Here is a 51,892-nt window from a genome sequence, read left to right as displayed (position 1 = left end):
CTGATCAAGAGCAACAGCACCTCGAACAAGCTGCATAGTTTGATGGCTGACGCGACAACTACCTTGAAAAACGCCGCCCTCGCAGAAATGCGGGGGCTTTGTTGTTTCTGGGGTGTCCACATTTCGTCCACACTTCCGATCATCGGCAAACGCGTCGCCAGCCTCTGATCGGAACGGCTCATAGACGATTGACCCTAGGCTGGGTGCAAATCCCGCAAAACTTCTGGATGCTGGCTAGCAACACGCAACAGAGTTTGTGCCGCACCTGTCGGCTCTCTGCGACCCTGCTCCCAATCCTGCAACGTCCGCAGACTCACACCGATCAACTTGGCGAACGCACTCTGCGAAACGCCCACCTTGGCTCGCGCTTCAGCGGCCGCCGAGAGTGGCACCTCTGTCACACGGGCTGCTTTTCCCGCCTTCATTTGGCGGACAGAGTCCAGCAAGTCCTGCTGGAATTGCTCCAGTTCATTGACCATCGCTGATTTCCTCCTTCAGTTGCTTAAGGAAGGCTGCGGGCAGGTTGTCGAATTTGGCCTTGGTGTAGGCAATCAGCAACCAAATGGAGCCTTCGCAAAGCGTGTTGTAATAAATGACACGTGTACCACCTCGCTTGCCCATGCCGCTACGAGACCAGCGAACCTTGCGCAGGCCCCCACTACCCGGAATGACGTCACCGGCCAGCGGGTTTGCGGGAACAATCAACCAAATAGCATCTTTTGCCAGTGATCCTCACCCACAATGGCAATCGAAGCACCTGCCTCCCGCAGCTCCACAGCCTTCATGATCTTTGTTCCGTAGGTACTATGGCGCCACTGCTCATTACCCACGCTGCCGACCACCAGGTAGTGCACCTTTTTACTCACAGCGCCTGCAATCAAGCCACCCCGCTCCTCGACCAATGCCTGGCAGTCTTTACGCGGCCCAAAAGCCATGATTCCCGTAAAGACGAACATCCGGCCATCCCACACCAGATCAGGAGCAGGTGAATTGAACGGAAGGTCCGTAGGAGCAACTGCTGCGGTTTCGCCGACCTGAGATTTCTCAAGACCTATTCCAGAAAAGCCACGCAGAATGTTAAGCAGTTCAAGAGACTCGTCCGGGTCCAGGGCATTGTCCTGAAGCATGCAGGCTAAGCGCGAATACAGCAGATTGATCACCGGATCATTCAGATGCGCGAGATTGTTTTCCAGCCATTGCTTTAGAAAAACGGCTTCGGTGGTGTTCACGATTCCGTCCGCCGTAATGCCTGCGGCCAGCCCCACCAAGGCATCAGCGGCGCGGCGGTCGATGCGGGCGCTGTGGAAGAATTTGCTGTTTTCGAACTCGTTGTGTAGGTCCATTACAGAGGCTCCTTCGGGTATGTATTGGCTCGACGATGAGGTATCAGCGGCGCGGATAATCCTTTGTTCAACCTAGCAGCGTTACACGCTGACACATTGATTTAAGTCTTCTTTTTCCGCAGATTATCTTCGTGCCCCGGCGCCGCTCGGACTACAGATCAGTTAGAGCCTTCCCCGCCACCATCACGCCACGATTGCACCCTACCCAACCGCCCGCTACTCTCTGGCAGTCGCTGAAAATTCAGCGACCGGGCGTAGGAAACCCGAAGTAATCAAGGCGCAGCAAATGCGCCCCGCTTATTATTGCAGGCGCATTTTTTGTGTCTGCGATATGCGTTATGGCGGCTGTGCGCGGGACACCTTCGGGTGTGCCGGGTGCCTTGATTCCCGGTTTTCCTACCCCGCGCATGGCCGCCACCCAATCCCGTAGGAAAGGACGGTAGCGGCTCTCACAGTCAAGGAGCCAGACAATGCCAAATCCGCAAGACCTCAAAACCCCAGGCCTAACCCCCTTCTCCTACCATTCCGACCGCCCCCTGTTCCGCATCAACAGCGGCATTCCCATCAGCGAAGCCCTCTCCCACGCCTCCGACCTGCTCCACGTCGCCAAGCTCCTGGCCGAGGATGCGGCGATGATTCGCAGTACGGATCGGTATGCATGGGCGTCGTGTTATTTGCAGGATATGAGCAAAGCCGTCATCGATGACGTGGTGAAGGTGTTGGAAGCACCGGGGAGTCATTCGGCTTAGGCGCGTTGACGCAATGCTGCTCATTGGATTGAGCGGCATTGCGTTTATTTTTTGCGATAGGGGATGGGTCAAAGAAGGGCTGCTTTGCAGCCCAGCGGGAGCAAGCTCCCTCGCCACGGAGTTGATGAAGGGCCAATCAGACCAGCCGGGTATCGCCGTCGATGTTCAGCGAAAAAATGTGGTCTGCCCCTACGAGCTCGCAGCATGAAACGCCGTTCACCCCTTACGCGTGAACTGCTGCTCTATGACCGCCGCCCCCCACTGACGGCCTTGTTCTTCATGAGTCAGCTCGAAATCCAAAGACTCATAAAGACACCGGGCAGCGTCCAGCCCTTTAAATGTCCAAAGCTGAATAGCAGCGAAATTTTGCTGGTCGCAGAAAGCCACTGCCTCCGTGAGCAGACGACGGCCTACGCCGCCGCCACGGTAACCTTCATCCAGGATGAACCAGCGTAGGTGGGCTTGGTTGTTTCCAAGATCCTCGCCGTCAATGGCGACCGATCCTACGATCCGACCGGCGCTTTCAGCGAACCAGATGCCATTTCGCGAATGGCCCAAACGCCCAGCAAATTCCGCTACGCCTGTTGCAACCTGGCTCTCGAAAAACTGCCCGAACCCCGAATGCTGTGAGTAGAAGCTTGCATGCATTTCTGCCACACGTCCGATCAGGCCTGGGCGATATCCCGAGGCGATCTGAAGCCTGGCTGCCGCCGTTTCAACGGTCTGTTGGCGGTGTGTCTTCAACGCCTGGGCGTAGGCGTCGAGCCCCTGTGCGATTGCCTGCTGCTCCTGCTGGGTTAACGGGGCCAGTGCTGATGTCACTTGCATCTGCCCGTAAGCATGAATTGCTTCGAGGGTGCGCTTCCCTTGTTCAGTCAGGCTGAGTTGTTTTGTGCGGCCATCGTCTTCCCCGCCACGCTCCTCTAGCTCACCCGACTGAATCAGCTTGGCAACCATGCGACTGACGCTGGACTTCTCAAGCCCGAGTGCTTGCACCAGTTGAGCCGCCGTCAGCGCGCCGCGTTCGCCTAATTCAAGCAGGGTGTGAACCGCAGAGGGTGAGTACCCGGTGCCCGCCAGCGTTGTACGCATGAAGCCCAGCTCACGGACCATGGTGCGCGAAGCTGAGCGGATTTGTTCCACAGTTGACGGGTCGATCATCGCGGAAGCCCTGGCGGATATGGTTGTGCGATACAACCATATTTAGTTGTATCGCACAACCGTATCTCCACCTTATTGGCATCAACGGATCGAACCCAGTTCGCACATCTGCTCGTTTCAAATTCACAACACGGCGGCGTTGACGGCCTCGGACACCTACCTATAATGCCCCTCAACACACCCGCCAAGCCTAGGTTGACCCAGTCAGCAAGCTCAAATCGTGCGTTTTTTTTTGCCTGGAGAAAACTACATGAGCCCCTTCGATAAGCCGGCCCTCAGCGTAGAACAGCAATTGGAACTGCTAAAGCAACGGGGCCTGCATGTCGTCAACGATGATCGGGCCATGCGTTTTTTTGGACCTCGATAGAGACGCAGATCCATACCCAACCACCATCGTCATTGCCCCCGACGATGCGGTCGTGGCGAAGGCGTAGGCGCTAACGAAACGGTCTCCACTTCCAGCATCAGCAAGACCATTTCGGTCAGTTCGGCATCGGACTTTTGCCCGGCATAGAGGTCGTGGAGCGCCTTGGCGAAGGGGATGCGCAGGTCTTGGGCTTCTTCGCGGGCGGTATCGCTGTGTCGCATGAGTTCGCTGACGGCCCGCAGCACAGCCGCTTGCCACCGAGCGGTGGTCCGAGGACCATCGCTGGTGATTGCAATCAACTTATCCTTCGTCAGTTGGCGAAGGGCCGGTTCCCGCAACGGTTCAAGCGGCTTTGGGTTGCGAGTGATCTTTGACATATCGGACGATGCTCATCGTTTCCTTGCGGAACTGCTCATAGTCGATCTGCTGGGCGTTGATGAAGGTGCTGCCCATCATGGTCAGCGCGCCCATGTAGCTGGCTTCGGCAATCTCCTCGTCGCTCGCGCCAAACAAGCGCGCGGCTTCGGTGTGGAACAAAGCGCAATATTTGCAACGGGTCGCCCCGGAGACCGCCAGACCGATCAATTCCTTGTATTTGTTAGGGATCCTGGTTTCCGCCAACCAGAAATCCCGGGCTGCGCCCCAGAATCCATTCGCCCCGCCTTCGGGCATTTGCTTGATCCATTCAGGCACCAGGCCGAGGGTCTGTTCGATTTCCCGATAGGTATCATGAATTGCCATGCGACACCTCCCAATCCCCGCAAACACAGTGCTGCGGGGATACGACAAGTTTAGTTGCGCGCCCCCCGATCCGGGCCGGCAGCAGGGCGACTTCAGCCAAACGGCGAGGAGGAGATTAGATTTCTTTGGCACAACGGTGCCCCGTTAAGTCCCTGGCGTTATCAAGCGGCAAAAGGCCGGAACGCATTCGCTGCGTTCCGGCCTTTTGCCTGCCCCACCATCAACGACTTCGCACCGCCGGCACCAGCTCCAGGGTGCTGCGGGTGTGGCGGGCGATGTCACTTTCGGCAAGGTGCATCGGTTGGTATTGCCCTTGGGTGAAGGGCAGTGCCTGGTCCTTGTAGTGCCGGTCGAGCAGCACGCCGCTTTGCCCGACGGGGAGCATGCCCAGCGCTTGTTCGGGGGCGTTGAGGTCGATCAGGCGGCGCACCGAAGGGCCGTAGGTGACGGTCCAGGGCGCCGGGCCCAAGGGGGAGGAGAAGTTGTCCGGCACTTCATGGTTGCCGGGAACGTCCATCGGCCCGACGTTGAACAGCATACCCAGCCACTTTTGCGTCCCCAGCGGGTGCATCTGCGTCAGGCGATGGGCCTTGCCCCACTGCCATTGGCTGGGGTCGTTGCCCAGTGTGGCTTGCAGATGGGCGATGCTGGCGGACCAGGCGCGGGCGACGATGTCGTCTCGGGTTTCGCGGGCTGCGGTGGTGCGGTCGTCCCACCACGGTGATTGCGGGTTCTCGGCGAGTCGAGGCAACGCGGCGTCGAGGACGCGGGTACTGAGCAGGTTTTCGAAACGCCCGTCACCGAGTTCATCGTGCAGAACCTGGTAGGCCAGTTGATAGAGGAACTGGTTGAACACCGTGGCGCTGACAGAGTCCAGCGGGTAGTCGCCCTGCCATTGGCCCAGCGCGTCCAGCCATCGCCGTTGCTGGGGGTCGGTGACGTGCCCGCGCAGCGTCGGCAGCAAGGGTTGCAGCACGCGCTGGGCATAGAGCGTGCGGGTGTCGAGCTGCACTTGCCGACTCTTTTCAACGTCCCACTTCTCGCCCTCGCCCAGCAGTTGGTTCAGGCGCTGGCCGCGGTCCGGCAGGTTGTAATAGCCAGGTATCGGCACACCGTTGGCCGAGGGTGGCTGGGTGTTGGCCGAGACGATGTAGCCACGGGCCGGGTTTTCTTCGTGGGGGTTATCGCTGACCGGGTAATAGCCCGACTTCTGCGCCTCGTCGCCGCTGCCGTCAAGGATGAAACCGGGGTCGGCTTTCGGTGGCCGTATCGGCAACGCGGCGCAGGCCCACCAGGCGATGTCGCCGCTGGCGTTGGCATAGACGACGTTAAGGCCCGGCGCCTGGATTTTCGCTGCCGCGGCGCGGGCCTTGTCCAAAGTGTCGGCTCGGTTGAGGCCATAGAACGCTTCGACGATCGGGTTATCGGTATTGAGGTAGGCCCACCACAGGGCAATGGGCCGGCTGCCAGCGTTGTCACCCAATGCATCGTTGATGATCGGGCCATGGGGTGAGCGGCGCAGGCGCAGGTACACCGGCGGTGCGTCCTTGACGTCGATACGCGCCTGTTCCTCTTCCAAATGCACCCACCGGCCTTGATACCAGATTTGTTCCGGATCATCGGGGTGGGTCTTCTCGGCGATCAGGTCGATGTCGTCGTTCTGGAACATCGTCAGCGTCCAGGCGAACTGGCTGTTGTGGCCCAGCAATGCGAAAGGCACCAGGCTCTGGTAATCGCCATAGAGTTCGAAACCGGGGGCCGACAGGTGCGCTTCGTACCACACCGAGGGCACCGAAAAGCGGATGTGCGGGTCGCCGGCCAGCAAGGGTTTGCCGCCGGCCGTGCGGGTGCCGGAGATCGCCCAGGCGTTGCTGCCTTCCAGTTGCGGCAAGCCAGCGGCGCTGACCGCTTGCTGGCTCAACTGGGCCAGGCTGTCCAGGCTCTTCCAGTCCGCAGCGCTGAAGGCCTGGGCTTGCAGGGTGCCGTCGGGACGCCACTGGCGATCGAATATTTCCAGGTAAGGCGCGCCGAGATCGTCACGCACGTAAGTCAGCAGCGGCTCGGTACGAAAGGCGGCGGCAAAGCTGTAGGCCATGTAGCCGACGATGCTGTAGACGTCCTCCGGCGTGAATGAGCGCTTGGGAATGCCCAGCAGGTCGAATTCCATGGGGCTTGGATTTTGCCGTTGGTATTCGTTGATCCCCTCGAGATAAGCCTGCAAGGCCTGCCAGGCCGGGCTGTTGTGATCGGCTTGGGCCGCCTGCCGGTCGGCCTGGTCGCGAATGCGCAGGGTGCGAAACAGTTTGTCGGTGGGCACCAGTTTGCTGCCCAGCACCTGGGCCAGTTCGCCCCGGGCCAGGCGCCGCAGCATTTCCATCTGGAACAGGCGCTCCTGGGCCTGGGCGTACCCCAGTGCACGATACAGGTCGTCCTGGTTGCTGGCATTGATGTGGGGAATGCCGCGTTCGTCATAGCGCAGGGTGACCGGCGCTTGCAGCCCGGCGAGCGGCTGCACGCCTTGGCGCTGGGGTTGTTTGCTGTAGACGTACCAAGTGCCGCCGGCCACAGCGACCAATAACAGAACCAAAAGGCCCTGGGCGATGCGCTTGATCATGTCAAAGACCTTGTTCACGTTGTTGGGGCGGCAGTCGTCGCGCGCCGACTGGGCGCCGGCTGGCCTGGAACCGATTCAGGCCATGCAACAGCGGCCCGGTCATCATGGTGGTCACCACGGTCATGATGACGAAGAGCGTGAACAGCTCCGGGCCGATGATGCCCAGGTCCAGGCCGATCTTCAGCACCACCAGTTCCATCAATCCACGGGCATTCATCAGCACGCCAACCGTCGCCGCCACCGACGGCGAATAGCCGGCCATGCGCGCACCCAGCACGCCGCCCAGCAGTTTGCCCGCGACGGCCACCGCCAGGACCAGCGCCAGCAGGGTCGCGCCCACTCCGGAGAACGCCGCCGACGACGTGTTGAGACCCGCCAGGGCGAAGAAAATCGGCATCAGCACGATCACCGCAACGTACTCCACGCGCTCGACGATCATGTTCAGCAGGCGCTGGTCCCGCGGCAGGCAGGCGCCAAACAGGAAGGCGCCAAACACCGCGTGAACCTGTAGCCATTCCGTGAGGCTGCCGTAGATCAGTGCACCACTGAGCAGCATCACCAACAGCCGGGGGTCGCCTGCCTCACCGATACGGTCGATCCAGGCCTTGATCAACGGGCGCACGCACCAAAATGACACCGCGCACAGCAACAAGAGGCCTGCCAGTCGCCAGGCCAGGCCTTGCCAGTGACTGTCGATTTTCAGGCTCATGACGGCGATGGCCAGCAAGACCCAGGCGCCGACGTCGCTCAGGGCGGCCGACATCAACGCCAGGGCGCCCGCCTCGCTGCGGAGCATCTGGCGCTCCTTGAGAATGCGCGCCAGCACAGGGAAAGCGGTGACCGAGAACACCGTGCCGATGAACAACACGAAGCTCAGGCGTGGGATGCCGGGAGGCGCGAAGGCGTCGTAGAGCAGCGGCGCAATGGCGGCGCCCAGCACGAAAGGAACGATGATGCTGCAGCCGCCGATCAGCAGCACTTTGCCGTTCAGGCCCGGCCCCGTCCGTTCCGGAAAACGGAATTCGGCACCGACGACGAACATAAAAAGAAGAATGCCCAGTTCGCTGAGGGTTTTAAGTTGAATCGCCGCGTCGCCCTTAAAGAGTGCATGATGGAACTGCGGGAAGAAGTAACCCAACACTATTGGCCCCAAAATGAAGCCCGCCATCATTTCTCCGACAACTTCCGGTTGACCGGTTTTCTTCAATAGCCCGCCAACGACCTTGGCCGCCAGCAATATGAATACGATCTGCATGAATAGCATGGGGGGCCCACCCTTATTTGTGCGTCGCCAATTACAAATAGCGCTCGATCCTAACGGAGAGCCGATCGTTCAAAAACCTATCGAAACAGGTAGGTTTTTTAACCTCCGGAAGCTGCTAGATTTCGCCTGCCCTGCCATTTTGCATCCTTTGGTGGCAATACGTTGAACGCCTTAACCCTCACGAGGCCGATAATGAGAGATCAAATATTCGCGATTATCCAAGGTGCACTGACCGAAGTTAATGCCACCCGTAAAGAGAAGATCGATCTAACTAACATTGACCGCCTGGCGCTGTATGGAACAACCGGGGTCTTTGATTCCATGCAACTGGTCAGCTTTTTAGCGGCGGTTGAAGAAGGCTTGGACGATGAACTGGGTATCGAAATTACCCTGACCTCGGAAAAAGCCGTCTCGCAGACCATCAGCCCTTTCAGCAGTGTTCAATGCCTGATTGATTTTATTCTCGCCGAAACCCAAGAACCGCTGATGGCGTCTGCCTGAGGTCACTCTCGCTCAAGGAGTCTGAAGTGAACGTGATCGTGCGAAAGGCCTTGAGCAACGACATGTATCCGGTCTGCAAGTTGTTGCGTGAGTCAACGCTGAACTCCCGATGGATCGGCGTGAACATCCGCAAGCGCATGTTCCAGGATCCGTGGACCGGAGGTGAAGACTACTTTGGCTACGTCATGCAGGACGGTGACGAAGTGGTGGGTTTTCTCGGCTTGTTGTTCACCCGCCAACCGATCAATGGCCCTGACGAGCGCTTCTGCGAGCTGCACAGCTGGTACGTCAAGGAGGCCTATCGCAAGGAAAGCCTCAAGCTCCTGCTGCCCGCGCTGTCCATGCGCAAGGTGACCTTGCTCAACTACACGCCGACGCCGGACGTGTATGAAATCAGCAAGAAGTTTGGTTTCACGGATCTGGAAACCGACCTGTTACTGATTTATCCAGTGGGCAATCCCTTGGCGATGCGTTGGCGTTATCGATTGGAAACCGATGCCTGCGCCGTACAGGGTTGGTTGAACGAACGCGATAAAGTTATTTTTCATGACCATGCCACGCTGGAATGCCGGCACTTAATTGTGGTGGATGAAAAAACCCAGCGCAGTTGTTATTTGATCGTCAAGAAAATGAGTCGCCGCTGGTTCGAACCGTTTGCCCGCATTCTTTATATCAGCGACCCGCAGTTGTTTATCGAAAGTATCGACACCTGGCGCTTGAAGTTATGTTTGATGCTGGGCGTGCAATGCCTGGTGGCCAATGCGGCCGAGTTCGACGGCGCAACTATTTCCCTGTCGCGACGAATCAAGCGACCGGTGCCTTCGTTGATCAAGACCAAGTCCGAACAATTGACGCCAGAAAAAGTAAAACCGGTTTATAGCCTTCCCCTGCTCATTGGTTATAAGTTGCATTGAAATGATTATATTGCTGACCGGTACACGCAAAGGCGTGGGCAAGGATGTGGCCTTGCACTTTTTGAATCGCGGCGATCATGTCGTGGGTTGCAGTCGCGGCGAAAGCAGTATCGAGCATGAACGCTATGAGCATTTTTGCCTGGACCTGAACGACGCCCGCGCGGTTCGGCAGATGATCAAGCAGATCCGCCTGACCCACGGGCGGCTCGACGCCCTGGTCAACAATGCCGGAGAAGCCAGCATGGCGCCGTTCCTGCTGAGCCCGGAGGAAACCGTCCAGGGTCTGTTTGCCAGCAACGTGTTCGGGCTGATCAACGTCACCCGCGAAGCCGTCAAGCTGATGCAAAAAAACGACGGACCGGGCGCCATCGTCAATCTCTCGACCGTGGCCACCCGCTGGGCCATTGCCGGCCAATCGATCTACGCCGCCAGCAAGGCCGCGGTGGAACAGCTGACACGCACGCTGAGCAAAGAGCTGATCGCTTTCGATGTTCGTATCAACACCCTGGCGCTGCCGCTGTACCGCAGCTCCATGACCCGTACGCTGCCTCAGGAGATCAAACAGAAAATGATCGAGCGCCAGGCCATTACCCGACAGTGCGTGTTCAACGATGTGATCGGGCCCCTCGAATTCCTGCTCGGCGAGCAGTCTGCCTTTGTGACCGGCGAAACCCTGAGCCTGGGAGGTGTGCAATGAGTCGTTCGCACTTGCTCGACGCCCTGGCGGAACCGGCAGAGCGGATCGCGTTGCTGCACGGCGACCAAAGCCACAGCTACAGCCATCTGTGCGAGCAGATCCAGCAAGCCCGGCTGGCGCTGCTGACCCAGGGCGTGAAGCCCGGCGACGCGGTGATTCTCCATGGCGACTACAGCGTGCGCGCGATCGCCACCTTGTTGGCGTTGTACTTGAACCGCAACATCGTCGCACCGCTGGTGGACTTGAACGAGCGTGCCGTCGCGACCTTGCAGGACGCCGCCCAATGCCGCTGCCGGATCGAAGTCAGCGAGCAGGGCCTGCGCTTTCATTCCCTGCCCAAACCCGAGGGCGCGACACCGCCCCACTATCAACGCCTGCGCGAGCAGCAACACGCCGGGCTGGTGCTGCTCAGCAGCGGGAGCACCGGGGCGCCGAAAGCCATCCTGCATGACTTTGACGAGTTGATCGAACCCAAGCTGGACAAGGGCCAGAAGAAGCCGACGACGATCCTGATGTTCCTGCTGTTCGACCACATCGGTGGCCTGAACTCGCTGCTCAATACCTTGCTGGTGGGCGGCTGCGCGGTACTGCCCAGCGAGCGTACGCCCCAGGCGATCTGCCAGTTGATCGAGCGTCATCGCATCAAGGTGCTGCCGGTCAGCCCGACGTTTCTCAACCTGATCCTAATGGGCCGTCATCAGGAACAGCACGACTTGTCGTCGGTGCGACTGATCACCTATGGCACCGAAACCATGCAACAGAGCCTGCTCAACCGCATCCAGCAAGTGTTCCCCAAGGCCAAGATGTTGCAGACCTTCGGCACCAGCGAAACCGGGATCAGCGCCACGGTCAGCCAGTCCTCGGCCAGTACGTTTTTCAAGCTGGCGGACAAGAACACCGAGTACCGGATCGTCGACGGCGAGTTGCAGCTCAAGACGCAAAGCCAGTTCATGGGCTACCTGAACCAGGACACCGACAACGTGACCGCCGACGGCTGGTTCCGTACCGGCGACCTGGTGGAGCAGAACGAAGCCGGTTACCTGCGCATCCAGGGCCGGCAAAAGGAGCTGATCAACGTCGGCGGCTTGAAAGTGCTGCCCATGGAGGTCGAGAACATTCTGCTCACCAACCCGTTGATCGAGGATTGCCTGGTCTACGGGATGCCCAACGCGATCACCGGCCAGGCCGTGCACATGGACGTGAAGGCCACGACGATCACCTGCAAGAAAGAACTCAAGCGCTACGTGCTCGAGCACCTGAGCGATCGTCTGGAAACGTACAAATTGCCGGTCAAGATCAACAAAGTGGACGAGATCGCGTTTTCCAACCGCTTCAAGAAAAGCCGGGTGGTGATCTGATGAGCGATATCGTCATTCTCGGCAACGAACGCTTTGCCCTGGAGCTGGCCAGCTACCTGCGGGACATCGAGCCCGGCACCTGCGTGCGCCACCTTGTCATTCCGCCCGCCGGCGAGCCCTCGCTGAACCTGGACGCCCGCCATCGGTATGTCCTGGGAACCTCGGACATCGCCCAGCGCCAGCAACTGATCGATGTTTACTTCAGCGATGGCCGGCTCTCGGCTCCCAACTTCATCCACCCCAGCGTGCGCCATCACCTGAACCTGGAAGGCAGCCGGGGGAACGTCATCGCGGCCGACGCGTACCTGGGCGTCAACGTGCGGTTGGGCTCGTGGAACATGATCAATTACCACTGTTGCGTGGGGCATCACACGACGCTTGGCGACAACAATTTCCTCTCGCCGATGTTCAACGGCGGCAACAGCGTCACGCTCGGCAGTCGGATTTTCTTCGGCCTGAGCGTGGTGGTGAGCCCGCTCAGCGTGGTGGCGGACGACGTCACGGTGCAGGCCGGTGTCACCCTCAGCGAGTCCATTCCCGAGGGCGCCCATTGCACGTCATCGGCGCGGCAAAAAATCATTCAACTGGTCTAAAGGAGTAGTTCGCGCATGAGCAAGAAAGCAAACGTCATCGTCATGGGTGGTGGTCCTGCGGGCAGTATCGCGGCGCTGACCCTGCAGAAGCTCGGGCACCAGGTGACCGTGTTCGAGAAGGAAAAATTTCCTCGCTACCGGGTGGGCGAATCCTTTTTGCCGGGCACGTTGTCGATCCTCCACCGCTTGGGTCTGAGCGATAAAATTGCCGAGGCCGGCTATGTGCTCAAGCCTTCCGCCACGTTCCTGTGGGGCAAGACCGAAGCGCCGTGGACGTTTTCCTTCAGCACGCCCAAGACCGAAGACTGGGTGTTCGACCACGCCATCCAAGTGCTGCGTTCGGAGTTCGACCAGATGCTGCTCGACACCTGCCGCGAACGCGGCGTGAGGGTGTTCGAAGAAGCCGCGGTGATCGATGTCGACGTCGAGCACGATGATTTCGTCAGCGTGCAGGTGCGCCACAAGAACGAAACCAGTGAGTTCAAGGCCGATTACCTGATCGATGCCTCCGGCAGCAACAGCCCGCTGGTGCGCAAGCTGGACTTGCGCGAGTACGACGAGTTCTACAAGAGCGTGGCGCTGTGGTCGTACTTCAAGACCCCCGACCCGTTCAAGAACGACCTCAACGGCACCACGTTCTCCATCACGTTCGAAGATGGCTGGATCTGGATGATCCCGCTCAAGGATGGCATCTACAGCGTCGGCACCATCGTCGACCAGAGCAAGCTGCCGGACATCAAGGCCCAGGGACTGGAAGCCTTCTACGACGCGACACTGGCCAAGAGCGAGCGCGCTCTGGGCATTCTCAACGGCGTGCAGCGCTGCGAGGAGGTCAAGCTGGTGCGTGACTGGTCCTACGAGACCAAGTACTTCTCCAACAAGCGCTTCTTCCTGTGCGGCGACTCGGCCTGCTTCACCGACCCGCTGTTCTCCCAGGGCGTGCACCTGGCCTCGCAATCGGCCGTGAGCGCGGCGAGCAGCATCGATTACCTGATGAACCAGCCCGAGCAGCAGGCGCAAGTCCACGCCTGGTACAACCGCAGCTACAAGGAAACCTACAACCAGTACCACGAGTTCCTCGCGTCGTTTTACACCTTTGCGTCCTTCACTGAGCCGGAGTCCGAGTTCTGGACCAAGCGACGCATCAGCGAGTCGGCCGACGAGCGCCTCAAGCGCAAGGAATGGTTCGAACAACTGGTCAACGGCGAGAAACAGAACCGTCCACAGATCGGCGATTTCAAGGATCGCGCCTCGACCATGATCGCCATCGGTCGCCACCAGCGCCCGACGCTGACGGACGAGTTCATGGACGCGGAGCTCAACCCGGCGCGGGTCCGCTGGATCTCCGACCTGACCAAACAACTGAACCGCATTACCCGCTTCGAATGGAAAGGCGAACGCGTCGAGACCTCCGATTACTTCAAGATCGAGCCCCAGAGCTTCAAGTTGCAGCTCAAGCAGATCCTCTCCAACGGCGCCGGCAAGGACATGAGCAAATACTCGGTCAACGACGCACTGGTGCAACTGATGCAAGCGCTCAAGCAGGAAGGCTTCGGCTACAAGGAACTGATGGTGCGCCTGAACGATGTGGGCGAAGTGAACTCCTCGCAATTCGTGATTCGCCTGATGGAGTCCGGCTTGCTGGACGGCTACGACAAGACGGGCGAGCGCGTGCGGGTACAGGATCGCCTGCGGTTTGACGGGGTGGGAGTGGAATATGAAGTCTGAGCACGCCCACGACTGGCTATTCCTGGCAGGCGTTGGCAACTCGGGGGCCAATCATTGGCAACGGCAATGGGAGATCGAACACCCCAACACGCTGTGGCTGGAGCATCGCGACTGGGACAACCCGACGCGCAACGAGTGGGTGGCCGACCTCCAGCAACTGGTGCTGGAGCATCCACGGCCGATGGTCGTGGTTGCCCACAGCCTGGGTTGCCTGCTGTTGCTCGAGTGGGCCGCCGAGCATGCTCCGGACAAGGTGTTGGGCGCGTTTCTCGTGGCAGTTCCCGATCCCAAGGGGGAGAACTTTCCCGCCGAGGCCATCGGTTTTCGCCCCGCCCATATGCTGCCTGCCGCCCTGCCCATGATGATCGTTGCCAGTGAGAACGATCCTTATGGGACGCTGGGATACGCCGAACTCAGCGCCCGTCAACTGGGTTGCGAATGCGTGAACGTCGGCGCGCAAGGGCACATCAATGGCAAATCCGAGCTGGGCTACTGGCACCCGGGCTACAACCTGCTGCAAGACTTTACCCGGTCGCTGACTGCTTGATCCACTTTGCGCAGGTGCCTGAGGGCGCCTGCGCAACCCTATCGATCAGGACGATGATATGTCTGCAAGCTCTGCACTTTTGCAAACACACAACGTGTTCGCTTCATCGCTGTCGCCCCAGATCCGGGGCGTCGCGTTCGGTCAGTCGCACCGGATTGCAGTCCGGGTTCATATCGATGGCTTCGACGTGCCGGCCACGCTTCAGGTATTGGGCGAAACCCATGGCCTGTTGGAACTCAAGCCGGGCAGTTGTCCGCAGGGATCGGGCAAGGTCAGCCTCGCACTGACCTTCGTCCAGGGCCTGCGCCGCCCGGCCGTGCCGGTTCGCCTGTCGGCCTCATGGCTGCCCAACACACCCGCCAGCCTGATCGTCGACTTGTTGGGCCAGCGCCCCGAATGCCTGGCCCAGCAGCCACGACAGGCGGGGCGAGCACTGCCGGCCAGCGCCCGCAGCCCGGTGTTTTTCAACCGTCGATTGATGGTGCAAGTCGGCCACTTGAGTCCGCTGGCCGGTGAACTGCGCATCGTCCAGCAGGACCCTGGCGTGATGCCGGGCATGGATCTGCTGCTGCAATTCAACTGCCGCTGGAGCGGCCCGTGCGCGGTCAAGGTCCAGGTGCTCGAGGTCTACGAATGGCAGGACCGGCGTACCTGTTATTTCCGCGTGCTGGATAGCGCGTCGAGCAAAGCCGTGGCCTTGATGTTGCTGTGTCAGCGCGACGATTTCACCTTCGATAGCCTGCCCGCCGGGCTGCGCAAGGGTTCGGCGATCGATCGGCTGATTTCAGTGAGCATCGTCGAGAACGCCCGCGACCTGGAACAGGTGCTCGACTGCCGCCTGGCCGCCAATCGCCATTACGGTCGCCTGGGTGAAGTGGCGGATGCGCAAAGCCTGTGGGATGACTTCGATCCGTTCGCGATTCAGGTCAGCGCCCGGTTGGGGCGCAAGTGCGTGGGCGCAGGCCGGGTGGTCATCAATGAAGGGCACCGCGAGCGCTGCGAAATCGAAGTGTCGACGCCCCTGCCATCGTGGTTGTGGGACGGCGGGTTCGTCGAGATGTCGCGGGTGGCCATCAAACCCGAATATTCAGGGCACCGGGTGATGCTGGCGCTGTTACGCGAGCTGGGCCGGATCACGCTGTTCCTGCGCTGCCGCTATATCGTGCTGGATGCCATCGAGGTGCTGGTGCCCATCTACACCCGCCTGGGCGCGCAATGCCTGCCGATCACCAAGCAACATCCCTACAGCGGAGAGCGGGTGCACATCATGTACTTCGATGTCGGCCAACTGCTCGCAAGCCTGGATCGCGGCCTGCCCCATTGGCTGTACGTATTCGGCCCGACCATCGAACACAGCATCACCCCGCAGACTGTCCGGGACGTGGCGGCAACGTTCCAGGTACCCGCCGCCCACTTGCATGTGAAAAGGAGCCTGGCCCGTGCGCTCAAGAAAATCCTTGGCTGATCCGGCGCGGGTGAAAGTGTTCAGCTCGCTGATCTCGGCATCGCTGTACGGCGGCTGGGTCGCCTACTGCGCCCGCCAGCAGCCGATGTTGCAGATGGTTGAATCGGCCCTGGCGCAATGGCTGCTCAGTTTTGCCGCGACCTTTGCCTTTTCGGCACTGATCAGCCGCCTGGTGGGCAGCAGTCAACGTTACAACGCCGCCGCCCTCGCGGCCGGGCTGGCGATTGCGCTATATGCCGGCGTGCTGTTCGGGATTCACGCAATGGTGGGCACACCGCATCCGTTGAGCACGCTGCTGCCGGTGCTGATCCTGGCGGGCGCCTACGCGTGTTTCTTTGCCAGCCTGCAGGTACGCCACAACCTGCGCCCGGCGTTGCCGTGACAGCCTCTGGAATAGCCCACGAAATAGCCCCTCGGCTGGTGGTTTTCACGCTCGCTCGACTGGCCGGCGCCCACGGATGGGCGTTGCTCAGTGAAACAGAACGCAACCACAGCCAGACCCTGGAGGGTCGCCACAAGATCCGCTTTATCAATGCCCGCATCGCGCTGCGCGTCAACGCGGCGGATGCCCTGGGCTGCGCCAATGGGCAACTGAGCGTCGAGCGCGATGCACTGGGACAACTGGCGGTCACCGCACCTGGCAGGCTGTTCGTCAGCCTCAGCTACGGCGAGCACATCGGTGTGCTGGCGTTGGCGACGACCCGCGTGGGCATCGACTACGAGACCGGCCCGGCCCCGGTGTTCTGGCAGAGCGCGATGCGTCGCTACCTGTGTGACTGCGAACGGCGTTGGCTCGAAGGGCTGCCGAGGCATACCCAGCCGCACGGGTTTATCTGGCTGTGGACGCGCCGCGAAGCCTTCTTGAAATACCTCGGCACCGGCATTCGCGGCCACCGCCAGTGCCTGTGCGACTGGCCGGCGGACAGACGCCCGGTCCAGCGCCGCTTCAGTCTGGCCAACGGCATCGGCACGCTGTTCAGCGAACACTGCCTGAACGGCTTGCAGATTCATCACCACGCCTTTGACGCAACCGATGACAACGTCGACTACCCGCTGACCTGGCTGGAAATCCCGGCGATAGAACGCCGATCGGGCGTCAGATCTGAATGATCCGCATCGACAACGCCTGCACCGCCGCCGCGCTGCGGGTGGACACACCGAACTTGCGGCGGATGTTCTTGAAATGAAAGTCCACGCTGGCTTCCGAACAGTTGCAGATGTTGGAAATTTCCCAACTGGTCTTACCGATCGCGCTCCATTGCAGCACTTCTTTTTCGCGTTTGGTGAGCTTGATCCCGGTGGCGCTCTTGGGCGGTGCGTCGAGAAATTTCATGGCGCTTTGCAAAGCGACGTCCTTGAGCAGCGCCAGTTCGCCCCAGCGCGCCTGGATCACGCCCTTGGCCACCGGCTCGCTCACGGCATCGACGCTCAAGTCGAACGTGCCGAATTGCCCTTGGGGGCCGTGCAGCGCCACGGTCACGCCATTGACCAAGCCATGGCCGGCCGCCTCTTCGCGCAGCGCCCGCTGGTTGCTGCTGGTGTACAGGCGCTCTGTCCATATCAGCGGCAAGACACTGTGCATGCAATGCAGCGCCACCGGATCGATCTGGGCGTAGCCGGCTCGCTCGTAGGCCTGCAGCCAACCCTTGGGGAAATCGCCGATCACCAAGGCACTGCGCGAATCGGCCTTGGCGCTGGTCTTCAAGCAGAACAGGAACCGGCTGAATCCCAGCTCCTGCACCCGTTGTTTCATGTACCTGCGCCATTCATCGACCGTGTCGATACGGCTGAAAACCGAGAACGATTCAATGGTGTCCTGATCCATCCCTAAATCCTCCTGAACTCAACTGTTCACCCGCTCCCGACGGGGCCTACCTGTTCACCCTCCAAATGGAGAGCGCGATCAACAACCCGCCCATGCCTTGCAACCAGGACAACTGCGTGTTCAAGACGGCAAACGACAGCAACACAGCGAACAGCGGCGCGAAGAACAGATAGCCGCTGACACGGCTCGCGTTGCCTTGCTTCAACGCCACGAACCACAACCCGAAAGAGCCGGTGGACGCCGGTATGGCCAGCCACAGGAACCAGCCCCACTGGCTGGCGGTGGTGTGCACAGGCCAACGCTCGCCAGCCAGGCCGGCCAACACCAGCACCACCAGGGAGCCAATGAACATTTGCCAGAAACTCAAGGCCCAGACGCCCATGGGCAAGTGGCTACGCTTGTTGATCAACGTTGCAGCCGCCCAGCAGAGCGCCGAGCCCACCCCGTAGGCAAAACCTTGCAGCGTCTGTGGGTCCGAAGAGAGCGAGACATCCGTGCCGATGGCCAGCACGATCCCGACCACGCCCGCCACCAGGCCCAGCCAGCGGCCAAGCGTGAGCGGCTCGGCGAAAAACAACCGGGCTCCCAGCGCGACCCACACCGGGTTGGTGAACAACAGGATGGCGGCGGTGGAGGCCGGTATCGTGCGCATTGCCATGAACAACAAGCTCATCACGGCGGTGGTCTGGGCCAGGCCTATCAGGGCGACGATGCCGGCCTGCCTGGCGCTCAGGTGACGGGGGAACAGCGCCTGGAACAACGAGTCACCTTGCAGCCATAACAAGGGCAACGTCGCGATCGCGGCGACGAAGAAACGCCAACCCACCAGCAGGAACGGTGGAAAACCCTCGTTGAGCAAAATCTTGCCGGAGACAAAACTGGAGCCCATCAGAAAAGTCGAGGCCAGGACAACGACACCGAGTGTCAGCCGGCCTTCTGCCGCACGAATCAGCAAAGGCATTTCACTGTCCTTCCATGGCGTCATGACGCAGGGCCGCACAGGCCACTATCCGTTGATATCGATACGCAGTGCCAACGCACGCGATGCCATGAAGTCCCACCCCAGCCACTTGCGCAGCGCCGCCAGGCTGTCGCCCTGCCCCGGGTTTTCGACCACCGCGACCTCCATTACCCCTTCTCCATCGATCAGGGCCACGCCGGCCGTCAACTTGATGACCTGCCCTTGTTCAAGCAACACATCCCGACCGTCCCAACTGATCCAATGGGTGCCGCTCAGGGAACGGGTGTAGATGGCCTGGGCGAACCGAAGCGAGAGCAGTTGGTGCCTGCCCAGGGAGATCTGCACCCAGTCGAGTTCGGCTGGTTGCAAGCCGGAGTCCGTGGCTGACGTAAAAACACTGTGGAAATGGCCCATGTTGATACCCACCGGTAGATTGATCCGGACGTTAATACACCTTGACTTACATTACGGCCCCGGCAATCTTTGTAAAATCAGTCATTTTTTGCGTTTTCCGTTAGTAGGACTTACCTATTGAACATTCCACCGCTGAGTTGCCTGCGCAGTTTCGAAGCCGTCGCACGACTGGGCAGCGTGACCCGCGCAGCCGAGGAGTTGCACGTCACCCATTCGGCCATCAGCCAGCAGCTCAAAGTGCTGGAGGACATCGTCGGCGTCAGCCTGTTCATCCGCGAGGGCCGGGGTCTTCGGGTGAGCGAGGACGGACGGCTGTATGCCCTGCAAATCCGCGAATCGCTAAATGCCATCGCCGATGCCACCCGACAGGTCCAGGCACGTCCCCAGGCGTCTGAATTGGTCGTGGCGGTGATGCCTTCCTTCGGCCGCTCGTGGCTGCTGCCCAGGATCGAACGCTTTCAACAACGTCATCCCCACATCACCGTGCGCCTGCAGGCCAGCCTGGCGGTGTCGAACCTGCTTCAGGAGTCGGTGGATGTGGGCGTGCGCATGGGCCGGGGCGATTGGGAGGGGCTGGAAAAAAGCCTGATGTTCCATGACGAGATGGTGGTCGTCGCCGCCCCCGGCTTCAACGGCGGGCAGCTTCCCAGGACCCCGGCGGAAATTGTCGCCAGCACGATCATCTTCACCATGGACTCCTGGCAACCCTGGTGCCAGGCCGCCGGGCTGGATATTGATGTGCCGCGTTCAGGCTTGTGCAGCAACGACTCCAACCTGGTGCTGGAAGCCGTTCGGCTGGGCCAGGGCATCGCGCTGGTTCGCCGCAGCCTGGTGCACGACGCGATCATGCGCGACGAGCTGGTTCAGCTGACTGGCTACACCGCACCCTACGCCTATCCGTACTGGCTGGTACTGCCCGGCCAGGAACGTCCCGAGGCCCGGCGCCGGCAGTTTGCGGCGTGGCTGTTCGAAGAGGTCAAGCGTTACCTGGGCGAGGTCGAGCGGTTCAAAGGGGTGAAGGGCTAATAGGTGCGGTGCCTGCCAAGGCTTCACTGGCGCTCGACTACACTTGCCCGACAATCCTCGCTTCAGGGGCAGTAGGCGATGAACGAAGCAGGCGTCGGTTCAGCAGTTCAAGATTTGATCCACGAAATCTTATGCTAAATTATGGCTCGGCAATAATTATGGCTAATCCATAAAACAGGATAATTGCATGAGCAGCATTTTCCAGCGCCCGGAACTGGCTGAAAGCATGGCCAACCAGCTTCTCAATCCGGGAGTGCTTGAGGAGGGTTTGCGTTCAGGTCTGTTTTTGTCCGGTTCGCGCAGAACCGGCAAAACGACTTTCTTGCGAAGTGACCTGATTCCGGCCCTGGAAAAAGAAGGTGCGCTGGTCATTTACGTGGACCTCTGGAGCGATACCCTCGCCAACCCGGCCACTTTGCTGCACGACGCCATTCGTAAAACGCTACAAGCGTTACAGACACCTGCCTCTGGCCTGCTTGAAAAACTCAAGCACATCGGCGGTGTCGATATCGGTGCGGCTGGATTCAAGTTCGGATTCAAACTTGAAGGCATCGGCAATGTCGGAGGCACGACGCTCGCCCAAGCGTTCACAGAAGTTGTCGATCAAGCCAAGACCGACCTGGTGCTTATCATCGACGAAGTGCAACACGCCATTGCCTCTGAAGATGGCAACCAGATGTTGCTCTCGCTGAAAGCCGCTCGTGATGCCATCAATCCTCGCCCCAACACCCCGGGCTACTTTTTGTTCATCGGCACCGGCTCTCACCGAGCACAGGTCAGCGAACTCACCGCCAAACGTAACCAGGCATTTTCCGGCGCTACTTCCGCGGCATATCCGGTCTTGAAGGGAGATTATGTCGAATACCTGCTGAACCGCCTGGCAATGACTGTCAGCCCACACAAACTGCCATCGCTTGAAATCGCCACGCAAGCTTTCAATACACTGGGCAACCGTCCGGAAGAGATGCTCAAGGCGCTGAGGCAAGTCCTGCTGCAAGAAGGCGATCCGGACCTGTTCCTGCCCGTCATCGCCAGTACCCTGCGTTCCGCTGCAGCAAACATTGAGCTTGAGAAGGTTGAGCAGTTGGGCAGCCTGGCCCAAGCCATCTTCAATAAAATCGCCTCGACGGCAGGGGATGCCCGCGGCATTTTTTCCATTGACGCCGCAGCGGAATATTCAAAAGCCGTGGGTCGCGATGTTCGTATCGAAGAAATTCAACCCGTGGTGATTGCCTTGGTGGCCGAGAACATCATCATGCGTCGCGGACATGGGATCTACGCGATCACAGACCCGTTCGTCCAGGAAATATGGTTGGAAGAGCAAGCGTTGATCGCGGCGAGCTGAGTGTAGAAGCCCTGATAAACCAGGTTTTTTATACTCGGGCTCACACCTGACTCACCTCGAATACAAACGAAATCTCCCGCTTCTGGGCGTTCCAGACATACCGAATGTGCTTACCCTGCACTGGAATCGACACCGCCGGCGGACGGAACGCAGCCACGCATTCGTGACCGGGCAGGCGGACGCTGTTGTAGAGCAACCCCCAGGACAGGTTTTCGCGCAGTTGCCGGGCGAATACCTGGGACGGACCGTAGGCGCCAGGATCCGGATTGTGCAGGTGCGGATAGTCAGCGCGAACATCGTGCAGCGGTTTGACGACCTTGTTGACGTAGGTGCGCATGGTCAACTCCAGGTCCGGTTCGTTGGTGGCCCCGAGGAAACGCGCCTGGTGATAACAGGTTTCGGCAATGGCGGCTTCCTGGCTGCTGGCCGCGTAATAGACGCCGAAGGTGCCATCGCTGAAGCGGCTGCTCTTGCCGATGTGGGTAAATGCCGCCATCACGGGCGAAGAGCCGGGTCCGGAAACGCGGTCCTCTGGACGCACCCGGGACAACACGCCAGCTTGCTCCATCAGTCGGTCGTTGGTCAGTGCTTCCAGCGCATAAGCGGTGGGCAAGTCTTCGGGATCAAGTACGTCTTCAAACAGCGAAATCGGCGGGAAGCTGCTGTTGACGATCCGATACGCCCGTTTCCATTGCGGATCCGCCAAGGGAGGAGTCATCAACCGCGCACCCCGTCGAGGTATCGCCGCACATCGGCAATGTCCACCACCCGCCCGGTCAGCATGTAGGACAACGCCGACTGACCGTTGAACGGTGCCGCGGCGTTGGGGCTGCTGACCCACTGGTACGCCCGGTCCCGGCTATTGCTGAAGATGATACTCAGCGCCTTGTGGATGCCCATGAGGTAGGAAATGCGCTCCAGCGTATCGCGCGGCAGCCGCACGTTTCCCGACAATTGTTTGTATTTGTAGAAGGTTGTGTTGCCTACCCTGCCCAACAAGGTGCGCTGCTGCTCGACGCTGCAGCCCCAGAGCGCCATGAGATTGAAGAAAAACTTCAACGCGACTCGACCCGCATCCGGGGAGTCCAACTGCTGCTGTGCGTTGAGGGTGAAGGAGGAAGTCGCCATGGGATTGGCTCCTTTGTCACGGGGTGATGCTTAGAGAATAGTACAGAAATGGATTATTTTTTATTTTTTATTCGTAGACGAATGAGCGAATCGAGATAAATCTCTTTTGCCTTCTCCTTGTTACAGTTCTGATCGGAAGAGGCAGACCGCTTTTCACGACAAAAACGCGACAACCGTGGCGAGGTGCATGATGATAGCCGCACGTTCCGCCTGACCCGGGCCAAGTGCATAACAATAACGAGCCCACTTAAGCAGAGGGTATTACTGATGGATAGCAGAACCCTACGCAACCTCATGCGCATCATGCAGACCGGCTCCTTGTCGGCGGCGGCGGAGCATTCGTGCCTCACGGTGCAGGCATTGGCAGCGCAGTTGAACAAAGTCGAGGAACAGTTCGGTTTCCGCTTGTTCCGACGTTCGAACAAGGGCCTGACCTTGACGAGCCAGGGCTTGGAATTGACCCCTTTCATGGATCAGGTGCTGGTGGCCACCCGCCAATTGGAGGAAAAGGTCGCGGCGCTCAGGACGCCAGGGCAATGCACATTGAAAGTCGCGCTCAATACCACCCTGCCAGCGGAGTTCAACCGACGAATGGTTGACCGGCTGATCGCGGTTTTCCCTCGACACCAGCTGGAGTTCAGCTACGCCGAGTCGATGGAGAATCTGAGCAAGCTCAAGAACGAAGCTTTCGACCTGGCCGTCCTGATCGGGCCGCAGCAGAGTGATTTTCCCAGCATGACCCTGCCGGATGTACAAGTGCGGGTGGTGGGTGCCCACTGTGGCGATGAGGATGACTCCCTTTGTTCGCTCAGCGACAAGTTTCAGGTACGTCCGGCGCAAGACTGTCCGTATTCCCACAGTTTCCGTCGCCTGCTCGATGCCGGGCTGGGCGAATACGGCTCGGGCCAGCGGGTCGTGTATTCCTGCAGTGAAACGCTGACCTTGTCATTGATCGCTCAACTCGATGGCCTCGGACTGGTGTCCCGGGAAGCGGCGTTGCGCAATGGCCTGGCGGTCCTTCCGGACTTCGAGGACTTTCTCGAAGTCCGCCTGGAGGTGAACAATCCCCTGTTGTCAGGCCAGCCGCTGCACGACGTGGTGGACCTGCGGCTACAGGAACGAACCGAGCACGATATACGCCACCGTGCCCAACGCCACGCTGAAAAACAGGTTACGGCTGAAATACGCACATAGCAGCGTCGCGATGGCGGCATAGGATTCCGGACGGTCAAGTTGTATCTGCTGATCCTTGATCAACAAAGGGGGAAGACTGATAGCGGCAACGATCGCCACCGGCAGGTATTCCAAGGCACGGGCGACGAAAGGCGGCCAGTGCTCGGTATTGACCTGCAACGGCAGGGCACGGGGCAGGAAGGTCACGGCCATCATCAGGGCCACGACCAGGATCAGGAACGTTTGGTCAGGCATACACCCACCCCGCAGCCCACGAACGTAGCAATGAAGACGTTGAATGGCGAACTGCCCAGCAGGCTCAAGCCGCTCATGCAGACCACAGCCGCCAGGGCCGCGATCAATTTTTTGCGGGTGTTACACAGCGAAACCAGCACATAGAGCATCATCGCGGTCAAGGCGTAGTCGAGCGGGTACTTGATCAGGTGCGCCGCGTACTTCGCGCATACTGCCCCCAGCAAGCCGCCGAGCACCCAGGAGGTGTGGCAGAAGAGATTGAAGCCGAGCAGGTAACGCACACTCATCGGGGCCCCGCTGCCAAGCTTGGCGCTGTGGAAAGCGAAGGATTCATCCGTAAGCCCTGCCGCATAACACCAGCGCTCGAAACGACTGAGCCCCAGCGCATACAGGGCCTTGGCCATATAGACCGACATCAGCATGTGCCGCGCATTGATCAAGAACGTGGTGAGCACGATGGTGGTCAACGACGCACCACTGGAGATCAAGGCCAAGGCCGCAAACTGCGAAGCGCCCGCGTAGACGAACAGGCACATCGCCACGGGCAGCCACAGGGGCAAGTTGGCGTTGACCGCCATCAGACCGAACACAAACGCAACCGTAAAATACCCCGCGACTACCGGACTGGCCTCAGCGAAGGTACGCGAGGCTGGTGGTTCGACCGCCAGCGGCTGGCTGGATATCTTGTTCATAGATCCCTCTCGAAGGTGATTTCACCCCGCAGAAACGCTTGCCGAGTAGCCATAGCGGCGAAAACGCATGCCTGACTTGGCTTGGCCCTCACGGCTCGTCGATCAAGGTTTAACCGGTGCAGCGCTCATGACAGCTCTTTTGCGCCTGGCAACGATTCTGTTGAGGCGGTCACGGTAGTGATTGAACTCCTCGATGGTGATGCGCTGGTCGAACATCATTTCGGACAGTTGCTTCTGGATCATCGCTGACCAGCTAACAGGTGTTTCAACGTGCTCGAGCGTTTCCAGCTCTTCACCGATGAGAACGTGAGGACTCACAGTTCGTTATCCTCCGCTTGACCGATCAGCGCTGTCGGATTCCATGTTTCCCCAGCTGCTGGCCACGGGGACACAGTCACCGAAATGATCGTAGCGGTTGAAGTCCCCACCCCGAACATTGACGTATTCGTCACGTCGTAACGCTTCGCCCACTCCCCTGTTCAAAACGATCATTGTGTATAGGTCTCCGCTGCATTGAGCGGCCTAATCTAGTGGGCGCAGGATTTACGTCCATGAGAAAGAATTTGAGGCATTTCAAGCCGTGCTTGAAACGAAGTTGGGGTGACTTCTGTAGTCCGGCGAAAAACCTTCAAGAACCGATCAAAACGAACAGCCATCCAGACCGCAGGTCGCTGCAGGCGTAGCGGCCCGCTCCGGCAGAGCTTGCTTGAGCCACTGTGCGAATGCCTCGGGCTTGCCGAGCCAGGGACCGATGTCGATCAGCGTGAACAGGCCATCCTGCTCCAAGGCAAAAGTCGGGAAGCCTTGCCCGCCCACCTCGCTCAGCAAGGTGCGACTGGCCTTGATATGTCCCTGCACATCGACCGCCTCGAAGGCCGATCGAAACGCCTGGGCCTGCAAGCCAATGGATTGTGCGAGTTCCAATAACACGGCCTCGTCGGCAATGCGCCGACCTTCGACATAGTGCGCGGTTTGCAGACGCCCCAGAAGCTCCAGGCCGCGGCCATCGAGTTGTTCGGCAGCGAGGACGGCGGCCGTCGGCGGCGCTGAATCGAACACCGCGTCGCCGTCCCGCAACAAACCTTCGAAATAGTCTTCGCCAAACGGCTGCCCGGTGTATTCGGCAATACGTCGGTCATGGGGTATCACGTAGTTGCGCAGTTGTGGCGTGACCTGCTGGCGATTGGCGCCGGTCATCATGCCGCCACCATGGGCGAGAACAGGCAGCACGTCCCGAGCGGCTTGAACCAACGGCTTGGCGCCGTAGCACCAGCCACACAGGGGGTCGTAGATGTAGTGAAGGAAGATCATGGAAGCTCCGCTAGCCGTAAGGTTTCGATGGCTGCAGATTAGTCCCCACAGCGCCTCGGAAAAACGCTGGAACGGGTTTCAGTTTGTTGCGTGAATCGGTCGAATGCCCCTGCGAATCTCGCCAGTATCGAGATCCTGCGGACAAAAAAAAGCGCCGCCATGCCGGCCAGCGCTTTTCATCGATCCGTCGAATTCTATCCTTGCATCACATCCCATAACGCTTCGAGCTCGGCCTCGCTGAACAGGCCAACCGGGTAGCGTTCAACGATCATCTGGCGCGGATCAGGTTCCCTGATCTGACGCGTCCCGTTGGACTTCAACCACTGCGCCAAAGCTTGAAGCGACTCACCATTAACAGCCAAGGGATGGCACATGCGCTCGCCAATCATATTCACTCCAGCGCTCTCTCTTGGTCGACGAGCGGCCAATTTATCCAAGATTTATGACAAAACTACTCAGCTGCACTCGCGCAAGCCGCAAGACAGATACAAGAGCTATGCCAAGCAGCCTGTAGCGCCCATTGAACAGGCATAAAAAAACCCGCGTCCCAATCGGGCCGCGGGCTTGCCTGGATGGATCCAAAAACGCCGGCGCAGAGCCTGCGCCACCCATGTCACCAGGATGTTACATCGCCACTCATTTTATGTGCGGCGCAGGCTGTTGTTGGGTAAGGCAATGAATATTCCCGCCGCCCAGTAACAGCTCCCGTCCCGGCACCATGACCACTTCATGCTGCGGGAACAGGTCCTGCAGGATCTTCCTGGCCGGCGCGTCCTGCGGATCGTCGAAACTCGGTGCAATGATGCCGCCGTTGACGATCAGGAAGTTCACATAGGAACCGGCCAGCCGCACGCTTGGATTACGCTCCTGGGAGCCGTGTACCGTGTCCACGCCGGCACACTCCTCTTCGGTGGCATACAACGGCCCCGGAATGGGCATCTTGTGCACGATGAACGGGCGGCCCTTGGCATCGGTGTTGTTTTGCAGCACGTTCAGCGCCGCATGGCAGCGAGCGAAGTTCGGGGCCTGCGGGTCGTCGGTCCAGGCGAGCAATACTTCACCGGGACGCACATAGCAGCAGAAGTTATCCACATGGCCGTCGGTTTCGTCGTTGAACAGGCCATCCGGCAGCCAGATGATCTTGTCCACCGCCAGTTGCGCACTCAACACCGCTTCGATGTCTTCCCGGCCCAGATGCGGGTTGCGATTGCGGTTGAGCAGACACTCCTCGGTGGTGATCAACGTGCCTTCGCCGTCGACATGGATCGAACCGCCTTCGAGCACGAAACCTTCGGTGCGGTAACGCGGGCTGCGCTCGAGTTCGAGAATCTTGCCGGCCACTTGGGAATCGCGGTTCCACGGTGCATACAGGCCACCGTCGAACCCACCCCAGGCATTGAAGTCCCAGTCGACGCCACGCACTTCGCCGTGGTCATTGATCACGAACGTCGGGCCGGTGTCACGGACCCAGGCGTCATCGCTCGACATCTCCACCACGCGGATATTCGGCACATCGAGGCGCGCCCGGGCGTTTTCGTATTGGGCCGCCGACACCACCACGGTCACCGGTTCGAAACGGGCAATGGCCTTGGCCACCGCCGCATGGGCAGCTTGCGCGGGCTTGCCGCCCAGGCGCCAGTTGTCCGGGCGCTCGGGCCAGATCATCCAGGCCTGGGTCTGGGGCGCCCATTCGGCGGGCATGTAGAAACCGTCTGCGCGGGGAGTGCTGTGCAACGTTGTCATTAATCAGGACTCCAGTGAGCCATCAAGTGTTTTGAGCGAGCCGTACAGGTTTGGACGGCGATCACGTATTTCGTTCAGCGCCTGGACCTTTTCGCCGAACTGCTTGGCGATGAGACGACTTTATAGCCGACAAAAATCGGCTTTTAAAGCACGAAAAGCTCAACTTAATTGAATAAACAATGAAAATATAGATAAATATCGATTTTTAAACAATGCTATCCCCTGCGGAAGCGGGCTTGCTCGCGATAGCGATGGGTCAGCCAGATAAATATTGGCCAGACCACCCTCATCACGAGCAAGCTCGCCCCCCGCAGGAAAACAGGTTGGCGTTCCAGATCGGTTACAGCCCTTCGTCCAGGACCTTCTCCAGCATATCGACGAAGAAATCCACGCTCTGGCGCGAGGTCACCATCGGCGGCTTGATCTTGAGGATGTTCAGGTAATCGCCAGTTGGTTGCATGAAGATCCCCAACTCTCGCAAGCGATTGCACAGCGCCATGGTTTCTTCGGTAGCCGGTTCCAGGGTGTCACGGTTGCGGATCAGTTCCAGGCCCAGGTAGAACCCGGAACCATGCACCGCCCCAACCAAGGGATACCGGTCGATCAGGGCTTGCAGCCGCGCCTTGAAATGCCCACCCACCACCTTGGCGTTGTCCCACAGCTTTTCTTCTTCCATGACATCCAGCACCGCCAGGCCGATCCGGCAACTGACCGGGCTGCCGCCGGCCGACGAGAAGAAATAGCCCTCGGCCTCCAGCGCCTCGGCAATCTCCCGACGGGTGATCACCGCCCCCAGCGGCTGGCCGTTGCCCATGCCCTTGGCCATGGTGATGATGTCCGGTACCACGCCTTGTTCTTCGAACCCCCAGAAAAACTCGCCCATGCGCCCGTAACCAACCTGCACCTCATCGGCGATGCAGACGCCGCCACGCTCGCGCACCAATCCATAGACCTGCTTCAGGTAACCGGATGGCAACGCGATCCCACCGGCATTGCCATACACCGGCTCGCAGATGAAGCCGGCAAGCTGGCGCTTGTTCGCGGCTATTTTCGCCAGGTTGTCCTCGACGCTGCGCACGTAGTCTGGCGCGCTGTCGACCCCGCGGAATTCGCCGCGATAGGTATTCGGTGCGGTGACCGGGTGCACCCAGTCCGGGCGACTGCTCAGGGCCTGGGGGTTGTCGGCAATGGACGTCGACACCGCATCGGCGGCCACCGACCAACCGTGATAGGCCTCCAGCACACTGAGCATGTCGCGTCCGCCGCTGTAGGCCCACGCCAGGCGGATGGCCAGGTCATTGGCCTCGGTGCCGCTGTTGACCAGGAACACGCGGTCCATGCCGGGCGGTGCGAGTGACAGCAGGCGTTCGGAAAATTCGGCGATCGCCGCATAGTGGAAACGCGAGTTGGTATTGAGCAGCGACCATTGCCGGGCAGCGACGGCGGCCATGCGTGGGTGACCGTGGCCCAGTACCGCGACGTTGTTGAGCATGTCGAGGTAGGAACGCCCCTGCATGTCGATCAGATGGTTGCGCCAGCCGCGTTCGATACGCGGAGGGTCAACATAATAATGTTTCTGGGAACGAGCGAAGCTCGCATCACGCCGGGCCAGCAGCGCCTTGGGATCCTCCTCTGGCTCGGCATCGCAGGCCAGCCCCAGCAGCACCGCTGGCGACGGGCAGAGCTGGTGCCAGGCCGGAGCCGCGGAAGGCGTGCAGAACAACGGTGGATTCAACTGAGCACCTCGGCACAGTTGCACCCGCAACGGACCGACCACCTCCCCCAGCACTTGCCCCTTGACCAGCGCCGCGCCCGAATGCAGCGGCGACTTGACGCCCCACAGGCGCACGCTCAACTGCGCACTGTCGAGTTGCAACACACCGTCGGCCGACTTGTGCACCACGCCGGCGAAAGGCGATTCAAGCGGGGTGCCTTGCGGAACATACAACTCCACGTGCAGTGGATAAGTGTCCGGTTCGACCGCGCTGTCCGGCCGGGTGCGGGACAACCGATACTGCCCGTAGCGACTTGCAGCCAATCCATGGACTGCCGCTGCTTCGCCCAACAGGCGCTGGTCGATCCCGGGCTGCTCCCAATTGCCGGCTTCGAAGTGCGGGCTCAGCACCCCCAGGTCAATCAAGGCAAACTCGCGTCCCACCAGGGTCGGCAACAGCGGCGCGAAGCCTTCGCTGGCAATCGGCGGCAGACTGTGGCCGACGGAGGAAAGAATCGCTGCTTCCATCAGCTCGAGGGGCACCGAGTGGGCGACGCGGAAAATCTCCCACTCATGTTTCAGGTTGTCGCGGCTGTATTGGTTTTCCGGATCGATGGAAACCTGCTGCTCACCGCTGAGCACCAGTACCGCGGCGCGCGCGACGATCAGCGGCCAAAGCGCCAGCAGCTCGTGGTGTTGCAATGGATTGATCGCGTGGTAGGCCTTGATCGCCGGCAAGATGAAGAACGGATCGCCGTCGGCATGGTGCAACAGGGCCGCGCAGGTCACGGAGAGATCGGTGATGCGCCAGGTGCGGATCAGGTCGCCGAAATCAATGACACCCTGCACCTGCCATTGGCGCTGGGCATCGCGCTGCCAGACCACGTTGTCATCGGTGATGTCCATGTGGATCGCCTGCATCGGCAGGCTGGCCTTGAGCGGCAGCAAGCGCCGCTCGGCCTGCTGCGCGACCTCGGCAACCAGGTTGCGCCGCTGATCGTCCTCGATGACAGGCAACAGATGATCGACCAGGGCGGGGGCGTGGCGCGCGTCCCATTGCAGGGTGCGCTCCAGGCCCGGGTGGTCGAAGGTCGCCAGAGCCAGGTCCATTTCCGCGCACAACTGGCCCAGGCCGGTCACCAGGTCGGGCGTGAGATGCTTGAGCGCCGTGAGGGACTGGCCATCGATGTACTCGAGCAGGCGCACATGAACCGTTTGCCCCTCTACCTCCAGGGTCAGCAGGTCTTCGCCGTTGGCCGCCACGATGACCCGCGGTACTTTCACCGCGCCGTGCGCGGCCAATTGTTTGAGGGCCGCATGTTGGGCCTGGAGTTCCTGGATGGCGTAGTCGCCGTGGCAGATCTTCAGCACGAATTGACCGCGCTCGCTGTCGACGCGGTAGTTGAGGTCCTGATGGCTGCCGAGGGGTCGCAGGTCACCGCTGAGTCCATAATTCGAGCGCAGCAGTGTCACCACCTGAGCGGCGCTGACCTGTGGGCTTGGCAAACTGGCACGGTGAACCAACGTAGCGAGCGGCATACGACGACCCTTGGGGTGGTTTTATCGGATGTCTATCTCGCCACTGAGTCGATAGATAAGCAACCCCCTCCTTCCGGGAGAGTCGCATGGATGTCTCCTTGCGCTATTCCGACCGTGCCGACAGGCTATACTCCTGTGCTTTGTCGTCCAATGGAAAAGGCTTAACCGGATGCGCATCCTCATCACTGGCGGGGCCGGCTTCATCGGCTCGGCCCTTATACGGCACTTAATCGCCGACACCAGCCACCACGTCCTGAACCTCGACAAACTGACCTACGCTGGCAATCTCGAATCGTTGCGCAGCATCGACCACGACAGCCGCTACGAATTCGTCCAGGCCGACATCGTCGATCAACCAACGGTCAGCGCGACATTGGCGCGATTCAAGCCCGACGCCATCATGCACCTGGCCGCCGAATCCCACGTGGACCGCTCCATCGACGGTCCGGCGGACTTCATCCAGACCAACATCGTCGGCACCTACAGCCTGCTGGAAGCCACCCGTGCCTATTGGCAGACCCTCGCAGAACCGCAAAAGGGCGCGTTTCGCTTCCACCACATTTCCACCGACGAAGTGTATGGCGACCTGCACGGTGTGGACGACCTGTTCACCGAAACCACGGCCTATGCCCCCAGCTCGCCCTATTCGGCCAGCAAGGCAGCGTCCGACCACCTGGTTCGCGCCTGGCAGCGCACCTATGGCTTGCCCGTGCTGGTGACCAATTGCTCGAACAACTACGGGCCCTATCACTTCCCGGAAAAGTTGATTCCACTGGTAATCCTCAACGCATTGGCCGGCAAGCCACTACCGGTCTATGGGGATGGCCAGCAAGTGCGCGACTGGCTGTACGTCGAGGATCACGCCCGTGCATTGCTCAAGGTAGTCACCGAAGGTGTGGTCGGCGAGACCTACAACATCGGCGGCCACAATGAGCAACGGAACATCGACGTGGTTCGCGGCATCTGCGCGCTGCTCGAAGAGCTGGCGCCGAACAAGCCGGAGGGGGTCGAGCGCTATGCCGACCTGGTCACCTTCGTCAAGGATCGCCCCGGTCATGACCTGCGCTATGCGATCGATGCCGGCAAGATCGAACGGGAGCTGGGCTGGACGCCCCGGGAAACCTTCGAGACTGGCCTGCGCAAGACCGTGCAGTGGTACCTCGGGAACCTGCCATGGTGCCGACGTGTCCAGGACGGCAGTTATCAGGGCGAGCGACTGGGCTCGCTGGACAATAAGGATGCCATTGCATGATGAAGGGTATTGTTCTGGCCGGCGGTTCCGGCACACGCCTGCACCCCATTACACTCGGTGTTTCCAAGCAGTTATTGCCGATCTACGACAAACCGATGATCTACTACCCGATCTCGGTGCTGATGCTTGCCGGCATCCGCGAAATCCTGGTGATCTCCACGCCGCAGGATCTGCCGCACTATCGTGCCCTGCTCGGCGACGGCAGCCAGTTTGGCGTTCATCTGAGCTACGCCGAGCAACCGTCACCCGATGGCCTGGCCCAGGCCTTCCTGATCGGCGAACAATTCATTGGCAGCGACCCGGTGTGCCTGATCCTGGGCGACAACGTTTTCCACGGCCAGCACTTCGGCGAGCAATTGCAGATTGCGGCCAGTCGGCAGCGCGGCGCGACGGTGTTCGGTTACTGGGTCAAGGATCCCGAGCGTTTTGGCGTGATCGAGTTCGATCCTGAAGGCCGCGCCATCTCCATCGAAGAAAAACCTGCCAAGCCCAAGTCCAGCTATGCCGTGACCGGCCTGTATTTCTACGATAACGATGTGATCCAGATCGCCAAGGCCATCAAGCCTTCCAAGCGCGGCGAGCTGGAAATCACCGACGTAAACAATGCCTACCTGCATCGTGGCGATCTGCATGTCGAACGGTTTGGCCGTGGTTTTGCCTGGCTGGACACCGGTACCCACGACAGCCTGCTGGAAGCCTCGCAATACGTACAGACCATCGAGCATCGCCAGGGCTTGAAGGTCGCGTGCCTGGAAGAAATCGCCTACCAACAGGGTTGGGTCAGCCGCGAGCACATGCTTGAGCGCGCCGAATACTTCGGCAAGACCGGCTATGGTCAGTACCTGTTTACGGTTGTCGGAGAACCACGTTGAACGTCATCGCCACCCGCTTGCCGGACGTGCTGGTCATCGAACCGAAAGTCTTCGGCGACGATCGCGGTTTTTTCTACGAAAGTTTCAATGCGCGAGCGTTTACCGAGGCCACGGGCTGCACGCAGCCGTTTGTCCAGGACAACCATTCGCGCTCGACCCGAAGCGTATTGCGCGGCCTGCACTACCAGATCGAGCAGGCCCAAGGGAAACTCGTGCGGGTCACGTCTGGGGAGGTGCTGGACGTGGCCGTGGACATTCGCCGCAGTTCGCCCACATTCGGTCAATGGGTCAGCGTGAACCTGTCGGCACAGAACCGTCGGCAACTGTGGGTTCCGCCAGGCTTTGCCCATGGTTTCGTGGTGCTGAGCGAGTCGGCGGACTTTCTCTACAAGACCACTGATTACTACGCCCCCGCGGCCGAACGCTGCATTCGCTGGGACGATCCGCAGCTGGCTATCGATTGGCAACTGCAAGGCCCGCCCATCCTGTCGCCCAAGGACCAAGCCGGCAAGGCTCTGCGCGACGCGGACCTGTTCCCATGAAGACTTCCCTGCGGATCCTGATCGTCGGCCAGAACGGCCAGGTCTCCCAGGCCCTCCAGAGGCGCCTGGCGGGCATGGGTGAATTGATCGTGCTCGGCAGCAGCCAGCTCGACCTGGCACAGCCGGACCTCATCCGCGCGCCCATCGAGGCCCTGCGGCCCAACCTGATCATCAATGCCGCCGCCCACACCGCTGTCGACCAGGCCGAGGGCGAACCGCAGCGGGCGTTCGCCATCAACGCCACGGCACCCGGCATTCTGGCCCAGGTGGCGGTTGACCTGGGAGCGGCGCTGATTCACTACTCCACCGACTACGTGTTCGATGGTCGAAAACCCGAGCCCTACACCGAAGACGACACGCCCAACCCGCTGAGTGTCTACGGACGCAGCAAACTGGCCGGTGAAGACGCCATTCGCCAGGCAGGTGGCCAGCACCTGATTCTGCGCACCAGCTGGGTGTACTCCACCGAGGGCCGCAATTTCCTGCTGACCATGCAACGCCTGTTGCAGGAAAAGCCGCAGTTGCGGGTGGTGGCCGATCAGGTAGGCGCACCCACCTGGGCCAGCACCATTGCCGACAGCACTGCCCTGCTCATCGAACGCTGGCAGCGCGGTCAACCCGGAGCCTGGGGCACCTACCACCTGACAGCCCAGGGTGAAACCTCCTGGTTCGGCTTCGCCCAGGCCATCGGCGAAAGCCTGGTCCGCCAGCACAAGCCTTGCGCGATGCTCGAAGCCATCCCGTCCAGCGCCTACCCGACGCCAGCCCCGCGCCCGCTGAACTCGCGACTGGATTGCAGCCGTCTCCTCCGGGAATGGGGGGTAAGCCAGCCAGACTGGCGCAGTGCGTTGCAACAGTGTCTGGCCGGACAGGCTTAGGCTTTTTACGAAAAGTCGCCGAGCGGCGATCAGGCAAGGCGAAAACAGGCGAGGAACGGCCGGGGTCGCGTCCGACTTGACTGGTTGTCAATGAGCATTCCGATCGGACTCGCGCACGAGCCTGTTTTCAACGCAGCATGATCGTCGCGCAGGCACTGTTCGTACAAAGCCTAATATCCGGTCTCACAAAGTGTATTGATAGGGCAGGACACTAGGCATAATACGTCTGTCACCACAGGCGCCTGATGCTCATGAACTCCACCCTTCCTCGCAGACCCCGTTGGCGCAGCCTGGCCTTGCTTGCGTTGTGCCTGGCGCCGTTGTTGTGGCCCCTGGAGCATCTGGCCGAACGTTACTATCGCAACGAACTGGCCGGACAGAATCGCCAGACCCTGGATCTCTACGTCGCCAACCTGCTGGGCACCCTGCACCGCTATGAAGTGCTGCCGCAGATTCTCGGTGACCTGCCAGCCTTGCGTGCGACGTTGTCTGCCCCGAACGATGGCGCCACCCAGGACAACGCCAACCAACTCCTCAAAAGCATCAGCAACCAGACCGGCGCGGAAGTCATGTATTTGATGGACCCTTCCGGCAAGACCCTGGCCGCCTCGAACTGGGACAAGCACGACAGTTTCGTCGGGCGCAATTTCGCCTTCCGACCGTACTTCATCGAAGCCATGGCCGGGCGCCTGGGCCGTTTCTTCGGCTTGGGCACCACATCGGCCAAGCGCGGCTATTTCTTTGCCGCCGCCGTACGCGACCAGGGAAAAGTCATCGGCGTGCTGGTGGCCAAGGTCGACCTGGACCACACGGAAAGCCTGTGGGGCAAGACCCCGGAACAATTGCTGGTGACCGATCACAACGGCGTGGTCATCCTCACGTCACGCCAGGAATGGCGTTTTCGCGCGACCCGCCCACTCACTGACGACGAGCGCAAGGCCATCAGCGCGGTGCAACCTTATCCGACCCGTGATCCCAAGCCGCTGAACCTGGATACCAGCGCCTGGCTGACACAGACCCAGAGCATCGATGAAACCGGCTGGAGCGTGAGCATTCTCGCCCCACGCACGCTGATTGACCGTCCGGTGCGTACGGTGGTCGCCATCGGTGGTGCAGCGTTGCTGGTCTTGATGCTGTTGCTCGGGTTGATGATGCAGCGCAGGCGGTATTACCTGGCCCGACTCGCCTTCGAGGCCAAGACCCGTCATGAACTGGAAGGTCGGGTTGCCGAGCGCACCAGCGATTTGGAGGGCTTGAACCGACGACTGAGACAGGAAGTGCTGGAGCGTGAGCAGGCCCAGCAGGAACTGGTCCGCGCCCAGGATGACCTGGTGCAGGCCGGCAAGCTGTCGGCCCTGGGCACCATGTCGGCCAGCATCAGCCACGAACTCAACCAGCCATTGGCGGCGATTCGCAGTTACGCCGAAAACGCCGAGATATTGCTCGATCACCAGCGCACCGAGGACGCCAGGGGCAACCTCAAGCTGATCAGTGAACTGACCGGGCGCATGGCCTCGATCATCGCCCACCTGCGCGCCTTCGCCCGCCGCGACCGCCATGCCCCGGAAAGCGTCGCCTTGCAACCGGCCCTGGACGACGCGCTGGCGTTGCTCGCCAAGCGTCGGCGCAGCATGGAGGTGGAGTTGATCCGCGACTTGCCGGCCGCCACGCTGTGGGTCGAGGCCGGGGAAACCCGCTTGCGCCAGGTGCTGGGCAACCTGCTGGCCAATGCCCTCGACGCCCTGACCGAGAAAGGCCCGCCACGCAAACTCTGGCTCAGTGCCCAAGCCACCGATGCCGGCGTCAATCTGTACATTCGTGATAACGGCCCGGGGTTTTGCATGGAAGCCCTTGGCCGCGCCGGCGAACCCTTCTACACCACCAAGACCCGGACCCAAGGCCTTGGCCTGGGACTCGCGATCTGCGACACCCTGATGCGCGCCTTCGGCGGTGAATTGTCCTTTGCCAACCACAAGGAAGGCGGCGCCCTGATCACCCTGAAACTTCGCGCCGGTGCGCCCGGGGTAAGCCTGCAACCGTCCGAGGACCGTAGCGTATGACCATCGATAACCGGATTGAGGTGGTGCTGATCGACGACGATCCCCACTTGCGTCAGGCCTTGAGCCAGACCCTCGATCTCGCCGGCCTGAAAATCCTCTCCTTGGGCGAGGCCAAGGACGTCGCCGGACAACTGCCCCGCGACTGGCCGGGCGTGGTGGTCAGCGACATCCGCATGCCGGGCATCGACGGCCTGGAACTGCTGCGCGAATTGCACGCCCAGGACCCTGAGTTGCCGGTACTGCTGATCACCGGCCATGGCGACGTGCCGCTGGCGGTGCAAGCGATGCGGGCCGGCGCCTATGATTTTCTGGAGAAGCCCTTCGCCAGCGATCATCTGCTCGACAGCGTGCGCCGCGCCCTGGCCCTGCGCCGCCTGGTGCTGGAAAACCGCAGCCTGCGCCTGGCCCTCAGCGATCGTCATGAGCTCAGCGCACGGCTGGTCGGCCAGTCGGCGCCGATGTTGCGCCTGCGCGAGCAGATCGGCGCGTTGGCGGGCACTCGCGCCGACGTGCTGATTCTCGGTGAAACCGGCGCCGGCAAGGAAGTGGTCGCCCGTGCGCTGCATGACCTCTCGGGGCGGCGCAACGGCCCCTTCGTGGCGATCAACGCGGGTGCCCTGGCCGAGTCGGTGGTGGAAAGCGAGCTGTTCGGCCACGAGCCAGGCGCCTTCACCGGTGCGCAAAAGCGCCGCATCGGCAAGTTCGAGTTCGCCAATGGCGGCACGCTGTTTCTCGACGAAATCGAAAGCATGAGCCTGGATGTCCAGGTCAAGCTGCTACGCCTGCTGCAAGAGCGCGTGGTGGAACGCTTGGGGGGTAACCAGCAGATCCCGCTGGACATCCGCGTCATCGCCGCCACCAAGGAAGACTTGCGCCAGGCCGCCGACCAGGGGCGTTTTCGCGCTGACTTGTATTACCGCCTGAACGTTGCGCCGCTGCGCATACCGCCCTTGCGCGAACGGGGCGAGGACGCACTGGTGCTGTTCCAGCATTTCGCCAACGAAGCCAGTGCTCGCCATGGCCTGCCTCCCCACGAGCTGCAGCCGGCACAACGGGCGCTACTGCTGCGACATAGCTGGCCGGGCAACGTGCGTGAATTGCAAAACGCCGCCGAGCGCTTCGCCCTGGGGCTGGAACTGGCGCTGGACAACAGCGCGCCGGACGGCGACCACGCGGCGACAACGCAGATGGTCAGCGGCGGCTTGAGCGAGCAAGTGGAAAACTTCGAGAAAACCCTGATCGCCGCGGAGCTGGCCCGACCTCACAGCTCGGTCCGCAGCCTCGCCGAAGCCCTGGGTATCCCGCGCAAGACCTTGCACGACAAGCTGCGCAAGCATGGGCTGAATTTCGGCGACAGCAGCCACAATGTCGCCGATGAGTCCGATTGAGTTATCGTCATCTTTTTTCAAGCAAGAGACCTTCGCATGAGCCGCGACAGCCGTTACCTGGAATCGATCCTGCACCACGACATCCCACTGACGCGCGAGATGGGCCTCAAGGTGCTTGGTTGGCAGGCCCGGCAACTGCGTCTGTCGTTGCCATTGGCGGCCAACGTCAACCACAAAAGCACCATGTTCGGCGGCAGCCTGTATTGCGGCGCCGTGCTTGGCGGTTGGGGCTGGCTGCACCTGGCCCTGCGCGAAGAGGGCATCGAGGACGGGCATATCGTGATCCAGGAAGGGCAGATCAGCTATCCGTTGCCGGTCACCGGCGACGCTACCGTCATCTGCGATGCACCGGACGAGAAGCTCTGGAAACGCTTCCTTTCGACCTATCGGCGTTATGGGCGGGCACGGCTGGTCTTGCAGACCCAGGTACTGAATACCGGCAGCGAGGACGTGGCCGTGCAGTTCGAGGGGCAGTACGTGTTGCACCGCTGATTTTTGGAAACACCTCAAAATCTTGTGGCGAGGGGATTTATCCCCTCGCCACAGAAGCCCCCACAGGATTTAAGAGCGGGCAAGCTCCAACAACTTCCCTCGCCACACCGCCTTCGCCGGCAGCGCCAGGAACGACGCGTTCAACAGCGACTCCCGCGGCGGATAACAGAACACTTCGCCGCTCAGATCCAACACCTCGCCACCTGCCCCTTCCAGGACGCCTTGCGCGGCAGCGGTGTCCCACTGGGATGTGGGCGCTAGTCGTGGATAGCAATCGGCCGCGCCTTCGGCCAGCAGGCAAAACTTCAATGAACTGCCGATATTGGTCAGTTGCAATTCGCCCAGGCTGGCGCCCAGGCCAGCCAGGAGACGCTCCTGCTCCGGGCTGGTGTGTCGACGGCTGGCGACCACGGTGAAGGCCTCGCCTGGCGCGAGTTCATGGCGAACCGCGATAGGCGAAGGCTCGCCGCCCTGGTCGCCACGCCAGGCGCCCAGCCCCGCGCCACCGACGTAAAAACGCCCGCTGGTGGGCATCGACACCACGCCGAACACCACCCGGCCCTGCTCGACGAGCGCGATGTTGACGGTGAACTCTTCGCTACCGGAAATGAACTCCTTGGTCCCGTCCAGCGGGTCGACCAGCCACCAACGCTGCCAGCCGGCGCGCACGCTTTGGGCAATGTTGGCGTCCTCTTCAGAGAGGATCGGAATGTCCGGGGCCAATGCCGTCAGCCCGGCCACGATCACATCGTGGGCGGCCATGTCTGCGGCGGTCACCGGCGATTCGTCAGCTTTCTGGACAACCTGCACGCCGGCCCGCCAGAACGGCAGGATCGCCTCACCGGCCTTGAGCGCCAACGCGACCACGGGGGCCATCAGGGGATTGGGGAAATTCATGACAGCAACGCTCCACGCTGGGTCAGCAGGTCACGGGCCAGGTACAACGCCGCCAAGGCTCGCCCTTCCGTGAACTGGGGATTCTGTGCCAGGGCCAACAACTCATGCAGGTTGACCTTGTCCACGCGCATCGGCTCGGGCTCGTCGCCCTCCAGCCGTTCTTCATACAAGTCGGTGGCCAACACCACCTGGATCTTCTGGCTCATGTAGCCAGGGGACAGCGACAGCTCAGTCAAGTGCTCCAACTGGCGCGCACCGAAACCGGCTTCCTCCTTGAGTTCGCGCTCGGCCGCCGCCAACACATCTTCACCCGGCTCGATCAGGCCCTTGGGCAAGGACAGCTCGTAGGCGTCGGTGCCACCGCAGTATTCCTCCACCAGCACGGCATGCTCGGCGTCGAGCATCGCCACGATCATCACCGCGCCGTAACCCGTACTCTTACCCGCCAAACGTTCATAGGTGCGCTCCACACCGTTGGAAAAACGCAGTTTGAGTTCTTCCACGCAAAACAGCCGGCTGGTGGCGACGATCCGTTGATCGAGTATGGTGGGTTTCTGGCGCATAAACGGCTCCCTGGGCGATAGCGGGCTACTATACCCGGCCTATTCTGATTGTTTGTGTCGGATATCCGATTACTGCTGGAGAAGTTTTATGGCCTTGTTGCCCTGGCATGAGATCGACACGGTTCTGCTGGACATGGACGGCACCCTGCTCGACCTGCATTACGACAACCATTTCTGGATGGAACACCTGCCCCAGCGCTACGCCGAACTGCACGGCGTAAGTCGGGCCATGGCCGAAATGGAGTTGCAACCACTGTTCGAACGCCACGCGGGCCAGTTGCAGTGGTATTGCCTGGATTTCTGGAGCACCGAGTTGAAGTTGCCGGTGCGTGAACTGAAGCTGGAAACCGCCCACCTGATCGCCTTGCGCCCGGATGCGGACACGTTCCTGGCGGCGATCCAGCGCGCCGGCAAACGCGTGGTGATGATCACCAATGCTCACCGCGATTCGTTGTCCCTGAAACTGGAACGTATCGAACTGGCGCCTTACTTCGAACGCCTGATCAGTTCCCACGACTACGGTTTCCCCAAGGAGAACCCACAATTCTGGGATGCGCTGCAAGCCGAGCTGAACTTCGATCCGGCCCGCAGCCTGTTCATCGACGACACCCTGCCGGTGCTGCGCAGCGCCCGTGCGTTCGGTGTGGCGCACCTGCTGGCCGTCAGCGTGCCGGACAGCCGCAAGGGGCCGAAGGATACGGGGGAGTTCGCGGCGCTAGAGGATTACCGGGATTTGATCGACGGGCTATAACGCGAACCCTGTGGCGAGGGAGCAAGCTCCCTCGCCACAGGGGGCTGTGTTAATCAGGAATACGCAGCACCTGCCCCGGATAGATCTTGTCCGGATGCTTCAACATCGGTTTGTTGGCTTCGAAAATCTTCTGGTACTTGTTCGCGTCGCCGTACTCGGCCTTGGAGATGGCGCTGAGGGTGTCGCCTTTCTTCACGGTCACGAAACGTGCGGCCTGGGCGACCGGGCCCGTGACGGTGATCTGATCGTCGACACTGCCGACACCTGCGATGTTGCCCACAGCCAACAGGATCTTTTCCTTCTCTTCCTGGCTCGCGACTTCCCCGGTGACGATGACTTTGTCACCCTCGAGGGTCGCCTGGACATTCGGATTACCCAGGCCGACCTCCCTGATATGGGTCTTCAACTGCTCGCTGGCGTTGGCATTACCGGGGGTCAGCAGATCGATCAGTTTTTCACCGGCCTCCTTCACAAAACTGAAAATGCTCATGACGTGCGCTCCTTGGTTTTGGATCCAGACGTTTAATCCTAGACCAGGCCAGACGAACCGGCACCCCGCCCGACCAATGACCATACCCTGGGCAAAGCGCTAGAATTCATTACTTCCCGCGCCCCGGAGCGAAGATGGACATCAAGCAGCTGAAATTTCTCATCGCGCTGGACGAAACCCGCCACTTCGGCCAGGCCGCCGCCCGCTGCCATGTCACCCAGCCGACCCTGTCGATGCGCCTGCGCAGCCTTGAAGAAGAACTCGATCTGCCGCTGGTCAATCGCGGCCAGCGCTTCGAAGGCTTCACGGCACCAGGGGAACGGGTGTTGGCGTGGGCACGCACAGTGCTGGCGGCCTATGACGGCTTGCAAGCCGAAGCGGCCGCCTGCCGTGGCAACCTGGCGGGCACCCTGCGCCTGGGCGTGGTGCCCATGTCGGACTTCGACCCGCTGTCGATGATGCAACGCTTGCACGCCGAACACCCGAACCTGCGTTTCGAATTGTCGTCCTTGAGTTCCGAACACATCCTCGAACAATTGGCGGCCAATCGCATCGACCTGGGCATTTCTTATCTGGAACGGTTGGACACTGAGCGTTTCGAGGCCCTGCCCTTCAACCCCACCCGCATGGGCCTGCTGTATGACCAGCGGTTTTTCTTCTTCGGCGAGCAACCGCTGAGTTGGGAAGCATTGATTGAATTGCCCTTGGGCATGCTCACCAGCGGCATGCATTTTCGCCAGTCCATCGACCACAATTTCCACAGCCGAGGCCTGGCCCCCCAACCCCTACTGCAAACCGACGCGGTGCACCAATTGTTACAAGCGGTGCACGGAGGGCTGTGTTGCGCGGTGATTCCCATGGACAGCGGCCTGAACTTCCTCGCCGAAGACTTGCGCATCCAACCCATCGAAAACGCTCAGACATTGGTGTCCCTGGGGCTGATCATGCGGCGCGGTGCACCGCGATCAGCCTTGGCAGAGGCGTGTTTTGCGCTCTATCAGAAATCAACGACGACCTCTTGATCGACGTCATCTATTGAAGGATCAGTAATAGCGATTAGACGTGGCAGATTGCCGCATTTAGTCTTAACACTATTCCTACTTTCAGTGATGCCCATGAACGACAAGCCTCCGGTCTGTCCAGCACCTGCACCGCAAGTGCCTACGCCGGCCGCCAGCCAGAGCTATCGCTACTGCGACCTGGACCACGCCCGATCGGACAGCACCGCGCTGGCCGAGGAAGTGGCCCTGGCGATCGCCTATAACGGCATCAGTCAGGCCGTCATGCTGGTCACACCCACCGATCTGGAAGACTTTATCGTCGGTTTCAGCCTTGGCAGCGGCATCATCGAAGACCCGTCGGACATCTACGACCTGCAGTTGAGCGGTAGCGGTTCTGCGCAATACGCCCAGGTGACCATCGCCAGCCGTGCCTTCTGGAAACTCAAGCAACAGCGTCGGCAACTGGCCGGCACCAGTGGTTGCGGACTCTGCGGCGTGGAAGCCCTGGAGCAGGCACTGCCAGACCTCAAGACGCTGCCGGGCGCACCGCTGCCACCCGCGCAATGGCTCGACGGCCTGCGCCAGAACATCAGCCAATTCCAACCCCTGGGCCAACACTGCGGAGCCGTGCACGCTGCCTTGTTCATGAACGCCCAGGGCCAATTGCTGTTGGGCCGCGAAGACATCGGCCGGCACAATGCCCTCGACAAACTGATCGGCGCGTTGCTCCGGCAACAGATCCCGGTGGCCGGTGGCGTGGCGATCGTCACCAGTCGCTGCAGCCTAGAGTTGATCCAGAAAGTCCTGCGCGCGGGCATCCAGACCCTGGTCAGCCTGTCGTCACCCACCGGCCTCGCCGTGCAGTGGGCTCGCCGTCACAACCTCAACCTCATTCACCTGCCGCAAAAAAGTGCGCCGCGGGTCTACAGCCCTGCGATGGAGAACCAAGCGTGAGCAAGCATCAACAAGCCGACCAGAAACCCATGCCGCGCTACAAGCCCTACAAGGGCCCGGCCGGGGGGTGGGGCGCGTTGATCAGCGTTGCCCAGGCCTGGCTGACCAGCGACAACGCGCTGAAGAACATCCGCATGATGCTCAAGACCAACCAGAACGGTGGCTTTGACTGCCCTGGCTGCGCCTGGGGTGACTCACCGGAAAGCGGCATGGTGAAGTTCTGCGAGAACGGCGCCAAGGCGGTGAACTGGGAAGCGACCAAGCGCCGTGTCGATGCGGCATTCTTTGCCAGGCACAGCGTGACGGCGCTGCTGGAGCAGAGCGACTATTGGCTCGAATACCAAGGTCGCCTCACCGAGCCGATGAGGTATGACGCCGAGACCGACCGTTACAAGCCCATCAGCTGGGAAGACGCGTTCACCCTGGTCAGCAAACATCTGCGCGGGCTCAGCAATCCCAACCAGGCCGAGTTCTATACCTCAGGCCGGGCCAGCAACGAAGCTGCGTACCTTTATCAACTGTTCGTACGTGCCTACGGTACCAACAACTTCCCCGACTGCTCGAACATGTGCCACGAGGCCAGTGGCGTGGCATTGGCCCAGAGTGTTGGGGTGGGCAAGGGCACGGTGACCTTCGACGACTTCGAGCACGCCGACGCGATTTTCGTCTGGGGCCAGAACCCGGGCACCAATCACCCGCGCATGCTCGAACCGCTGCGCGAGGCGGTGAAGCGCGGCGCCCAGGTGGTGTGCATCAACCCGCTCAAGGAGCGAGGGCTGGAGCGTTTCCAGCATCCGCAGAACCCGCTGGAAATGCTCACCAACGGCAACAAGCCCACCCACACCGCCTATTTGCGTCCAGCCTTGGGCGGCGACATGGCGATATTGCGCGGCATGGCCAAGTTCCTGCTGCAATGGGAGCGAGATGCGCAAAAAACCGGCGCCCCGGCGGTGTTCGACCATGGGTTTCTCAATGAACACAGCGCCAACGTGCTGGACTACCTGGCCGCCGTCGACGACACACCGTGGGAACAGATCGTCGAGCAATCAGGCCTGACCCTGGCCGAAATCGAGCAAGCGGCGCGCATGTACGCCGACAGCGAGAGCGTGGTCATGTGCTGGGCGATGGGGATCACTCAACACCGGCATTCGGTGGCGACCATCCAGGAAATCGCCAACGTGATGATGCTGCGCGGCAACATCGGCCGGCCGGGCGCCGGCCTGTGCCCGGTTCGCGGCCACAGCAACGTGCAGGGCGACCGGACCATGGGTATCAACGAGTGCCCGCCAGCCGCGTTCCTCGACGCGCTGGAGCGGCGTTTCCAGTTCAAGGTCCCGCGGGAAAACGGCCACAACGTGGTCGAGGCGATCCACGCCATGGCCGACGGCCACGCAAAAGTGTTCATCGCCCTGGGCGGTAACTTCGCCCAGGCCACGCCGGACAGCCATCGGACTTTCCAGGCGTTGAGCAATTGCGACCTGACGGTACAGATCAGCACCAAGCTCAACCGCAGCCACCTGGCCCACGGCAAGGAGGCGTTGATCCTGCCGTGCCTGGGACGCACCGACATCGACCTGCAAACCGAAGGCTCGCAAGCGGTGACCGTAGAAGACTCCTTCAGCATGGTCCATGCCTCCAAGGGCCAGTTGCAGCCACTGTCGAACCAGATGCGCTCCGAACCGTGGATCATCGCCGGCATGGCCGCCGCCACGCTGGGTAGCCGCCCGGTGGACTGGAACTGGCTGGTGGCCGACTACGCTCGTATCCGCGACCTCATCGCCGACACCATTCCAGGCTTCAAGCACTTCAACGAAAAGCTCAAGCATCCCGGAGGGTTCTACCTGGGCAACAACGCCGCTGCACGTCGCTGGGACACAGCCTCGGGCCGTGCCAACTTCAAGCCCAACCTGTTGCCGAGCGACCTGGTGCATGAACGCACCCGCGCCACCGGCCAGTTGCCGGATCTGATCATGCAGTCGATGCGCTCCCATGATCAGTACAACACCACCGTCTACAGCCTGGATGACCGTTATCGCGGCGTGAAGGGCCAGCGGGATGTGCTGTTCGTCAACGAAGCGGACATCCTCCGCCTGGGCTTCAAGCCAGGCCAGAAGGCTGACATCGTCTCGCTCTGGGATGACGGCCATGAGCGGCGGGTCAAGGGCTTTACCCTGCTGGCGTTCGACATCCCCGCCGGGCAGGCCGCGGCCTACTACCCTGAAGTGAATCCGCTGGTACCGCTGGAAAGCACTGGCGACGACAGCCACACTCCGACGTCGAAGTTCGTGGCGATCCGCCTGGAAATGCCGAGCGAGAACGGGTTGATCCTGGCCAAGTCAGCCTGATACAGCCTTGGCTGGATCATCGGTGCCCCTCGCCACAAAGTACTTTCCAGCGCCCATAAAAAAGGCCGTTTTCCACGGAAAACGGCCTGTCCAAGTGGCTAAAGACCGGCGAAAAGACGTTAAGTTCCGCCCAAAAAACAATAACTTATAGAATTGTGCACAAGTCGTGTTACTCGTCGGATTTCGATTGTCACGCAGCGAAGCCGGCCTCAGGATCGCGCCCGTCATCCCTTTGAGGCTCCTCTATGAAGTTCTCCTCCATTCTCTTGTTGTCCCTTGGCCTGGTCAGTGGCGTCGCGTCTGCCGGCGGCACCGCCGAAGCAGGTGTCGGTGGCGCATTGGGCGGGGTTTTGGGTTCGGTCGTCGGCCAGTCCCTGGGCGGCAACACCGGTTCCACCATCGGCGCAGCGCTGGGCGGTGCGGGTGGTAGTGCGGTCGGCGCTGACAGACACAGCCGCGGCGAAGCGGCAATCGGCGGCGCACTGGGCGCAGCTGGCGGTAACGTGGTCGGCCGCAGCATGGGCGGCACCACCGGTAGCCTGATCGGTGCCGCAGCAGGCGGTGGCGCCGGTGGCGCACTGGGTAACTACATGGGCAAGGACGATGACGATGACCGTGGTTATGACGGTCGCCGCGGTGACCGCCGCTACTACCGAGATGGTCACCCCGGTCGTGGCCATGCCTATGGGCATCGCAAACATCATCATCGCTATTACCGCGACTAACGGCTGACATTCACTCCAGCCGTTCAAGATCGCAGCCTCCTTCAGCCCATGGCTGACCGGAGGCTGCGATTTTTCGTTTCAGACCACCTCGCTACGCCCCCACCACCTCGGATACCCAAGCCGCCAACCTCGATCAGGTAGGTGTGCACCGCAGCCTCGAAAAAACTGGATTGCCACGGGCAGATACAAATCCAGGCGTCTCGATGCCTCGCCCATCCCTCGTATCCACGCTAAGGTGCGGGTCAACCATGCGCCATCTCAAGGCAAGGAAGCCTGGCGCCCAAGACGGTCTTCAAGGAACGAACCATGTCATGTCGCTACTTCGTAACCCGTATCCTGACAATCACGCTGGCCTCATTATTGGTCGGCTGCCTGAGCACACCTGAACCCTCCGGCGTGGAACCGAACGCATTCGAAACCCCGGAATATCATGCCCAGCGAGGCTTGGCCGTGGTCAAGGCTTCAGCCTTGTATGCATTGGGCGGCACCGGCCAGGACGTGGTCGTCGCGTTGATCGACTCGGGGCTTGATGCCGGCCTGAATGAGTTCGAGGGCAGGCTGGCCGATCCTGGTTTCGATCATGTCGAAAACCGTCCCGGCACGGTTGACCGCCTGGGTCACGGCACGCAAATGGCCGGTATCATCGCCGCGAACAAAGACGACCAGGGCATGCATGGCATGGCATTCAACGCCCGGCTGATCCCCTTTCGCTTTGGCGATGACAACGAGCCGTTCTTCTTCGATCAGGAAATCGCCCAGTCCTGGCAAAGCGGCTTCGACAAGGGCGCCCGTTTGTTCAACAACTCATGGGCCAACGCCATCCCCGCCACCGAAATCAGTGAAGCGCGTTACAAACAGGTGATGCCCGACTCCTTGGCCGTTGCCCGAAAGTTGGTGTCGGACGGCGCCGTGTTCGTCTTCCCTACCGGCAACGAACTCAAGCGAGAACCCCTGGCCGAACCCGGTTTGCCGGCGGCCTTGCCAGAACTGGAAAAAGGCTGGATCGCGGTGGTTGCCCTGAAAAACGACGGCAGCGCCATCAATGGCAAATCCAACTATTGCGGCATCGCGGCTGCCTGGTGCATCGCCGTCCCAGGCGGCGACTCCGGCGCACAGGCAGGCCTGCTCACCGTTGGCAAGGACGGCCACTACATGCAAACCGCCGGCACCTCCCCCGCAGCCGCCTTGGTCACTGGCGCGTTGGCCGCACTACAAAGCCGTTACCCGCAACTCAGTCCGCAACAAGTGCGCGAGCACCTGCTGGCGACGACCAACCGCAGCGGTATCTACGCCAACAGTGAAGCTTATGGCAGAGGGCTGATGGATCTGGAAGAGGCCGCACGACGCATTCCCGGTATCTTGATCGACTGAGCAGATAACGGCGATGACAGTTTCATCGGAAACGGACTACCGCGTCTGAGGCGCGTCTTACAGCACGCTTGTAGGATCCGCCTGATAATCGAGCGAAAAATGATGACAGGCGGCAAACTTCGGAACAGCACTCTGATTCAAGCGTCAGACGCCGGTAAACGCCCTACACAATCTGTCCCTTCGGGCCATATTGCGGCGCTCGGGCAGTGCTCTCTATAGTCCGCGATTCGATTAGGAAATCGGACTGAGAGGCCCGAATGCACACAGACGACCCGAGCGCCAACCGATACCAGCGACTCAACGGTACACCGATCCTGGCCATCGACACCGAGGCCGATATCCAGGACCTCTGCGACGCCGCCGCCCAAAGAATCCGCGCCTCCAGCGACCTGCTCGAAACCTTGCATTGCCTGTGCTTCAAACACGCCGATGTGAGGGATATCCCGAGCATCGTGCATGCGTTGTATCTGTTGGTTCAGGATGGCAGTGAGTTGCTGGAGGTTGTGCGACAGCGGTTGCGTTGAGGATTAGGCTTAACGTTTGATAATCAGTCGTGGGACGTTAGATAAAAATCCAACCCTTCAGGAAAAACCACCGACGCCAACTGCTCAATTTCACGCACTTGTGCTGCAGAAAGCTTGAAGTCTGCACCAATGTGGTCTTGGTTATTCATCCATCGCATCACAGGCTTCAAGTCCTCTACTGACAAGCTGATGTCTTGCTCAAACACCAATTCATCCCTATTTCGATAAAAGCCCAACACACCGAAAGTCATGGTTCTACCTCTCTTGTCCTGTCCGCACTTTTTGTCTGATCACCCGTAATGGGATTGAACTCACCTAAGTGCTTTCCGCGTTTGTTGTATTTTTCCAGGGTTCCATGCTGACGGTCCCACTCATAAATGTTTCCTGCTCTGTCAGTCCAACGGGGACGTAACCCTCCTCCCCCTTGTACGGCAGTTTTTGATCGACCACGAACAAGTTCAGGAAAAGCAGGGAGGATCCCTTTAGGCGTTGGGTGATATTTATGGTCAGAAACATTTAACACAATATAAAGCGGCGAAACCCCAGCCCCCACCGGAAACACAAGAATGAAATCCTTGTACTCCGGCGGATAAATCGGGTTGACGATGATGCTGTCCGCCGCAGGCGTCGGCGGGAAGATCCAGATGTGCGGAGCCTGGGGTGCGGCCTCCAGGGCGGGGATGCCCAGTGTGGCGGAAGGATCGACCGCCGGCGTCCAGATTAGCTCGATCCCATCGCCAAAATCCGCGACCTGCTGCTCGCCGCGTGCCTGGAACGTCACCACCGGGATCATTTCCCAGTCCCGCCGCGCCTGGGTGTTGTAGCCGTACCCTTTGAGCGTTCCGTCGGCCTGGGTTTCGATATGCAGCCGAACCCGGGTGCGGGCCTGCTCCAGCGAGCGCAGTTGCTCTTCGGTGTACAGCGCACCGTCACCCAGGTTCGCGGGCGCCAGCAATCCCACCAGGCCAATCAAGGCGCCCGCCACCACTGGCGCGGAGATAGCGCCGGCCACGGCGCCGGCCCCCACTTCACCCGCAGACAATGCTGCCCCACCCAAGGCGAATGTGCCGACGCTTGCCGGCAACGCGCCGCTGATTCTTTTCAGCGGTATACGCCCCGACTCGCTGACCTCGCGTCCACCCAGCAAGGTGAGCGCACCGTACTCTTTAACGAGTTCCGTCGGGATGTAACCACGAGGATGCTGGTAATCAATCAGCGAGTCAGGCAACTGGCACGATTTGGCAAAGACACAACCTTTCATGACGGGACGTGGTTCTTCCCGTAGTAGAGCCAGGCGCTCTTTCATATAGGCCAGTTGCCTGCCAAGCATGTCCTCGTAGGCTTGTTGAGCGGTGTCTCTCTTCGCCAATTCGCTGGGGGTCATGTCCCGCAAGACCCTGATCCGCCAATCGCCGCCCTGATACTCCCAAACCTGAGGAGGTGCGTTTTTTCCTTTCGTCATGCTTCGTCCTTGCTCAGTCGCTTTGCCCCCTGTGAAGGGCACGGCAAACCCTACCGAGCAAACGAAGGCACGCTTACCGGACGATTCCTAGACTGTCGTGGGAGTTTTCTTCTTTTTCGATGAAGGGGGAGTCCAGCGCCTTAAGTGACATTATTCTGGCTGTTAACATCGACTTCAGCTGGAATAACGACAGTCTCAATCCTCGTCACGAAGGACCACCCCCGTTCGCTCTCCAGGTCGGCAGGGTGGCCTTTAGAATTAAGTGCTAATATTTTGGTAGTTATGATTGAAAAATCACGGAATATTGCCATATGGCCAAGAAAACAGCCCCTCTCCTCCCTCCCGTGACCAAGCTGTTATCCGAATTCGGCGGCCGGCTGAAGCTTGCGCGGCTACGCCGCAAGCTGACGGCCAAGCAAGTCGCCGAAAGATCGGGCATGTCCCTGACAACCTTGCGCTCTCTGGAGTCAGGCGGCGCAGGCGTAACCATCGGCGCCTATCTGTCAGTCATGCAGGTGTTGGGCCTGGAAAGAGATCTGAACAAACTCGCAGCCGTCGACGAACTCGGAAGGCAACTGCAAGATGCTCAACTGCTCACCGCGACAAAAACCGCGACCAGCAAAAGTTCTCGAGCGCCCAGGACGAGCTCTTTGAAAAACTCTCCGGCAGGGCAAGGCGGGAACATGGACGAGACTGAGAACAGGCATCAAAAACCAGATGTCTCTGCCGACTTTCCTCTCAATACCCATTCTCTTTCCAGACTGCTGACCACCTCCAAAAAAACCAAGCCTTCAATGGATAAACAATGACATTGATTGCCGTGTACGCCGACTGGGAATCATTGGGTGGCCCGAGACGCCTAGGCTTGCTGCATGCCCGGAAGACTCGCTCCGCTGATGTGTTCGAGTTTGAGTACGACGTAGCCGCCCTATCCGATCCAGCGTTGAACTTCATATCGCTGGATCCTCGCATCCAGCTCTTCGAGGGGCGTCAATTTCCCGGTCAACACCAGAGCCGATTTGGCGTCTTCGCCGACTCAAGCCCTGATCGATGGGGGCAACTGCTGATGAAGCGCCGGCTAGAGCGAGACATTCGGGACGGCTTGCTTCCCAAAGGCAGCAAGTTGTTTGAATCCGACTATCTCTTGGGTGTCCATGATCTCTATCGCGTCGGTGCAATCCGATACAGGCTCAATGACGAGGGCAACTTTCTCGATGACCGGGACGGCGTGGCGGCTCCCCCTTTTGTCGAACTGCGTGCTTTGGAACAGGCAAGTCGAGCCCTGGAAAATGACCCGGACAACACCTCGCTCCACGGCCGCCAATGGCTGAGAATGCTGATTGCACCTGGCGGCTCTCTGGGCGGAGCGAGACCCAAGGCCAGCGTCGCTGACGAGAAGGGGCACCTATGGATCGCCAAATTTCCAAGCACACGCGACGAATATGATGTCGGCGCTTGGGAAATGGTGCTGAACGCCCTGGCTAATCATTGTGGTTTACGGGTCGCCACGGGTATCGCCCGGCGCTATGCGAGCGATCACCACTGCTTTATGGTCAAGCGCTTCGACCGCACCGAACAAGGTGGCCGGCTGCACTTTGCTTCAGCGATGACCATGACCGACCGAGTGGACGGTGATGATGCCTCGACAGGTGCCAGCTATCTGGAACTGGCAGAGGTGCTGATCGAACACGGCTCGCAAACCAAAGCAGACCTGCGGGAGCTTTGGTCACGAATTGTGTTCAACATCCTGGTTTCCAATACCGATGACCATTTACGCAATCACGGATTCATTCTCGACCCTGGTCGAGGGTGGCGCCTGTCCGCTGCGTATGACATGAATCCTGTCCCCCACGCCGATGGGCTTAAGCTCAACATCACCGATGCGGACAATGCCCTGGACCTGGAACTCGCTCTCGAGGTCGCAGAGTATTTTCGAGTCGGCCAGACAGATGCCCGGGAGATCATTGCGCAGTTCCAGGAAGTGGTCAGCCAATGGCCGACGCTGGCAGCGGCGCTGGGCCTGTCGAAACGAGAGCAAGACAACATGGCGCCCGCATTTCACCTCTCAAACAACTAGTCGGCCATGAAAATCTATGGTCACCCCCATTTTTGCAATACTGATTAACGGGTGGTGTGGTTGGCTTGCTTAAATCTATC

54 protein-coding genes and 2 pseudogenes are annotated in these 51,892 nt (G+C 60.4%); 30 read left to right on the top strand and 26 right to left on the bottom strand.

Annotated elements, in window-relative coordinates; translation table 11 throughout:
- Positions 1 to 194: 194 nt before the first annotated feature.
- From N4Q37_RS25485 to N4Q37_RS25475, 3 genes and pseudogenes are all read right to left on the bottom strand, one after another.
- Complete coding sequence (locus N4Q37_RS25485; protein ID WP_260962860.1) at positions 195 to 479, bottom strand: helix-turn-helix domain-containing protein; 285 nt, start codon at positions 477 to 479, stop codon at positions 195 to 197.
- A pseudogene (locus N4Q37_RS25480) lies at positions 469 to 696 on the bottom strand (transcriptional regulator); the annotation flags it as partial. The pseudogene N4Q37_RS25480 and the gene N4Q37_RS25485, both read right to left, overlap by 11 nt.
- Before the next feature lie 5 nt (positions 697 to 701).
- A complete protein-coding gene (locus N4Q37_RS25475; RefSeq protein WP_260962856.1) occupies positions 702 to 1,343 on the bottom strand; it encodes a BRCT domain-containing protein in 642 nt (213 codons plus the stop codon).
- A gap of 470 nt (positions 1,344 to 1,813) precedes the next feature.
- On the opposite strand from N4Q37_RS25475, the gene N4Q37_RS25470 reads away from it, so the two are divergent.
- Positions 1,814 to 2,092 carry a DUF3077 domain-containing protein gene (locus N4Q37_RS25470; RefSeq protein WP_260962854.1) on the top strand — a complete coding sequence of 93 codons (279 nt, stop codon included), beginning with the start codon at positions 1,814 to 1,816 and terminating at the stop codon, positions 2,090 to 2,092.
- Between the two features lie 216 nt (positions 2,093 to 2,308).
- Here the strand turns inward: N4Q37_RS25470 and N4Q37_RS25465 are convergent, their stop codons facing one another.
- From N4Q37_RS25465 to N4Q37_RS25445, 5 genes are all read right to left on the bottom strand, one after another.
- Positions 2,309 to 3,253, bottom strand: a complete 945-nt coding sequence (locus N4Q37_RS25465; protein ID WP_260962852.1) for a bifunctional helix-turn-helix transcriptional regulator/GNAT family N-acetyltransferase — start codon at positions 3,251 to 3,253, stop codon at positions 2,309 to 2,311.
- A gap of 396 nt (positions 3,254 to 3,649) precedes the next feature.
- Positions 3,650 to 3,919 (bottom strand): hypothetical protein, encoded by a 270-nt coding sequence (locus tag N4Q37_RS25460; protein ID WP_260962850.1) that lies wholly within the window; start codon positions 3,917 to 3,919, stop codon positions 3,650 to 3,652.
- Positions 3,920 to 3,962: 43 nt separating this feature from the next.
- Positions 3,963 to 4,361 carry a carboxymuconolactone decarboxylase family protein gene (locus tag N4Q37_RS25455; RefSeq protein ID WP_260962847.1) on the bottom strand — a complete coding sequence of 133 codons (399 nt, stop codon included), beginning with the start codon at positions 4,359 to 4,361 and terminating at the stop codon, positions 3,963 to 3,965.
- A gap of 220 nt (positions 4,362 to 4,581) precedes the next feature.
- Entirely contained in the window at positions 4,582 to 6,972 is a 2,391-nt protein-coding gene (locus N4Q37_RS25450; protein ID WP_390897961.1) for a penicillin acylase family protein, read from the bottom strand.
- A gap of 4 nt (positions 6,973 to 6,976) precedes the next feature.
- Positions 6,977 to 8,239: a cation:proton antiporter domain-containing protein gene (locus N4Q37_RS25445; protein WP_260962843.1), complete on the bottom strand. Its 1,263-nt coding sequence runs from the start codon at positions 8,237 to 8,239 to the stop codon at positions 6,977 to 6,979.
- 192 nt (positions 8,240 to 8,431) lie between these two features.
- Between N4Q37_RS25445 and N4Q37_RS25440 the strand changes: the two genes are divergently transcribed.
- From N4Q37_RS25440 to N4Q37_RS25395, 10 genes are all read left to right on the top strand, one after another.
- Positions 8,432 to 8,740: a hypothetical protein gene (locus tag N4Q37_RS25440; RefSeq protein ID WP_260962841.1), complete on the top strand. Its 309-nt coding sequence runs from the start codon at positions 8,432 to 8,434 to the stop codon at positions 8,738 to 8,740.
- A 26-nt stretch (positions 8,741 to 8,766) separates the two neighbouring features.
- Positions 8,767 to 9,654: a GNAT family N-acetyltransferase gene (locus N4Q37_RS25435; protein ID WP_260962838.1), complete on the top strand. Its 888-nt coding sequence runs from the start codon at positions 8,767 to 8,769 to the stop codon at positions 9,652 to 9,654.
- 1 nt (position 9,655) lies between these two features.
- Positions 9,656 to 10,351, top strand: a complete 696-nt coding sequence (locus N4Q37_RS25430; RefSeq protein WP_260962836.1) for an SDR family NAD(P)-dependent oxidoreductase — start codon at positions 9,656 to 9,658, stop codon at positions 10,349 to 10,351.
- Positions 10,348 to 11,709, top strand: coding sequence for a long-chain fatty acid--CoA ligase (locus N4Q37_RS25425; RefSeq protein ID WP_260962835.1), 1,362 nt, complete (start codon positions 10,348 to 10,350; stop codon positions 11,707 to 11,709). The genes N4Q37_RS25430 and N4Q37_RS25425 overlap by 4 nt, the downstream gene beginning before the upstream one ends.
- Positions 11,709 to 12,302, top strand: coding sequence for a hypothetical protein (locus tag N4Q37_RS25420; protein WP_260962834.1), 594 nt, complete (start codon positions 11,709 to 11,711; stop codon positions 12,300 to 12,302). The genes N4Q37_RS25425 and N4Q37_RS25420 overlap by 1 nt, the downstream gene beginning before the upstream one ends.
- Positions 12,303 to 12,317: 15 nt before the next feature.
- Entirely contained in the window at positions 12,318 to 14,030 is a 1,713-nt protein-coding gene (gene cmlS / locus N4Q37_RS25415) for a chloramphenicol-biosynthetic FADH2-dependent halogenase CmlS (protein ID WP_260962833.1), read from the top strand.
- Positions 14,020 to 14,577 (top strand): RBBP9/YdeN family alpha/beta hydrolase, encoded by a 558-nt coding sequence (locus tag N4Q37_RS25410; RefSeq protein WP_260962831.1) that lies wholly within the window; start codon positions 14,020 to 14,022, stop codon positions 14,575 to 14,577. Before cmlS ends, N4Q37_RS25410 begins: the two co-directional genes overlap by 11 nt.
- A gap of 58 nt (positions 14,578 to 14,635) precedes the next feature.
- Positions 14,636 to 16,042, top strand: coding sequence for a hypothetical protein (locus tag N4Q37_RS25405; RefSeq protein WP_260962828.1), 1,407 nt, complete (start codon positions 14,636 to 14,638; stop codon positions 16,040 to 16,042).
- Complete coding sequence (locus N4Q37_RS25400; protein WP_260962827.1) at positions 16,017 to 16,424, top strand: hypothetical protein; 408 nt, start codon at positions 16,017 to 16,019, stop codon at positions 16,422 to 16,424. Before N4Q37_RS25405 ends, N4Q37_RS25400 begins: the two co-directional genes overlap by 26 nt.
- Before the next feature lie 83 nt (positions 16,425 to 16,507).
- Positions 16,508 to 17,152 (top strand): 4'-phosphopantetheinyl transferase family protein, encoded by a 645-nt coding sequence (locus N4Q37_RS25395; protein ID WP_260962825.1) that lies wholly within the window; start codon positions 16,508 to 16,510, stop codon positions 17,150 to 17,152.
- On the opposite strand, the gene N4Q37_RS25390 is transcribed toward N4Q37_RS25395, so the two are convergent.
- The 3 genes from N4Q37_RS25390 to N4Q37_RS25380 are packed head-to-tail and all read right to left on the bottom strand — an operon-like array spanning position 17,139 to position 19,197.
- Entirely contained in the window at positions 17,139 to 17,867 is a 729-nt protein-coding gene (locus tag N4Q37_RS25390; RefSeq protein WP_260962823.1) for a helix-turn-helix transcriptional regulator, read from the bottom strand. The two genes, N4Q37_RS25395 and N4Q37_RS25390, sit on opposite strands and share 14 nt — an antisense overlap.
- 46 nt (positions 17,868 to 17,913) lie before the next feature.
- Positions 17,914 to 18,828 (bottom strand): DMT family transporter, encoded by a 915-nt coding sequence (locus N4Q37_RS25385; RefSeq protein ID WP_260962821.1) that lies wholly within the window; start codon positions 18,826 to 18,828, stop codon positions 17,914 to 17,916.
- A 45-nt stretch (positions 18,829 to 18,873) separates the two neighbouring features.
- Positions 18,874 to 19,197, bottom strand: coding sequence for a hypothetical protein (locus tag N4Q37_RS25380; RefSeq protein WP_260962820.1), 324 nt, complete (start codon positions 19,195 to 19,197; stop codon positions 18,874 to 18,876).
- Positions 19,198 to 19,359: 162 nt separating this feature from the next.
- On the opposite strand from N4Q37_RS25380, the gene N4Q37_RS25375 reads away from it, so the two are divergent.
- Positions 19,360 to 20,268 (top strand): LysR substrate-binding domain-containing protein, encoded by a 909-nt coding sequence (locus tag N4Q37_RS25375; protein WP_260962818.1) that lies wholly within the window; start codon positions 19,360 to 19,362, stop codon positions 20,266 to 20,268.
- A 187-nt stretch (positions 20,269 to 20,455) separates the two neighbouring features.
- Complete coding sequence (locus tag N4Q37_RS25370; RefSeq protein WP_260962816.1) at positions 20,456 to 21,613, top strand: ATP-binding protein; 1,158 nt, start codon at positions 20,456 to 20,458, stop codon at positions 21,611 to 21,613.
- A gap of 40 nt (positions 21,614 to 21,653) precedes the next feature.
- Here the strand turns inward: N4Q37_RS25370 and N4Q37_RS25365 are convergent, their stop codons facing one another.
- Together N4Q37_RS25365 and N4Q37_RS25360 are read right to left on the bottom strand one after the other, a co-directional pair.
- The gene (locus tag N4Q37_RS25365; protein ID WP_260962814.1) at positions 21,654 to 22,331 is read right to left on the bottom strand and encodes an RES family NAD+ phosphorylase; all 678 of its coding nucleotides are present in this window, start codon (positions 22,329 to 22,331) and stop codon (positions 21,654 to 21,656) included.
- Positions 22,331 to 22,741: an MbcA/ParS/Xre antitoxin family protein gene (locus N4Q37_RS25360; protein WP_260962813.1), complete on the bottom strand. Its 411-nt coding sequence runs from the start codon at positions 22,739 to 22,741 to the stop codon at positions 22,331 to 22,333. The genes N4Q37_RS25365 and N4Q37_RS25360 overlap by 1 nt, the downstream gene beginning before the upstream one ends.
- 267 nt (positions 22,742 to 23,008) lie before the next feature.
- Here N4Q37_RS25360 and N4Q37_RS25355 point away from each other — a divergent pair, with 267 nt between their 5' ends.
- Positions 23,009 to 23,935, top strand: coding sequence for a LysR family transcriptional regulator (locus tag N4Q37_RS25355; RefSeq protein WP_260962811.1), 927 nt, complete (start codon positions 23,009 to 23,011; stop codon positions 23,933 to 23,935).
- Here N4Q37_RS25355 and N4Q37_RS25350 read toward each other — a convergent pair.
- From N4Q37_RS25350 to N4Q37_RS25315, 8 genes and pseudogenes are all read right to left on the bottom strand, one after another.
- On the bottom strand, positions 23,852 to 24,169 hold the full coding sequence (locus tag N4Q37_RS25350; RefSeq protein WP_260962809.1) for an AzlD domain-containing protein: 318 nt from the start codon (positions 24,167 to 24,169) through the stop codon (positions 23,852 to 23,854). The two genes, N4Q37_RS25355 and N4Q37_RS25350, sit on opposite strands and share 84 nt — an antisense overlap.
- On the bottom strand, positions 24,148 to 24,861 hold the full coding sequence (locus N4Q37_RS25345) for an AzlC family ABC transporter permease (RefSeq protein ID WP_260962808.1): 714 nt from the start codon (positions 24,859 to 24,861) through the stop codon (positions 24,148 to 24,150). The genes N4Q37_RS25350 and N4Q37_RS25345 overlap by 22 nt, the downstream gene beginning before the upstream one ends.
- Positions 24,862 to 24,963: 102 nt before the next feature.
- Complete coding sequence (locus N4Q37_RS25340) at positions 24,964 to 25,179, bottom strand: hypothetical protein (RefSeq protein ID WP_260962806.1); 216 nt, start codon at positions 25,177 to 25,179, stop codon at positions 24,964 to 24,966.
- A 321-nt stretch (positions 25,180 to 25,500) separates the two neighbouring features.
- Positions 25,501 to 26,169, bottom strand: a complete 669-nt coding sequence (locus tag N4Q37_RS25335) for a DsbA family protein (RefSeq protein WP_313958331.1) — start codon at positions 26,167 to 26,169, stop codon at positions 25,501 to 25,503.
- A gap of 197 nt (positions 26,170 to 26,366) precedes the next feature.
- A complete protein-coding gene (locus tag N4Q37_RS25330; protein ID WP_260962801.1) occupies positions 26,367 to 26,561 on the bottom strand; it encodes a hypothetical protein in 195 nt (64 codons plus the stop codon).
- A 247-nt stretch (positions 26,562 to 26,808) separates the two neighbouring features.
- Positions 26,809 to 27,915 carry an agmatine deiminase gene (gene aguA / locus N4Q37_RS25325; protein WP_260962799.1) on the bottom strand — a complete coding sequence of 369 codons (1,107 nt, stop codon included), beginning with the start codon at positions 27,913 to 27,915 and terminating at the stop codon, positions 26,809 to 26,811.
- A gap of 3 nt (positions 27,916 to 27,918) precedes the next feature.
- A pseudogene (locus N4Q37_RS25320) lies at positions 27,919 to 28,035 on the bottom strand (N-carbamoylputrescine amidase); the annotation flags it as partial.
- A 220-nt stretch (positions 28,036 to 28,255) separates the two neighbouring features.
- Positions 28,256 to 31,168, bottom strand: coding sequence for an aminotransferase (locus N4Q37_RS25315; protein ID WP_260962798.1), 2,913 nt, complete (start codon positions 31,166 to 31,168; stop codon positions 28,256 to 28,258).
- A gap of 169 nt (positions 31,169 to 31,337) precedes the next feature.
- Here N4Q37_RS25315 and rfbB point away from each other — a divergent pair, with 169 nt between their 5' ends.
- From rfbB to N4Q37_RS25280, 7 genes are all read left to right on the top strand, one after another.
- Positions 31,338 to 32,420: a dTDP-glucose 4,6-dehydratase gene (rfbB, locus tag N4Q37_RS25310; RefSeq protein WP_260962796.1), complete on the top strand. Its 1,083-nt coding sequence runs from the start codon at positions 31,338 to 31,340 to the stop codon at positions 32,418 to 32,420.
- Complete coding sequence (gene rfbA, locus N4Q37_RS25305; protein WP_260962794.1) at positions 32,417 to 33,292, top strand: glucose-1-phosphate thymidylyltransferase RfbA; 876 nt, start codon at positions 32,417 to 32,419, stop codon at positions 33,290 to 33,292. The genes rfbB and rfbA overlap by 4 nt, the downstream gene beginning before the upstream one ends.
- Positions 33,289 to 33,834, top strand: coding sequence for a dTDP-4-dehydrorhamnose 3,5-epimerase (gene rfbC, locus N4Q37_RS25300; RefSeq protein WP_260962793.1), 546 nt, complete (start codon positions 33,289 to 33,291; stop codon positions 33,832 to 33,834). The genes rfbA and rfbC overlap by 4 nt, the downstream gene beginning before the upstream one ends.
- Complete coding sequence (gene rfbD, locus N4Q37_RS25295; protein WP_260962792.1) at positions 33,831 to 34,712, top strand: dTDP-4-dehydrorhamnose reductase; 882 nt, start codon at positions 33,831 to 33,833, stop codon at positions 34,710 to 34,712. Before rfbC ends, rfbD begins: the two co-directional genes overlap by 4 nt.
- Positions 34,713 to 34,963: 251 nt before the next feature.
- Positions 34,964 to 36,772, top strand: a complete 1,809-nt coding sequence (locus tag N4Q37_RS25290) for a sensor histidine kinase (RefSeq protein WP_260962789.1) — start codon at positions 34,964 to 34,966, stop codon at positions 36,770 to 36,772.
- A complete protein-coding gene (locus N4Q37_RS25285) occupies positions 36,769 to 38,160 on the top strand; it encodes a sigma-54-dependent transcriptional regulator (protein ID WP_260962787.1) in 1,392 nt (463 codons plus the stop codon). The genes N4Q37_RS25290 and N4Q37_RS25285 overlap by 4 nt, the downstream gene beginning before the upstream one ends.
- 36 nt (positions 38,161 to 38,196) lie before the next feature.
- Positions 38,197 to 38,652 carry a thioesterase domain-containing protein gene (locus N4Q37_RS25280; protein WP_260962785.1) on the top strand — a complete coding sequence of 152 codons (456 nt, stop codon included), beginning with the start codon at positions 38,197 to 38,199 and terminating at the stop codon, positions 38,650 to 38,652.
- Between the two features lie 69 nt (positions 38,653 to 38,721).
- On the opposite strand, the gene cysQ is transcribed toward N4Q37_RS25280, so the two are convergent.
- Positions 38,722 to 39,549: a 3'(2'),5'-bisphosphate nucleotidase CysQ gene (gene cysQ, locus N4Q37_RS25275; protein WP_260962783.1), complete on the bottom strand. Its 828-nt coding sequence runs from the start codon at positions 39,547 to 39,549 to the stop codon at positions 38,722 to 38,724.
- Complete coding sequence (nudE, locus tag N4Q37_RS25270) at positions 39,546 to 40,112, bottom strand: ADP compounds hydrolase NudE (protein WP_260962781.1); 567 nt, start codon at positions 40,110 to 40,112, stop codon at positions 39,546 to 39,548. The genes cysQ and nudE overlap by 4 nt, the downstream gene beginning before the upstream one ends.
- A gap of 88 nt (positions 40,113 to 40,200) precedes the next feature.
- On the opposite strand from nudE, the gene yrfG reads away from it, so the two are divergent.
- Complete coding sequence (gene yrfG, locus N4Q37_RS25265) at positions 40,201 to 40,863, top strand: GMP/IMP nucleotidase (protein WP_260962779.1); 663 nt, start codon at positions 40,201 to 40,203, stop codon at positions 40,861 to 40,863.
- Positions 40,864 to 40,912: 49 nt separating this feature from the next.
- On the opposite strand, the gene lysM is transcribed toward yrfG, so the two are convergent.
- The gene (lysM, locus tag N4Q37_RS25260) at positions 40,913 to 41,353 is read right to left on the bottom strand and encodes a peptidoglycan-binding protein LysM (RefSeq protein WP_260962778.1); all 441 of its coding nucleotides are present in this window, start codon (positions 41,351 to 41,353) and stop codon (positions 40,913 to 40,915) included.
- Positions 41,354 to 41,487: 134 nt separating this feature from the next.
- Here lysM and N4Q37_RS25255 point away from each other — a divergent pair, with 134 nt between their 5' ends.
- From N4Q37_RS25255 to N4Q37_RS25230, 6 genes are all read left to right on the top strand, one after another.
- Entirely contained in the window at positions 41,488 to 42,375 is an 888-nt protein-coding gene (locus N4Q37_RS25255; protein ID WP_260962776.1) for a LysR family transcriptional regulator, read from the top strand.
- A 93-nt stretch (positions 42,376 to 42,468) separates the two neighbouring features.
- Positions 42,469 to 43,308, top strand: coding sequence for a formate dehydrogenase accessory sulfurtransferase FdhD (gene fdhD, locus N4Q37_RS25250; RefSeq protein WP_260962774.1), 840 nt, complete (start codon positions 42,469 to 42,471; stop codon positions 43,306 to 43,308).
- 29 nt (positions 43,309 to 43,337) lie between these two features.
- Positions 43,338 to 45,653 carry an FdhF/YdeP family oxidoreductase gene (locus tag N4Q37_RS25245; RefSeq protein ID WP_260962863.1) on the top strand — a complete coding sequence of 772 codons (2,316 nt, stop codon included), beginning with the start codon at positions 43,338 to 43,340 and terminating at the stop codon, positions 45,651 to 45,653.
- A gap of 245 nt (positions 45,654 to 45,898) precedes the next feature.
- The gene (locus N4Q37_RS25240; RefSeq protein ID WP_260962772.1) at positions 45,899 to 46,378 is read left to right on the top strand and encodes a glycine zipper domain-containing protein; all 480 of its coding nucleotides are present in this window, start codon (positions 45,899 to 45,901) and stop codon (positions 46,376 to 46,378) included.
- Between the two features lie 306 nt (positions 46,379 to 46,684).
- Positions 46,685 to 47,749: a S8 family peptidase gene (locus N4Q37_RS25235; protein ID WP_260962770.1), complete on the top strand. Its 1,065-nt coding sequence runs from the start codon at positions 46,685 to 46,687 to the stop codon at positions 47,747 to 47,749.
- Positions 47,750 to 48,006: 257 nt separating this feature from the next.
- Positions 48,007 to 48,273, top strand: a complete 267-nt coding sequence (locus N4Q37_RS25230; protein ID WP_260962768.1) for a hypothetical protein — start codon at positions 48,007 to 48,009, stop codon at positions 48,271 to 48,273.
- Between the two features lie 23 nt (positions 48,274 to 48,296).
- On the opposite strand, the gene N4Q37_RS25225 is transcribed toward N4Q37_RS25230, so the two are convergent.
- Together N4Q37_RS25225 and N4Q37_RS25220 are read right to left on the bottom strand one after the other, a co-directional pair.
- The gene (locus N4Q37_RS25225) at positions 48,297 to 48,524 is read right to left on the bottom strand and encodes a DUF7683 domain-containing protein (protein ID WP_260962765.1); all 228 of its coding nucleotides are present in this window, start codon (positions 48,522 to 48,524) and stop codon (positions 48,297 to 48,299) included.
- On the bottom strand, positions 48,521 to 49,735 hold the full coding sequence (locus tag N4Q37_RS25220) for a colicin E3/pyocin S6 family cytotoxin (RefSeq protein WP_260962763.1): 1,215 nt from the start codon (positions 49,733 to 49,735) through the stop codon (positions 48,521 to 48,523). The genes N4Q37_RS25225 and N4Q37_RS25220 overlap by 4 nt, the downstream gene beginning before the upstream one ends.
- A gap of 311 nt (positions 49,736 to 50,046) precedes the next feature.
- Here N4Q37_RS25220 and N4Q37_RS25215 point away from each other — a divergent pair, with 311 nt between their 5' ends.
- Both N4Q37_RS25215 and N4Q37_RS25210 read left to right on the top strand, forming a co-directional pair.
- Positions 50,047 to 50,544 (top strand): helix-turn-helix domain-containing protein, encoded by a 498-nt coding sequence (locus N4Q37_RS25215; RefSeq protein ID WP_260962762.1) that lies wholly within the window; start codon positions 50,047 to 50,049, stop codon positions 50,542 to 50,544.
- Entirely contained in the window at positions 50,541 to 51,812 is a 1,272-nt protein-coding gene (locus N4Q37_RS25210; RefSeq protein WP_260962760.1) for a type II toxin-antitoxin system HipA family toxin, read from the top strand. The genes N4Q37_RS25215 and N4Q37_RS25210 overlap by 4 nt, the downstream gene beginning before the upstream one ends.
- Positions 51,813 to 51,892 lie beyond the last annotated feature (80 nt).

Source organism: Pseudomonas citri (genome assembly GCF_025336485.1).
Lineage (GTDB): Bacteria > Pseudomonadota > Gammaproteobacteria > Pseudomonadales > Pseudomonadaceae > Aquipseudomonas > Aquipseudomonas citri.
Note: the sequence above shows the minus strand (reverse complement) of the source record. Positions and strands in the feature narration are given on the sequence as shown.

Excerpts from the sequence above, each read along its gene's own strand:
- N4Q37_RS25370 (WP_260962816.1), top strand. The coding sequence starts at position 20,456 with ATGAGCAGCATTTTCCAGCGCCCGGAACTGGCTGAAAGCATGGCCAAC.
- N4Q37_RS25355 (WP_260962811.1), top strand. The coding sequence starts at position 23,009 with ATGGATAGCAGAACCCTACGCAACCTCATGCGCATCATGCAGACCGGC.
- yrfG (WP_260962779.1), top strand. The coding sequence starts at position 40,201 with ATGGCCTTGTTGCCCTGGCATGAGATCGACACGGTTCTGCTGGACATG.
- N4Q37_RS25240 (WP_260962772.1), top strand. The coding sequence starts at position 45,899 with ATGAAGTTCTCCTCCATTCTCTTGTTGTCCCTTGGCCTGGTCAGTGGC.
- N4Q37_RS25215 (WP_260962762.1), top strand. The coding sequence starts at position 50,047 with ATGGCCAAGAAAACAGCCCCTCTCCTCCCTCCCGTGACCAAGCTGTTA.
- N4Q37_RS25385 (WP_260962821.1), bottom strand. The coding sequence starts at position 18,828 with ATGCCTTTGCTGATTCGTGCGGCAGAAGGCCGGCTGACACTCGGTGTC.
- aguA (WP_260962799.1), bottom strand. The coding sequence starts at position 27,915 with ATGACAACGTTGCACAGCACTCCCCGCGCAGACGGTTTCTACATGCCC.
- N4Q37_RS25465 (WP_260962852.1), bottom strand. The coding sequence starts at position 3,253 with ATGATCGACCCGTCAACTGTGGAACAAATCCGCTCAGCTTCGCGCACC.
- N4Q37_RS25470 (WP_260962854.1), top strand. The coding sequence starts at position 1,814 with ATGCCAAATCCGCAAGACCTCAAAACCCCAGGCCTAACCCCCTTCTCC.
- N4Q37_RS25290 (WP_260962789.1), top strand. The coding sequence starts at position 34,964 with ATGAACTCCACCCTTCCTCGCAGACCCCGTTGGCGCAGCCTGGCCTTG.
- lysM (WP_260962778.1), bottom strand. The coding sequence starts at position 41,353 with ATGAGCATTTTCAGTTTTGTGAAGGAGGCCGGTGAAAAACTGATCGAT.
- N4Q37_RS25365 (WP_260962814.1), bottom strand. The coding sequence starts at position 22,331 with ATGACTCCTCCCTTGGCGGATCCGCAATGGAAACGGGCGTATCGGATC.
- N4Q37_RS25245 (WP_260962863.1), top strand. The coding sequence starts at position 43,338 with ATGCCGCGCTACAAGCCCTACAAGGGCCCGGCCGGGGGGTGGGGCGCG.
- N4Q37_RS25410 (WP_260962831.1), top strand. The coding sequence starts at position 14,020 with ATGAAGTCTGAGCACGCCCACGACTGGCTATTCCTGGCAGGCGTTGGC.
- N4Q37_RS25280 (WP_260962785.1), top strand. The coding sequence starts at position 38,197 with ATGAGCCGCGACAGCCGTTACCTGGAATCGATCCTGCACCACGACATC.
- N4Q37_RS25420 (WP_260962834.1), top strand. The coding sequence starts at position 11,709 with ATGAGCGATATCGTCATTCTCGGCAACGAACGCTTTGCCCTGGAGCTG.
- rfbB (WP_260962796.1), top strand. The coding sequence starts at position 31,338 with ATGCGCATCCTCATCACTGGCGGGGCCGGCTTCATCGGCTCGGCCCTT.
- N4Q37_RS25345 (WP_260962808.1), bottom strand. The coding sequence starts at position 24,861 with ATGAACAAGATATCCAGCCAGCCGCTGGCGGTCGAACCACCAGCCTCG.
- N4Q37_RS25315 (WP_260962798.1), bottom strand. The coding sequence starts at position 31,168 with ATGCCGCTCGCTACGTTGGTTCACCGTGCCAGTTTGCCAAGCCCACAG.
- N4Q37_RS25285 (WP_260962787.1), top strand. The coding sequence starts at position 36,769 with ATGACCATCGATAACCGGATTGAGGTGGTGCTGATCGACGACGATCCC.
- N4Q37_RS25225 (WP_260962765.1), bottom strand. The coding sequence starts at position 48,524 with ATGACTTTCGGTGTGTTGGGCTTTTATCGAAATAGGGATGAATTGGTG.
- N4Q37_RS25430 (WP_260962836.1), top strand. The coding sequence starts at position 9,656 with ATGATTATATTGCTGACCGGTACACGCAAAGGCGTGGGCAAGGATGTG.
- rfbA (WP_260962794.1), top strand. The coding sequence starts at position 32,417 with ATGATGAAGGGTATTGTTCTGGCCGGCGGTTCCGGCACACGCCTGCAC.
- cmlS (WP_260962833.1), top strand. The coding sequence starts at position 12,318 with ATGAGCAAGAAAGCAAACGTCATCGTCATGGGTGGTGGTCCTGCGGGC.
- N4Q37_RS25360 (WP_260962813.1), bottom strand. The coding sequence starts at position 22,741 with ATGGCGACTTCCTCCTTCACCCTCAACGCACAGCAGCAGTTGGACTCC.
- N4Q37_RS25445 (WP_260962843.1), bottom strand. The coding sequence starts at position 8,239 with ATGCTATTCATGCAGATCGTATTCATATTGCTGGCGGCCAAGGTCGTT.
- N4Q37_RS25230 (WP_260962768.1), top strand. The coding sequence starts at position 48,007 with ATGCACACAGACGACCCGAGCGCCAACCGATACCAGCGACTCAACGGT.
- N4Q37_RS25350 (WP_260962809.1), bottom strand. The coding sequence starts at position 24,169 with ATGCCTGACCAAACGTTCCTGATCCTGGTCGTGGCCCTGATGATGGCC.
- N4Q37_RS25425 (WP_260962835.1), top strand. The coding sequence starts at position 10,348 with ATGAGTCGTTCGCACTTGCTCGACGCCCTGGCGGAACCGGCAGAGCGG.
- N4Q37_RS25440 (WP_260962841.1), top strand. The coding sequence starts at position 8,432 with ATGAGAGATCAAATATTCGCGATTATCCAAGGTGCACTGACCGAAGTT.
- fdhD (WP_260962774.1), top strand. The coding sequence starts at position 42,469 with ATGAACGACAAGCCTCCGGTCTGTCCAGCACCTGCACCGCAAGTGCCT.
- N4Q37_RS25255 (WP_260962776.1), top strand. The coding sequence starts at position 41,488 with ATGGACATCAAGCAGCTGAAATTTCTCATCGCGCTGGACGAAACCCGC.
- N4Q37_RS25485 (WP_260962860.1), bottom strand. The coding sequence starts at position 479 with ATGGTCAATGAACTGGAGCAATTCCAGCAGGACTTGCTGGACTCTGTC.
- N4Q37_RS25455 (WP_260962847.1), bottom strand. The coding sequence starts at position 4,361 with ATGGCAATTCATGATACCTATCGGGAAATCGAACAGACCCTCGGCCTG.
- N4Q37_RS25220 (WP_260962763.1), bottom strand. The coding sequence starts at position 49,735 with ATGACGAAAGGAAAAAACGCACCTCCTCAGGTTTGGGAGTATCAGGGC.
- rfbD (WP_260962792.1), top strand. The coding sequence starts at position 33,831 with ATGAAGACTTCCCTGCGGATCCTGATCGTCGGCCAGAACGGCCAGGTC.
- nudE (WP_260962781.1), bottom strand. The coding sequence starts at position 40,112 with ATGCGCCAGAAACCCACCATACTCGATCAACGGATCGTCGCCACCAGC.
- N4Q37_RS25235 (WP_260962770.1), top strand. The coding sequence starts at position 46,685 with ATGTCATGTCGCTACTTCGTAACCCGTATCCTGACAATCACGCTGGCC.
- N4Q37_RS25210 (WP_260962760.1), top strand. The coding sequence starts at position 50,541 with ATGACATTGATTGCCGTGTACGCCGACTGGGAATCATTGGGTGGCCCG.
- N4Q37_RS25475 (WP_260962856.1), bottom strand. The coding sequence starts at position 1,343 with ATGGACCTACACAACGAGTTCGAAAACAGCAAATTCTTCCACAGCGCC.
- cysQ (WP_260962783.1), bottom strand. The coding sequence starts at position 39,549 with ATGAATTTCCCCAATCCCCTGATGGCCCCCGTGGTCGCGTTGGCGCTC.
- N4Q37_RS25390 (WP_260962823.1), bottom strand. The coding sequence starts at position 17,867 with ATGGATCAGGACACCATTGAATCGTTCTCGGTTTTCAGCCGTATCGAC.
- N4Q37_RS25405 (WP_260962828.1), top strand. The coding sequence starts at position 14,636 with ATGTCTGCAAGCTCTGCACTTTTGCAAACACACAACGTGTTCGCTTCA.
- N4Q37_RS25330 (WP_260962801.1), bottom strand. The coding sequence starts at position 26,561 with ATGATTGGCGAGCGCATGTGCCATCCCTTGGCTGTTAATGGTGAGTCG.